Genomic DNA, 55,417 nt, shown 5'->3' on the forward strand with positions numbered 1-55,417 from the left:
CGGACGGCAAACGGGTTCTCTGCGATGAGGTGCCATGACGGACACGACGCCCCGCCGTGCGGGCGGGCCGCTCCGGTGGTTCGGCGACATCCGGATCGGTGTGAAGATCACGGCGGCGCTGGCCGTCGCGCTCCTCGCCGGCGGCCTGGTCGCCTGGGCCGGGCTGGCCGCGCTGGGCACCGCCAACGCCAACGCCACCGCGATCTACCGCGACAACCTGCTGCCGACCAGCATGCTCAACACCACCCAGGGCGCGCTCGACGACGAGATCAACAGCCTGGCGATGATGGCGATCGCCACGACGCCGGCGGCCACCGAGGCGCAGCGCCAGCGAGCCCTCGGCGCGGCGAAGGAGCTGCAGGACGGCATCGACGCCTACCAGGCGCTCGGGACGCACGGTCCCCAGGAGCAGCTGCTCGCCGCGCTGCGGCAGGCCGTCACCGGCCTGCACAAGGTCCGCGACGAGCGGCTCGTCCAGGCGGCCGCCGCCAGCGATGCCGCCGTGTACGAGCAGGCGTACCAGAGCGCGGCCGCATCACTGGTCGACGCCGCCAACAAGGCCCTCGACGGGCTCGCCGCCTACGAGCGGACCTCCGCGGCGGCGGCCGCGAAGCACAACGCGGACCAGTACTCCAGCAGCCGCGGCGTCATCGTCGCCTGCCTCGTCGCCGGCTGCCTGATCGCCGCGGCCCTCGGCTGGGCAACGGTGCGCCGGATCGTCGGGCCGATCCGCCTCGTCGGCGGGGTGCTGGCGCAGATGGCCGACGGCGACCTCACCGGCCGGCTCGACCTCGACACCCGCGACGAGGTCGGCGCGATGGCCGGCGCGCTCAACCGGGCGACCCAGAGCATGGGCGCGGCGGTGCGGACGCTGGGGCGGACCTCGTCGACCCTCGCGGCCGCGGCCGAGCAGCTGTCGGGGGCCAGCACGCAGATCGCGACGAGCGCCGCGCAGACCAGCGACCAGGTCGCCGTCGTGGCGAGCGCCGCCGACGAGGTGACCCGCAACGTGCACACCGTGTCGGCGGGCTCGCAGGAGATGAGCCTGTCGATCCGGGAGATCTCGCAGAACGCCAACGAGGCCGCCCTCGTCGTCGGCGAGGCCGTGTCGGCGGCGCGGGCGACCGACGCCACCGTGTCGAAGCTCGGCGAGTCGTCGCACGAGATCGGCAACGTCGTCAAGACGATCACGTCGATCGCCGGGCAGACCAACCTCCTGGCCCTGAACGCGACGATCGAGGCGGCCCGCGCCGGGGAGGCCGGCAAGGGCTTCGCCGTCGTGGCGACCGAGGTCAAGGACCTCGCCCAGGAGACGGCCCGGGCCACCGAGGACATCTCCCGCCGCGTCGCCGGCATCCAGGCCGACACCGACACCGCGGTCACCGCGATCCGCAACATCGGCGAGATCATCGCGAAGATCAACGACTACCAGCTGACCATCGCGTCCGCGGTCGAGCAGCAGACCGCGACCACCGGCGAGATGAACCGCGGGGTCGCCGAGGCGGCCGGCGGGATCACCGAGATCGCCTCCAGCATCGGCTCGGTCGCCGCCGCCGCCCAGGTCACGACCGAGGGCGTGGCCGAGTCGCAGCGCACCTCGGCGGAGCTCGCCCGCATGTCGCACGAGGTCAGGACCCTCGTGGCGGGCTTCCGGGTCTGAGACCTCCAGCACATCCATTTGCGTCACCATGCGGCAATGTTTTTAGACTGACTGGTCAGTTCAAAGTCAGGAGGCCGCCATGAGCGTGGTGGAAGCGCGCGGGCTCGGCGCCCGGACCCGGCGCGGCTGGGTGTTCCGCGACGTCGACCTCGACGTCGCCGCAGGGGAGCGGGTCACCGTCACCGGCCCGGCCGGCAGCGGCCGCACGTCGCTGCTGCTCGCCCTCGCCGGCTGCTTCAGGACCAGCGCCGGCACCGTCCGGCGGGAGGGCGTCGTCGCCCTGGCACACGTCCCCGGCGTGCACGAGCCGGAGCCCGCGCTGACCGTCGCCGAGCACGTCGAGGAGCGCCGGTTGCTGCTCGACGGTCCCTTCAGGAGGCGGCGTCCGGTCGCCATCGACCCGGCGCTGGACCCCGGCACGCTGGGCCGCGACCTCGACGTCCTCGGCCGGCACCTGCTCGGCCTCACCCTGGCCAGGGTCGCCGCCCCGGCCGCGGTCGTCGTCGACGACGTCGACAGCGGCCTGTCCGTCGAGGAGCGCGCGCTGCTGGACGAGGCCCTCGACGCCCTCACCGGCGACGGGATCGCCGTCATCGCCGCCGCCCGCGAGGTTGCCGCAGCTGGGACCGGAAGCGTGTTCGAGCTGGAGGGGCAGCGATGAGGCTTGCCCGGTTCGAGTTGCGGCGGTTCACCCGCGCGCCGATCACCGTGGCGGCGCTGGTCATGCTGGCGCTGATCCCGCTGCTGTACGGGGCGCTGTACCTGTGGGCGTTCTGGGACCCGTACGGCAACATGCGCCACATCCCGGTCGCCGTCGTCAACGCGGACCGGCCCGCGACCGCCGCCGACGGCAGCACCGTGCACGCCGGTGACGACCTCACCGCGAAGCTGCTGCGCCGGGACGTCTTCGGCTGGCAGCAGACCACCGAGGCCGCGGCCCGCAAGGGGCTCGCCGACGGGCGGTTCCAGCTCGTCTTCGAGATCCCGGCGGACTTCTCCGCGTCCCTGGTCACGCCGCCGGACCCGGACCGCGACCCGACCGGCGGCAGGCTGCTCGTGGTCAACGACGACGCCACCAACTACCTCACCGGCCAGCTGTCGCGCAGCGTCTTCACCGAGGTCCGCGCCAGCGCCGCCGCGTCCGTCGCCGGCGGCTACTTCGACCGGATGCTGATCGGCTTCACCGACCTCAAGTCGCAGACCGCCCAGGCCGCCGACGCCGCCGGGCAGCTCTCCGCCGGCGCCACCCAGGCCGGTGCCGGCGCCGGCTCGCTGGTGAGCGGCCTCGACCGGGCCGCCGGCGGCGCCGGGGACCTCGCCGCGGGCCTCGACGAGGCGACGAAGGGCTCGCAGCGGCTGTACGACGGGCTCGTCGCCCTCGACCAGGGCGCCGCGCAGCTCGCCGACGGCACCGCCCAGGCCGCCGCCGGTGGGCGCCTGCTCGCCACCAAGGTCGGCGCCGCGGCCGACACGGTCGAGCCGGTGCTGCGCGACAACGCCGCCCTCATCGAGGCCGCCGCGACCAGCATCGCCGACGGCGCCGACCTGCTCCGCGAGCACCTCGACGCGCTGCCCGCCCTCGCCCGGACCGCGACGGAGCGGGCGACCGCGACCCGCGCCGCCCTGGACACGCTCGGGTCGCGGTATCCGCAGATCGCCGGCACCGCCGAGTACAAGACGGCCGTCGCCGCCGCGGACGCCGCCGTCACCGCGGCCCGCTCCGTGGAGACCCGGCTCGAGACCGGCGACCTCGGTGCGGTCCGCGCCGACCTGGACCGCGCGTCGAAGCTCGCCCGGCAGGTCGCGGCGGCGGCCCCGCACCTCGCCGACGACGTCGCCGCCGCCCGCGCCCAGGTCGACCAGCTCGCCGACGGCCTCGACCGGCTCGCCGGCGGCGCCGCCCAGCTGCACGCCGGCACCGGCGAGGCCCGCGACGGCGCCCGCGACCTGTCCGGCGGCATCTTCCGGCTCTCCACCGGCGCCCAGCAGCTCGACGACGGCCTCGGCGCCCTCTCCGACGGTGGGCGCCGCCTCGCCGGCGGACTCGGCGAGCTGTCCGACGGCGCCAGCCGGCTCGCCCGCGGCCTGTCCGACGGCGCGGCGAAGATCCCCGGCTACGACCCGGACACCCGCGCCGAGCGGGCCGGCGTCCTCGGCGACCCCGTCGCGCTGGACCGCTCCACCGAGCACCCGTCCGCGACGTACGGGGCCGGGTTCGCGCCGTACTTCCTCGGCCTCGCCCTCTGGGTCGGCGCCATGATCAGCTACATGGTGCTGCGCCCCCTGACCCGCCGGCATCTCGTGTCGGGCGCGCCCGCCCACCGCGCGGCCCTGGCCGGCTGGCTGCCGGGCCTGGCCGTCGGCGTCGCCCAGGCGACCGCGCTGTTCCTGGTGGTGCGGTTCGCGCTCGGCCTGCACCCCGCGCACCCGCTGGCCATGTACGGGTTCCTGTGCCTGACGGCGGTCGCGTTCACCGCGATCGTGCAGTGGCTCGGCGCCCGGCTCGGCGCGGCCGGCCGGCTCGTCGCCCTCGCGGTGCTGATGCTGCAGCTCACGTCGTCCGGCGGCACGTACCCGATCGAGACGACCCCCGGTGTGCTGCAGGCGATCCATCCGTTCCTGCCGATGACGTACGTCGTGTCGGGGGTCCGGCATCTCGTCAACGGCGGCCCGGGCGGTACGGTCGTCACGGGTGCCTTGGTCCTGGCCGGGTTCGCCGCCGCGGCGTTCGCGCTGACGACCCTGGCGGCGTGGCGCGGCCGCCGCCTGACGACGTCCAAGCTGCACCCGGATCTGGTGATGTAGGGGGTTTCGTACGTGGCGGAGGACGGCCGGACCAGGCGGCGCACCGACACCCGGCAGCGGCTGTACGACGCGGCGATGGAGCTCATCGCCGAGCACGGGTTCTCCGCCACGACCGTCGACGACATCGCCCTGCGCGCCGGTGTCGCCAAGGGCACCGTCTACTACAACTTCTCCTCGAAGAACGCCCTCTTCGAGGAGTTGCTGCGGCACGGCGTCGGCCTGCTCACCGCCGACTTCCGGGCCGCCGTCGCGGGCGTGTCGCCGCCCGAGGCGGTCCTGGCGCTGATCCGGGCGGAGCTGGCGTACATCGAACGGCACCGCTCCTTCGCGCAGCTGCTGCTCTCGGAGATGTGGCGGACCAACCGCGAGTGGCATCAGACGCTGCAGCTCCTGCGCAGCGAGGCCGTCGACGTCATTGCCGGCGCCCTGCGCCGCGGCGTCGACGAGGGTCACTTCGACGCCGCGCTGGACGTCCGGATGGCGGCGGCGGCGCTGTTCGGCGTCTGCCTCGTCGTCGCCGTCGACTGGCTCGTCTTCGAGCCCGACCGCTCCCTGGCTGATGTCCAGGAGGCGCTGATCACCGTGATCCGGGCCCGGGTGGGCGTGTGACGCCGTCCGGCGGTCCTGCGGGACCGGCCGGTGACCGGCGCCCCGGCCGCCGGCTGTGCGATGCGGGCCGGGCTGTGTCAGGGTAGGCCGTGGTCGAGGTTGTGCTGGGCGGTCGGTATGAGCTTCGGCGTGTGCTGGGCCGGGGCGGTATGGCCGAGGTGTGGCTGGGATTCGACCGCCGGCTGGGCCGTGCGGTGGCGGTCAAGGTCCTGCCCGATGCCGGCGCGGTGGACCGGATGGCGCGGGAGCGGTTCGACCGGGAGGCGCGCACCGTCGCCCGGCTGTCGCACCCGAACATCGTCGCGATCCACGACGTCGGCGCCGACGCCGACGCGCACTTCGGCGGTGCGGTGTCGTTCCTGGTGATGGAGCTGGTGGAGGGCGGGAGCCTCGCCGACCGGCTCGTCGCCGGCCCGCTGCCGCCCGCGGCTGCCGCCGCCGTCGCGGTGCAGGTCTGCGACGCGCTCGAGGCCGCGCACGCCGCCGGGGTGATCCACCGGGACGTCAAGCCGGCCAATATCCTCTTCACCGGCGCCGGCGCCGACCGGGTGAAGGTCTGCGACTTCGGGATCGCCCGCGTCACCGGCGCCGGGCAGGCCGAGCTCACCGCGTCGGCGCAGGTGCTCGGGACCACCGCGTTCATGGCGCCCGAACAGATCACCGGCGGGCCGGTCGACGCCCGCAGCGACGTGTACGCGCTCGGGTGCGTGGTGTACACGATGCTGACCGGGCAGCCACCGTTCGCCGGCGAGACGCCGATGCGGATCGCGTGGCAGCACGTGAACCAGCCGGTCGTGCCGGCCTCCACGGTCCGGCCCGGCCTGCCGCCGCGGGTGGACGGGATTCTCGCGAGGCTGCTGGCCAAGCGACCGGACGACCGGCCGGCGACGGCGGCCGAGGCCCGGGCCCTGCTGCAGCACCTCGGTGACGGCACGGCACCGGCCGCCACCGCAGCCTTCCCGGCCGTCCCCACCGCCGCCGTCCCCACCGCCGCCGTCCCCGCCGCGCGGCAGCCGGTCCGGGCCACCGCGGCCGTCGTCGCGCCGACCCAGTCGATGCCGGTGACGCCGGCCGCGGAGGTGGCTCCCGCGGGCCGCCGCACCGGGATCGGACCGATCGGCGTCGCGCTCGCCGCGGTCGTCGTCCTCGTGGCGGTCGTCGCCGTCACGGCCGCGATCATGGCCGGACGCGACGGCTCGCCGTCGTCAGGCGCCGGCCCGACGAGCTCGGCGGCCGTCGCGCCCCCGACGTCCGGTGCCGCGCCGACCAGCGCTGCCCCGTCCCCGAGCCTGCCCGGTGACGCGCTCGCCGCGGCGCGCGCGACCGTCAGCGAGCAGGCGGGGGCCGGGCAACTCTCCACCGAGTCGGCGCGGGAGCTGAACAAGCGGCTCGACGAGATCGAGCGGTTCATCACCAAGGGCGACGAGGAGAAGGCGGCGGACAAGGTGGCCGAGCTGCGCAGGAAGCTCGGCGAGCAGCGCAAGGACGGCAAGACGCAGCAGGCCGGGTACACCGCCGTGCTCGCCAGCCTGGACCGGCTCGCGGCGAGCCTGCCACCGCCCCGCAACGAGGACGACTGAGGCGCTCACCGCGGCCGGGTCCGCCGACGGTGCGTCAGCGGACGACGCGGCGCTGGGGGCGGGGCGGCGGGGTCGTGAGGGCGACCGGCTCCAGGACGACGGCGACGCGCGCCCCGCGCAGCGGGCTGCGCTCCACGACGAGGCGGCCGCCGGCGGTTTCCGCGACGCGTCGGACGATGTCCAGGCCCAGCCCGGTGGAGCCGGCGCCGCTGGAGCCGCGGCGGAGGGCACGCGCCGGGTCGGCGATGCCGGGGCCGGCGTCGTCGACGATGAGGCCGCGCGGGGAGACGTGGACCTCGAAGCCGGTGCCTTCCGGGGTGTGCTGGAAGACGTTGCCGAGCATGCAGTCGACCGCGGAGACCAGGTCGGACTCGGCGACCGGCACCCACACGGGCTCCTGGCCGCCGACGACCCGCCAGGGGCGCTGCTGGTCCTCGGCGAGCACCGACCAGAACGCGAGGCGGTCGGCGACGACCTCGACCAGGTCGGTGCTCTCGGGCACGCGGTCGGCGGCGGACCGGCGGGCGGTCGTGATGATCTGCTCGATCTCGTCGTCGAGGGCGTCGAACGCCTGGCGCATGCGCTCGCCGATCGGGCCCGGCGGCATCGCGTCGGCGTCCAGGCGCAGCGCCGTCAGCGGGGTGCGGAGGCGGTGGGAGAGGTCGGCGGCGAGCTCGCGTTCGGCGTCGGCGAAGGCGACCATCTGGTCCGCCATGCGGTTGAAGCTGCGCGCCGCGTCCCGCAGCTCCGGCGGGCCGTCCGGCTCGACGCGGGCGTGCAGGTCGCCGTCGCCGAAGGCCCGGGCGCCCTCCGCGAGGCGCTGTGTGGAGCGCACGATCTGCGCGCCGAGCCGGTCCGCGACCAGGATCGAGCCGCCGATGAGGACGACCGCGAGCCCTGCGAGGGCCAGCCAGGCGGCGCCGACACCGCGGCTGAGGTCGCCGTCGGACACGTACACCTCGACGACCGCGGTCCGGTCGCCGTCCAGGACGACCGTCTGGAGGTAGGCGACGCCGCCGGGCGCGTCGACGGTCAGCGACCTGCCCTGCGTGGCGGCGCGGTCCACCTCAACGGCGGCGGCGTGGCTGGTGCCGACCGTCGGCTCCCCGAGCAGATGCACGGCGAGCCGCCCGCTCTGCCCGGCCGGCACCGTGGCGACGGCGCGGTCCAGGGCGCCGGATCCGTTGCCGGACGTGGACGCGAGGGCGGCGACCATCGCGTCGGCCTGGTAGCGGGCCTCGGCCAGGGCACGGTCGTGGGCGATCTCCTTCGTGACGTAGGCGAGGGGCACCAGGAAGGCCAGCGCGATCATCGAGGTGATCGCGAACGAGAGGCGCATGAGCGCGTTTCTCATGGCTGTGCGGGTGCCTGGTCCGGGTCGACGAGCATGACCCCGACCCCGCGGAACGTGCGCAGATACCGCGGCTGGGTCGCGCTCTCGCCGAGCTTGCGGCGCAGCCAGGACACGTGGACGTCGATCGTCTGGTCCTCGCCGGAGCTGTCGGGGCGCTGCCACACCTCGGTCAGCAGCTCCCGCCGGCTCACCACCCGGCCGGACCGCTGGGCGAGGTACGCCAGCAGATCGAACTCCTTCTTCGTCAGCTGCAGCGGCTGGCCGCCGATGGACGCGAACCGCTGCTGCGGGTTGACGTGCAGCGTGCCGATCGTCACGCCCGCCGGCACGGCGGCGGGTCCGGGGGTGCCTTGCCCGCGGCGCAGGACCGCGTTGATCCGCGCCGACATCTGGGCGCTGGAGAACGGCTTCGTCACGTAGTCGTCGGCGCCGGCGTCGAGCAGCCGGATGATGTCGCGTTCCGAGCGCCGGGCGGTGGCGACGATGACCGGCGCGTTGGAGATGCCGCGCAGCATCCGCAGCACGTCGAGCCCGTCCATGTCCGGCAGCCCGAGGTCGAGGATGACCAGGTCGGGCGGGTCGGTCGCGATGACCCGCAGCGCGGACCCGGCGTTGCCGACCGGACGCACCACGTGACCGGCGTCGGTCAACGCCCTGGACAGGGCGCCGGACACGGCGACGTCGTCCTCGACGAGCAGGATCAGCGGCATGGCAACACGGTAACCGCCGGGTTTGCCATGTGGAGCGGGGCGGGTGAGAAGATCTGCCGGTGCGGGTCAGACGTGCGGCGGTGCCGGTGCTGCTGTGGTGCCTGGCGACCACGGCGAGTATCGGCGTCGCGTCGCTGGCGCTGCGCCCTGTGCTGCGCACGGCCGTGCCGTCCGACTCGCTGCCCGTGCCGGCCGCGGAGGCGCGCGGGCCGGGCGACCTGATCCCGCAGCCCGGCCTGCCGCCGCTCACCACGCCGGTGTCGCCGCCCGCGGCCGCCGGGACCACGCCGCAGGCGCCGACCTCGGCGGTGCCGCGCACGTCCGCGGCCGCCACCCCGACCGCGAAGGTCACCACCGCCGCGCCCGCCCGCGTCGTCGACGGCTGGACCGTGACGACCGGTTCCGACGGCGTCGACACGTACCTGCGCTCGTTCCGGTCCGAGGGCGGCGACGCGGTCATCCGCATCCGCGATGGTGCCGTCTCCGTCGTCACGGCGACGCCCCGCGACGGGTATTCCGTGTCGCGGGGGCAGACCGAGCCGAGCCGGCTGGTCGTGCAGTTCATCTCCGCCGGTGGCGACGCCGCCTTCCTCGTCGATGCGATGTGGTGGCAGGGCGCCCCGCACGGCACCGTCACCCGCATCGGGACCTGACCGCCTCGACCGGGCGTGCTACACAGGCGGTGACGTTTCCCGGGAGGTTGTCATGATCGATGTCGGCGAGGTCACCAGCGCGGTCGTGCCGTTCGTTTCCGCGGCGGTCGGCGCGTACGGCACAGCGGTCGTCCAACGGGTCGCCGACCAGGCCAGTGACGCGACCGTCGACGGCACCATCGGCGTGGGGCGGCGGGTGCTGGCGCGGCTCTTCCGGTCCGGCCGCGGCGCGCAGATCGAGGGGGCGGTCGTCGATCTCGCCGGGTCGCCCGCCGACGAGGACCTCGCCGAGATCGTGCGGGCACAGGTGCGCGCCGCGCTCGCGCAGGACCCGGAGCTCGCGGCCGAGATCGCCCGGCTGCTGCCGGCCCGGCCCGGCTTCACCATCACCAAATCCAATGGCGTCCAGGTCGGCGAAAACAATACGCAGACCAACCACTTCGGTGCGTGACCTGCGGAAAAACTGTTATCCGCGGCGCCGGAGAACGTCGGGGCGACCAGGACAAATCTTAAAGTTCAGCTAATGCGCTCCGCAGGTTCCGGCGTTTACCGTCGATGCGTGACCACCGCCCGGATCGTGTCCACAGGTCTGCCGGGGCTGCGCCTGCACCCCGCGGACCGGACCGCGGCTGCGCACAGCACCGCGGCACCGTCGGTCGGGGCCGCCACCCCGACCGCGGTGGACCTCCCTCCCCGCCGCGGCGGGGGTGGCGGCCGGTGATGTCGAACCAACCGGCCGAGGCCCCGGAAGCAGAGACCTCGGACGCGCCCGCCGCCGAGGCCACCGAGGCACCGGTTGAGGAGGCCGCGGTGACGGAGGCCTCGGAAGCACCGAAGGCTTCTGAAAGCGCGGACTCCACCGGTACCGCGGAAGCAGCGGAAATCGAGGCGGTCGATGAGGCGGGGGAGCGGGGGCGGGACGGCTGGCGCAGGGTCGGGGCGGTCCTGATCGTGCTGGTCGCCGCGTTCGCCGTCGTGGTCCTCTGGGCGAGGCCCGCCCACGAGCCGACGGCCCCCACGGCGCAGCGCAGCACCGCACCGGTCGCGGTGACGTCGCTGAACCCGACGGACATCGCGTACCTGCAGCTGATGATCTCCCTGAACACCAGCGCCGGGCAGCTGTTCGACCTCATCGTCACCGGCGGCGACCCGGCGCTCACGCCGATCGCCCGCTCCGCCGCCGACGGTCACCGGGCCGAGCTCGCCGCGCTGCGCAAGGCCCTCGCGGACGGTGGCGCCGTCGAGGACTCCAGCATCCACGCCGGGCACGACCTGCCCGGGATGGTCGTCGACGCCGACATGGCGGCGATCCGCGCCGTGCCCGCCGCGCAGCAGCCGGCGAAGGCCCTCGAGGTGCTCCGCGACCACCTGACCGGCACCACCGCGCTGTGCGGGTCGGAGGCGAAGAACGGCGCCGACCCCGCCACCAAGGCCGCCGCCCAGCAGGTCCTGGACGCGCACAGCAAGCTGCTGGCGCAGCTTCCCACGATGTAACTTTCGCCCTTCACGCCCGGCTGACCTGCGGTTTTGCTCGTACCGTGGCGGCGGCGACGACACGTGCGATCGCCCGCTCCTAGCGTCGGCCTGCCACTGCCACGACTCCCGTCCCGGTGGCAGTTTCGACTGAGGAGGGTGTGGTGAGAAGACTCTGGGCCGCCGTCGCGGCCAGCAGCCTGGCCGTCGTCGGCGCGGTCGCCGTCATCGGGCTCAACAGCACGGCGTCGGCGGCCGTGGGCGGCACCGGCACGGGCTACCTGAGCACGCGCGGCAACCAGATCATCGACGCCGGCGGCAACCCGGTGCGCCTGACCGGCATCAACTGGTTCGGCATGGAGACCGACAACAAGACGTTCCACGGCCTGTGGGCCCGCCCGTGGCGCGACCACATCGACCAGATGGCGAGCCTCGGCTACAACACGCTGCGCGTGCCGTTCTCCGAGGACGCCCTGAAGCCCGGCGCGACCGCCAACAGCGTCGACGGCTACACCAACCCCGACCTGCAGGGCCTGACCCCGCTGCAGATCCTCGACAAGGTCGTCGCCTACGCCGGCACGAAGGGCATGCGCATCCTGCTGGACCGGCACCGCCCGACCAGCGCCGGTCAGAGCGCCCTCTGGTACGTGTCGGCGACGCCGGAGGCGACCTGGATCAGCAACTGGCGTTCGCTCGCCCAGCACTACGCCAACAACCCGACCGTCATCGGCGCGGACCTGCACAACGAGCCGCACGCGGACGGTACGGACCCGAACGGCACCGGGTCGTGCTGGGGCTGCGGCGACGTGAACCGGGACTGGCGCCTGGCCGCCGAGCGCGCCGGCAACGCCATCCTGGAGGTCAACCCCAACTGGCTCATCGTCGTGGAGGGCGTCAGCTGCCCCAGCGGCGGCAACGCCAACGCGTGGGACAACATCCCCGACGAGCCGTGCGGCTGGTGGGGCGGCAACCTGTCGAAGGCCGGCCAGTTCCCGGTCCGGCTCAACAAGGCCAACAAGCTCGTCTACTCCGCGCACGAGTACGGCAACTCCGTCTATCACCAGGCGTGGTTCGACGACCCGGCGTTCCCGAACAACCTCCCCGCCATCTGGGACCAGTTCTGGGGTTACCTGGAGAAGCAGAACATCGCGCCGGTGCTCGTCGGTGAGTTCGGCTCGACGTTGCAGAGCCCGCAGGACGTGCTGTGGCTGAAGAAGCTCATGGAGTACATGGGCACCGGCGTCACCGGCATGGACTTCACCTACTGGTCCTGGAACCCCAACTCCGGCGACACGGGCGGCATCGTCGGCGACGACTGGAAGACGGTCAACCAGCAGAAGCAGTCGATCCTGCAGCCGTACCTCATCCCGCCCGTCGGCGGCACGAACCCGACCGGCTCGGTCTCGCCGTCGCGCTCGGTCTCGCCGTCGGTCTCGACGTCGCCGTCCGGCAACACGGGCACCGGCTCCTGCACCGCCACCGTCCGCATCGACAACGCGTGGCAGGGCGGCTACCAGGCGGCCGTCACGGTGAAGAACACCGGCAGCGCCGCGGTCAACCCGTTCTCGATCACGTGGACGGTCCCGTCGGGCGTGACCCTCGCCAGCGGCTGGAACGCCACGGTGACCCAGTCGGGCACCACGTTCACCGCCGCCGGCCCCTCCTGGGCCCCGTCCCTCGCCGCGGGCGCGTCGGTGTCGGTCGGCTTCACCGCCAACGGCCCCTCCACCCCCGCCCCGAGCAACGTCAAGCTCAACGGCGTGACCTGCTCCTGACGCTGTACTGACCCCGCCGCGCCGGTCTTGGTCCCAGGACCGGCGCGGCGGCTCAGCGATGGTGCCTGGTCCGGCGCCACAGGGATCTGGCGGCGGACACGAGGGTCAGGACGAGGGCGGCGTTCGCCGCGGCGATCACGCCGAACGACAGTCCGAAGAGGACGGCCGGGAGATGGCCGGCAACGTTGACGACGTCGAGGACGAGCGGGAGCCACGCGTGCCACAGCAGGCCCAGCGGCACGGTCAGGGCGATCGCCGTCCAGAACAGCGGCGTGGCGAAGTCGGCCGACGGGGACTCGTGGTCGAGCCGGCCGAGCTCGGTCATGGCAGCGCAGGCGACCGCGCTGACCGCCGCGACGTAGACCGCGACGGCCTTCCGGACCCGGCCCGGGTGCGTCGCGGGCGGATGCGGGGCGTGGGCGAACCGCGTCCACCGCTCCGCCTCGTCGTCCCCGGTCGGGTCCCGGCTCATGACCTGTCCTCGCGCTGATCTCCCGACCCCAGTGTCCCGCCCCGCCGCATCGCGGCCGGTGCGAACGCGGGAATCAGCCGGTGCGGTAGCGGGCGGCCAGGTCGTCCATGAGCTTGTCGAGGTGGTTGTCGACGGTCTGGCGGGAGGGGTCCTCGTCGAACCAGGCCACGATCTCGCGTGCGCCCACGTGGAAGGGGACGGTGGCGACGTAGTCGGGGACCAGGGCGCGCAGCTTGCTGTTGTCGAAGACCATCGAGTGGGCCTTGTCGCCGAGGAGGCCGGCGCCCCAGTCCGGGTCGGCGGCGGCGATCGCGTCCGACGGGACGTGGACGAGCTTGGCGGTGACGCCGAGCGCGGCGGCCATGTGTTCGGCGATCTGGTTCCAGGTGAGGACGTCGTCGCTGGTGATGTGGAAGACGTCGCCGATGGCGCGGGGGTGGCCGAGCAGCGGGACGAAGCCCCGGGCGAAGTCGGTGTGGTGCGTGAGGGTCCACAGGGACGTGCCGTCGCCGTGGATGACGACCTCGCGGCCGGCGCGCATGCGGGCGGGTGCGGTCCAGCCGCCGTCGAAGGGCACGAGGGTGCGGTCATACGTGTGGGAGGGGCGCACGATGGTCGCGGGGAACCCGGACTCCCGGTACTCCCGCACGAGGAGGTCCTCGCAGGCGATCTTGTCCCGGCTGTACTGCCAGAAGGGGTTGCGCAGCGGGGACGACTCGACGACGGGCAGCCGGGCCGGCGGGGTCTGGTAGGCCGACGCGGAGCTGATGAAGACGTACTGCCCGGTCCGGCCGCGGAACAGCTCGACGTCGGTGCGCACGTGCTCCGGCGTGAACGCGACCCAGTCCACCACCGCGTCGAAGGTCAGGCCGTCGAGCGCGGCGCGGGCGGACAGCGGGTCCCGGATGTCGCCGCGAAGGACCGTGACGCCCGGCGGGAGCGGCCGGGTCGTGCTGGTGCCACGGTTCAGCACGTACAGGTCGATGCCGCGGGAGACGGCCAGGTCGGTGCAGGCGGAGCTGATGATGCCGCTGCCGCCGATGAACAGGACCCTCATCCTCAGCTCTCCACCCAGCCGTGGGTCCGCGCGAAGCTGACCAGATGCTGGCGCGCCTGCGAGATCTGGCTGCCGGTGAGCGACGGGACGTGCTGGATGAGCAGCTCGGTCACCTCGGCGGAGAACTCGCGGCTGCTGAGCACGTCGCACAGGCCGTCGTCGTCGCCGGGCTCGGCGTCCTCGTCGTCGTGGTGCACGGGCCGCGACGGCCGGGCGTGCTCGCGGCGCGCGGGCGCGTCGAGGATGCGCACGGTGGCGACCTTCAGGCCCCGCTCGCCCTCCTCGACCTCGTATTCGACGCGCATCCCCGGATGCACGAGGTGCCGCTGCTCGCCGAAGTCGTTGGCGTGGACGAACACGTCCTCGCCGCCCGCGTTGGGGGCGATGAACCCGTAACCACGCACCTCGTCGAACCGCAGAATTCTGCCTGTCTCCACCACGACCACCACCAGCCATCGAGCCGGCCCGCGTCCGCTGGGTCCGGCACATCAGAGCATAGGACCACCGAGGCGCTTCTTCTGCACCTTGCCCATGGCGTTGCGTGGTAGCGCCTCGACCAGGTGCACCACGCGCGGCCGCTTGTGCACGGAGAGTTGCCTGGCGACGAAGTCGACGAGGTCATCCGCGCCCAGCGCCGCGCCGGGGGAGACGACGACGTACGCGGTGACCGCCTCGCCGAGGTCGGCGTGCGGGGTGCCGATCACGGCCGCCTCGCGGACCGCGGGGTGCGCCAGCAGGGCGTCCTCGACCTCGCCGGCGCCGATGCGGTAGCCGCCGGACTTGATGAGGTCGGTGGAGGCGCGGCCGACGATCCGGTGCCGGCCGTCGGGGGTCTTGCGGGCGATGTCGCCGGTGCGGAACCAGCCGTCCACCAGGTCGGCGGGCTGGTGGACGTACCGCCGCAGCAGCATGGGTCCGCGCACCAACAGCTCCCCGATGTCGCCGTCGGACGCCTCGACGCGGGTCTCGACGCCGCGCACGGGGACGCCGACGTCCCCCGGGAAGCGGGCGCCGTCGAAGCGGCTGCTGATCGTGATCAGGGTTTCGGTCATGCCGTACCGCTCGACGGGTGTGTGGCCGGTCAGCGCGCGCAGGCGCTCGAAGACCGGCACGGGGAGGGCGGCGCTGCCGGAGACGAGCAGCCGCGCGCGGGACAGCGCCCGGGCCGCGGCGGGCTGCGCGCAGATCCGCGACCACACGGTCGGCACGCCGAAGTAGAGGGTCCCACCGGCGGCGGCATACCGCTCAGGTTGCGGTTTCCGCGTGTGTACGAGCGGAGAACCGGCCCGCAGCGCACCGAGCACCCCGAGCACCAGACCGTGCACGTGAAACAGCGGCAGGCCGTGCACGAGCCGGTCGTCCGGCGTCCAGTCCCACGCGTCGGCGACGGCGTCCACGCCGGCCTCGAGCGACGCGTGCGTGTGCACGACGCCCTTGGGTGCGCCGGTGGTGCCGGAGGTGTACATGATGAGGGCCGGGGACTCGGGCGCCGGCGTGGGCAGGCTGATCGACGAGCGCCGGGTGACGTCGACGGTGTCCAGGACGACCGAGGCCCCCGAGTCGTCGAGGATGTGCGAGCGCTCGGCCGGGCCGGCGTCGGACGGCACGGGCACGACGGCGGCGCCGGCGAGGAGCCCGCCGACGACCGCGACGACCGTCTCCAGGGACGGGGTCGCGTCGACGGCGACGGTGGCCGCGCCGTGCACGTCCGCGGCGACCGCGAGGGCCGCGCCGAGCAGTGCCTCGGAGGACAGGGTCCGGCCGTCGACGGTCACCGCGTCGGGCCGGTCGGCGGATCCCGGGCCGGTGGTGCCGGCGAGCAGGCGCATGACGACCATCCTCCCATTTCGTGATCCGATGGTGTCTTGACACCTTCATTTGTGAGCGTTAACACTGTGCCGAGCAACACCCCCGCCACGGACTTGAAACGTTTACCGGCTTTCAAGTCCTCCATGACCAAGACACCCACAGATTTCTGCCGGCACCGTTGATAGCGCTCACATGAGCCGTCACCGGGCGCTGCACCCTGCGTACACCGTGGAGGACACCCCAGATGAAGTTCACCAGAGCACTGGCCGCCGCGGGCCTCAGCCTCGCCGTCGCGATCGGCGTCACGGGCTGCGGCTCCGCCGAGAAGACCGCCGACAAGGAGGCGGGCGCCGCCGCCGGCGCGGGCAGCCTCATCGGCGTCACGATGCCGACGAAGTCCTCCGAGCGGTGGATCGCCGACGGCAACAACGTCAAGGCGGCGCTGGAGAAGCTCGGCTATAAGGTCGACCTGCAGTACGCGGAGAACGACATCCCGACCCAGGTCAACCAGATCGAGAACCAGATCACCAAGGGCGCCAAGCTGCTCATCATCGCCTCGATCGACGGCACCGCCATCACGACCCAGCTGCAGCAGGCCGCGGACAAGAAGATCCCGGTCATCGCGTACGACCGGCTCATCCGCAAGTCCCCGAACGTCGACTACTACGCCACCTTCGACAACTACAAGGTCGGCGTGCAGCAGGCGACGTCGCTGCTGGTCGGCCTCGGCCTGAAGAAGGAGGACGGCAGCGACGGCACCGCGACCGGGCCGTTCAACATCGAGCTGTTCGCGGGCTCGCCCGACGACAACAACGCCACCTTCTTCTTCAACGGCGCGATGGACACGCTCAAGCCGTACATCGACAAGGGCACCCTCGTGGTGAAGTCCGGGCAGACCGACTTCAAGACCGTCGCCATCCTCCGGTGGGACCCCGCCACGGCGCAGAAGCGCATGGAGGACATCATCACCAAGACCTACGTCGGCGGCACCAAGGTCCAGGGCGTGCTGTCCCCGTACGACGGCCTCTCGATCGGCATCCTGTCGGCGCTGAAGAGCAGCGGCTACGGCACCGCCGGCCAGCCCTACCCGATCGTCACCGGCCAGGACGCGGAGAAGGCGTCGGTCAAGTCCATCATCGCCGGTGAGCAGTACGCGACGATCTACAAGGACACCCGCAAGCTCGCCGACGTCACCGTGAAGATGGCCGACGCGGTCCTCAAAGGCGGCAAGCCGGAGACCAACAACACCAAGGACTACGACAACGGCGTGAAGGTCGTCCCGTCGTACCTCCTGGAGCCGGTCATCGTCTACAAGTCGAACTACAAGACGGTCCTCATCGACTCGGGCTACTACACCGAGAGCGACCTCAAGTAGCCATGTCCCAGGCTCAGTCCGACGTAATCCTGCGGATGCGCGGCATCACCAAGACGTTTCCCGGCGTTGCCGCGCTGCAGGATGTGAACCTCGAGGTCCGCCGCGGGGAGATCCACGCGATCTGCGGTGAGAACGGCGCCGGGAAGTCGACCCTCATGAAGGTGCTGTCCGGCGTGTACCCGCACGGCTCGTACACCGGCGACATCGACTTCGACGGGGAGCCCTGCCACTTCGGCGGGATCCGCGACAGCGAGCGGCGCGGCATCGTCATCATCCACCAGGAGCTGGCGCTCATCCCGCACCTGTCGATCGCGGAGAACATCTTCCTCGGCAACGAGCGGGTACCTCGTGGCGGGCGCTGGGGCCTCATCGACTGGAACCGCACGAATGCCGACGCCGGCGCGCTCCTGCGCCGGGTCGGCCTCCGTGACAACCCGGTCACCCCGGCGATGGACCTCGGCGTCGGCAAGCAGCAGCTCGTCGAGATCGCCAAGGCGCTGTCCAAGGAAGTGAAGCTCCTGATCCTGGACGAGCCGACCGCGGCGCTCAACGAGTCGGACTCCCAGCACCTGCTGGACCTGCTGCGGGAGTTCCGCGAGCGCGGCATCACCTGCGTGATCATCTCGCACAAGCTCAACGAGATCGAGGCGGTCGCCGACACCACCACGATCCTGCGCGACGGCCGCACCATCGAGACCCTCGACATGCGCGGCAAAGGCGTGACGGAGGACCGCATCATCTCCGGCATGGTCGGCCGGGACCTGTCGCACCGTTTCCCGCCGAGGCTGTCGCATGAGGTGGGCGCCGAGGCGCTGCGCATCGAGGACTGGACCGTGCACAGCCCCACCCAGCACGGGCGGGTCGTCGTCGACCGGGCGTCGTTGTCGGTGCGCCGCGGCGAGATCGTCGGGCTCGCCGGACTCATGGGCGCCGGGCGCACCGAGCTCGCGATGAGCGTCTTCGGGCGCAGCTACGGCACCGGCATCAGCGGCCAGGTGTACAAGGACGGCGTCCCGGTCGAGCTGCGGACCGTCGGCGACGCGATCGCGCACGGCATCGCGTACGCCACCGAGGACCGCAAACGGTACGGCCTCAACCTCATCGAGGACATCCAGCGCAACGTCTCCGGCGCCGCGCTGCCGCGCATCGCCAAGGGCGGCTGGGTCGACGAGAACCGCGAGTTCCGGGTCGCCGAGGACTACCGGCACAGCCTCAACATCAAGGCGCCCGGCGTCGGCGCCGTCACCGGGACACTCAGCGGCGGCAACCAGCAGAAGGTCGTGCTCGCCAAGTGGATCTTCACGGACCCTGACGTGCTGATCCTCGACGAGCCGACCCGCGGCATCGACATCGGCGCCAAGTACGAGATCTACACGATCATCAACCGGCTCGCCGACGAGGGCAAGGCGATCCTGGTCATCTCCTCCGAGCTGCCGGAGCTGCTCGGCATCTGCGACCGCATCTACGCCCTGTCGGCGGGCCGGGTCACCGGCGAACTGCCCCGCGCCGACGCGACCCCCGAGCGGCTCATGCAGCTCATGACCAGCTTTAAGGAACGCTCATGACGACCATCGTGGAGGCCGACACGGAGACCGTGGCGCCGACCCGCTTCTCGGTCAACCTGCGCCAGAGCGGCATCTACATCGCGTTCGCCGCGATCGTGGTCCTGTTCGAGGTCCTGACGTCCGGCTCGCTGCTAGAGCCGCAGAACATCTCGAACATCGTCGTGCAGAACTCGTACATCCTGATCCTCGCCATCGGCATGATCCTGATCATCATCGCCGGGCACATCGACCTGTCCGCGGGCTCCGTCGTCGCGGTCACCGGCGCCGTCGCCGCGGTGCTCATGGTCGACCTGGACGTGCCGTGGCCCGTCGCGATCCTGGCCACCCTCGCCGTCGGGGCGCTCATCGGCGCCTGGCAGGGGTTCTGGATCGCGTACTTCGGGATCCCGGCGTTCATCGTCACGCTCGCCGGCATGCTCGTCTTCCGGGCGCTCACCATGACCGTCCTGGGCAACCAGGGCATCGGCCCGTTCCCCGACGACGTACGGACCCTCGCCAACGGCTTCACGCCGGGCTTCCTGAACAACATCGGCCTCGGCGTCCTCGGCGGCGCGGACCTCTTCACGCTCCTCGTCGGCCTGGCGGCGGTCGCCGGGATCGTGGTCGTGCAGTGGCGGGCCCGCAGCGGCCGCATCGGCTACGGGCAGGCCGTCGACAGCCTTCCCGTGTTCGTCGCGAAGATCGCCGGCGCGTCGCTCGTGCTGATGTTCATCATCGTCCAGCTGGCCCGCTTCAAGAACCTGCCATGGGTGCTGGTCCTGCTCGCCGCGCTCGTCCTGCTGTACACGCTGATCTCCCAGCGCACCGTCTTCGGCCGGCACATCTACGCCGTCGGTGGCAACCTGCAGGCCGCCGGGCTGTCCGGCGTCAAGGTCAAGTCGGTGACCTTCTGGATCTTCGTGAACATGGGGCTGCTCGCCTCGATCGCCGGCATCATCTTCGCCGGCCGGCTCAACCAGGCCGGCCCGACCGCCGGCAACGCGTTCGAGCTGGACGCGATCGCCGCGGCGTTCATCGGGGGCGCGGCGGTGCAGGGCGGTGTCGGGAAGGTCGTCGGCGCCATCACCGGCGGCCTCATCATGGCCGTCATCAACAACGGCATGTCCCTCATCGGCTCCCCGAGCGAGCGGGTCATGCTCGTGAAGGGCCTGGTCCTGCTGGCGGCGGTCGCGTTCGACGTCTGGGCGAAGCGCCGGGCGGGCCGCTCCCGCTGAGGTCTCGCCGGTACGTGACCTGGGCGGGACGCGAACCGGTGGATGATGGAGGCCCAGGGGATGCTGACGGTCCCCTGGGCCTCCTGGTCGTTGCGGGGCCGCTCGTCGTGGTCCGGTCAGCTTCGTTGCGGGGCCGCTCGTCGTGGTCCGGTCAGCTTCGTTGCGGGGCCGCTCGTCGTGGTCCGGTCAGCTTCGTTGCGGGCCGCTCGTCGTGGCCCGGTCAGCTTCGTTGCGGGGCCGCTCGTCGTGGTCCGGTCAGCGCACCGTCCACGCGATCGCGGGCGGGCGGACCCGCGCGCACACCGGGTCGCCCGCCGCGTCGGTCAGGCCGAGCCGGCCGTGCAGCGTGCCGGCCCCGTCGTGCGCCGCCCGCAGCACCTCGGTCGGGATGTCGCCGAACATGAGCTTCGCCCGGCGGAACATCGCGAACTCGTCGCCCGTCACAGCGCCCCAGCTCAGGTAGAGGAACCGCGCCCCGGGCCGCCCGTGCACCCACGGCCCGCCGACGTCGAGCAGCCCGTCGACCTCCCGGCTGGTCACCTCCAGGTCCCAGGTCACGTCCGGCGCGTCGGCCCGGACCCTGTCCACCACCTCGGCCTTGCGCTGCACGCCCACGTGCACGTTGTGCAGCCGCAACTCGTCGGCGCCGGGGCGCCGCCCCGGCAGGTCGGTGCCCTCGATCCGGATTCGCACACCCCTGACCCTATGCCGCTCGGTTTTACAGCGCCGCTATGGACGCGGGGGCTCGCTCCTGCCGGGCGAGTGCCCCGACCACCGGCAGCGCCCCGTGCCGCCACACCGCCAGCCTGCCGAGCAGCTCCACGGTCGCCGCGACGGCTTCCGGCGGCAGCTGCGGCGTCGGTACGTCGAGGCTCACCGCCAGGTCGTCCACGTGCACGACGAGCTCCAGCACCCGGGTCAGCAGGAAGTCGTCGACCGTCAGCCCCCACTTCCCGACGTCCACGATCCGCTCCGGATGCTGCGCCGGCACGGTCGTGCGCAGCTCGTCCAGCGCCGCGTCGACCTCGGCGGCCAGCTCGGCGGCGCTGGTCAGCGCGGCGGCCTCCTCACCCCGCGAACGGATGAAGACGTTGTCGTCGCTGTCCCTGCCCGACCCGACCCAGCCCGCGCCGGTGAAGTGGTCCAGAACGGGGACGGCGGCCTCACCCGGCGGCCCCGCGAGCAGCGTCACGGTCCTGGTGACCTGATTGGCGAGGTGCCGGGCCAGCCCGCCGACGGTGAACCCGGGCAGCGCACTCGGCTCGCCCCACCTCGCCGTCACGGCCGGGTCCCGCAGCAGCCCCGCGGCGGTCTCACTGGCATCGAGAAACGCGGATCGCATCACTCGTCGATCCTATTCGGCCTTTTGTTGAGGGCCCTCACGATGAGGGGGTACCGTTTATGGGGTGAATGATCTCGACCTCGCCGACCAGCTGCTGGGCTGCGTGACCCAGATCCGCCGGGTCCTGGACACCCGCCTCCAGCGGCACGGCGTGTCCGTCGCCCGCAAGCGGGTCCTCGGCGCCCTGGCCGCCGGCCCTGCCCGGCAGAGCGAGCTCGCGACCGCGCTGGACGTCGCCCCGCGCACGATCACCGAGCTGATCGACGGCCTGTCCCGCGACGGCCTGGTCCGGCGCACCGACGACCCACGCGACCGCCGCGCCCGCCTGGTCCGCCTCACCCCCGCCGGCGAACACGCCAACACCCTGGCCACCGCGACCCGGCACGAGTTCCTGGCCGAGCTCTTCGCCGACCTGACGACCGAGGAGCGCGCCGCCCTGGCGCACACCCTCGCCACCCTGCGCACCCGCGCCACCGCACTGACCTGAACCAGCCCGGAGAACCCAGCACGGAGGACTCCATGTCACTCAACCTCGCCGAGAAGGCCCAGACCGCCGCCGAACTCCAGGCAAACCAGCGCCTGACCGGCCGCACACCTGACGCCCTGGCGGCCGACCTCGGCTTCACCACCGCTTACCTCGACGACCTCCTGCACCTGCGCCCCGCAATCGACCCCGCCGACGTCTGGCTCCTGCGTGACCACCTCGAACGCGAGGTCCTCGCCAACGGTGGCACCCCCGTCCCTTACACCGTCCTCACCGAACCCGCCCGCGCCGCCGCCACCACCTGGTTCAACCTCCGCCCCCTGCCCTGACCTGCGCGATTGCCCGCCGCCCGGTGATGATCTACATTCCCTACCGGCGTGGCGTCGCCGGGGCGGGAGAGCGCGTGAACAGTTGGCACCATGCGGTCTCAGCGGCGCGCAAGTGGGGCGGCACCCCTGAGGACTACATCGAGATAGAGGAGTTCATCGACTCCTCGAAGAAGCTCATCGGCGACGTCCGGCACCGGTCGCTCTACCACCACACCGAGGGCGTCTGGCTGTGCCAACGCATCTTCGGCCGCACCATCGAAGTCTCCCGGAGCACCGGTGGGACGATCCAGGTGCCCGTCCGGCTGATCGCGGAGCGGCACGTCCTGGAAGATCTCGGCTGGCTCCCGTCGCCGGCCGACTACATCGCCGGCATGCCGATCGCGCCGTGGATGTCCGGCGCGCAACGCAAGCAACTTCCGCTGTCCCACCTTCTGCAGGGCGAGCCCCGGACCGAGGAGCCAGTCGAATGAGCCACTTCAACTTTCTCGGCATCCCGGTCGACGGGACCATCATCCGCCCCGCCCCCACGGTGCAGCAGCGTCCGCTGTCGGACCTCGAACCCCTGATCCGCGCACTCCTCGCCGACGACATGATCGTCGAGTTCGGCTGGACGCAGTACACGCCCTACTACAACGACGGGGACCCGTGCGTGTTCAGTGTCGACACGCCATGGTTCCGGACTCCCGAGGACCCGGCCCTCGAGCCGCAGTTGACCCACCAGCTCCGGCTCGAGGATGGACAACACCCGTCGCTGGGCCGCCGGCAGGGCAAGTGGGTCAACGGGCAGAGGTACAGCGCATACACCGGCCCGGACGAGGAGCGGTACGACCGGGCCCGCGCACTCACCGACGCCTTCGAGAGCGAAGCGTTCAACCAGGTGCTGCTCGACGCATTCGGCGACCACGCACACATCACCGTCCGCCGCGACGGCATCACCGTCGACAGCTACTCGCACGACTGACACCTGCCCTCACCGGCCCGGCACGACGATCGGACTCCGCGGCCCGCGGCGCACCTGTGGCGGCGACGGTGCTGCTCGACGGTCCCGGCGAACGTCCGCACGCCCCGGTCCGGCCTGCCGGGTTCGCCAGCGCCCCGCTGTGATCCAAGGACGGTTCTGGTCGCGCGGGCGGCCGGATTCGTCCTTCGATCGCTCGTCGTGTGGGCGACCAGTGCGGCGTGTGGTGGCCGGGCTGCCTGAGCGGCCGGGGCGGTGTGCCGCCGCGGTTGAGCGGTGCGGTGTTCGCCGTCATGGCTCTGAAGGTATGGCGTTGCTGGCGATGCGGGGCTCTTCTGGTTTGCCGGTGTACGTGGCGCGCGATGCAACAATGACGCTCCCCGGCACGGTCGCCCCGCGTGATGGCCTGGCGTGCGACGCGACGGTGACGCGGTCCGGCGTGATGGCCTGCGTGGTGTCCCGGCGTGACGGTGTGGCGTGGTGGCTCGGCGTGGTGGCGTGGTGTGTGACGCGACGATGGCGTGGCTGGGCGTGGTGGGCTGGCGTGGTGGCCCGCGCCTGACGCGAAGATGATGCGGCCCGACACGGTGGCCTGGTGTGACGGGCAGAGCGCCACGGCTGGTGGTGGCGGCGACAACGCCAACGGGGGCACGACCCCTCGCGGCGGTGGCGCCACGCCCGGCGGCGCCTGTCGTGTCACGCGACGGTGATGTGGTCAGGAATGGTCCGCGTGGTGGGCTGGCGCATGGTCGTGAGGGTCAGCCGTGGTCCGGAGTGGCGGCCCGCGTGGCGGGAGTGGATCAGCCGCGGCGCGGGCCGATCGCGGAGGGTTGGCCGGAGGGTTGGACTGTGTTGGAGGAGATGCGGACGCGGACGTAGCGGTGGTCGCGTGTTGTGGAGGTCCAGGGGGTGCTGGCGGCGCGTGGGTGGTCTGGGTGGCGGTCGCGAGCGGTCAGCCGCGGCGCAGCTCGATTGAGGAGAGCTGGCCGGCGGGCTGGACTGTGTTGGAGGCGATTGGACTGTGGACGTAGCGGTGGTCGTCTGAGCTGACGCCGAGCGTGGCGCGCTTGCCGCTGGTGGAGTCGAAGTCGCGTGTTTGCGGGGCGTCGCAGGGAGCACCGGCGTGGCGCGACGATGGCGTGGTGGGGCGATGGCGTGAGTGGTCTGGGGCGCGGTCCCCACGGGTCAGCTGCGGTACAGCTCGATCGCGGAGAGCTGGCCGGCGGGCTGGACTGTGTTGGAGGAGATGAGGATGCGGACGTAGCGGTGGTTGCCGGAGTTGACGGCGAGCGTGGCCTGCTGGCCGCTGTTGGGGTCGAAGCGGCAGGCGGCGCCCGGGATGAGGACGGAGAAGGCGGCGCCGTCGGGGCTGCCGAGGACGGTCACGGTCTGGGTGCGGGCGGGCCAGGCGGACGACGGGGGCAGGCGCAGGACGATGCGGCGGACCGCGACCGGGGCGCCGAGGTCGACCTGGATCCACTGCGGGAAGGCGTTGTTGCGGCTCTCCCAGTAGCTCATCGGGTCGCCGTCGGTGGTGCGGCTCGCGACATACGAGTCGGTGTGGCTGCTCTCCGTGGCCGGTCGGCCGCGTGCGACGTCGGTGCCGGTGTCCAGCGGCAGCGGGGGCGCGCCCGTGGCCGAGGTCGTGAGGCTGGGGCCGGCGGATGCCGACGCCTGGGTGGAGCCGCGGGGCGAGGCGGACGTGCTGGCCCGAGGGGAGGCGCTGCCGCTCGCCGATGCCGCCGCGGACGGGGTGCCGGGCGCGGCGCCGGGGGCCGTCGCCGTCTGCGGCCCGACGTCGCCGGCGAGGTCGGCGCCGTCGCCGCCGCGCGGCCAGAACGCGACCAGGCCCGCGACGGCGAGCAGCACCACGACCACCGCCGCGGCGGCCAGCAGCGCCAGCCCGTTGCGGGCGCGGCGGACCGCGGCCGATGGGTCGGGCGGCAGCGGCGCGGGCGGCATGGGCAGCAGGTCGGCGCGCTGGAACTCGCGCGCCTGCCCGTTGGTCACGCCGCCGCCGGGGTGCCGCTCGGCGAGCTCCCGCTCGGCGGCCTCGCCCCAAGCCGACGACGTGCCCTCCACGACGAGGTCGACGGCGGCGGGAATGTCGGACAACAGCGCGGTGAACATCGCCGACAGCGGCGGCCACACCAGGTCGTCGATCGTCTCCCCGGCGCTGCCGACGACGACCCGGTAAGCACCCGGCCGATCAGCGAACGAAGCCGGGACCGAGGGACCACCGGGGAGACCCGCATCCACAGCGGCGAACGACTCAGTGACGGCCGCGGTGGCAGGCAATGAGGCGCGGCCCTTCGCGGGTGGCGGGGGAGGGCCGGGGAACGCATGGATCCCGCCGCCGCTCAACCGCACCTGCCAGCCCATGTCCATCGCATACGTGGCGGGGGAGAGCTCGCGCAGCGAGGTGTGCGGCGGGGACGACGCCACGACCTCCTCGCCGCCGTCGGGGGTGAGGCGCAGCAGCCACGCGGGCTCCGCCCAGACGGGCCGGCGGTGGGCGTCGAGGGCGAACACCACGATCGACCCGGCGGGCGTGTGCAGGGGCACCCCGTTGACCAGGTGGACGGGCTCGCCGAGGCGGGCGGCGGCGGTCGCGGCGACCGCGCGGCCGGCGCCCTGGCCCGCGCCCAGCGGCACGAGGTCGGCGACGCGCCGCACGCGGGTCGGCAGGGCAGTCATGGCCAGTGCGAGCTGCTCGCCGGTGAGGGCCGGGTCGAGCAGCAGCCGCGGCCGGGACGGGTCCACGGCGACGGCGAACTCGACCCCGTCGAAGGCGGCCGCCGAGCCCACCGGGCCGGGGGACAGCAGCCAGCCGGCGGGGACGGGCTGGGCGATGACCGTGGAGGGCCACAGCGGCGCGGACCCCTGCCAGTCGGGTGCGGGCCAGCGCGGGCCGAGCGGCTCGGCGGGCCGGCCGGGCCGGTGCCGCCACCAGCCGCCGCCGGCGTCGGTCGTGACCATCACCCCGCCGGGCGTCTGCACGACCGGGCCGTCGGGTGCGACGACGGGCCGGTCCAGCGCCGCGGCGAGGTCGGGGCCGAGCGGGCCGGCCGCGAGCAGCACGACGCGCTCGGCGTCGGGCGGCACCGCCGCGGCGAGGTCCGAGGCTGTGACGGAGACGGCGGGGGCGACCGCTACGGCCAGCCACCCGTCGGGCACCACGGGGAATCCCGGCACGTCGCCGGCGAGCACGCACCGATCCACCCTGCGGATCAGGTCCGAGCTCGCCGACGTCATGCCAACAAGCTACCGCCCAGGTATGACAGGAACGCTAACGCACGTAGATGACGGGCGCCGGCGGCGTCGACATGCCGCTGCCGATGAAGTACGACGGGTGCGGCGGCTGGTTGTACGCCGTGTTCTGCCAGGCGATCGCGCACCGGTACTGCGGGTCGTGCATCAGCGTGAAGAGCCGCGTCGACGTCGGGTCGGGCGTGCTGTAGATGCGCAGCGCGGTGTTGTCCGACGTGGGCCAGATCACCTCCTCGCGCCAGTCGCCGAGGATGTCGCCGGACAGCGACGGTGTCGACTTCGTGCCGTTGTTGGAGTGCACGCCGGAGGCGGTCAGCAGCCGGGTGTCGCCGGAGGTGCCGTACTTGTCGATGTGGGTGCCGTCGAGGAGCTCCCGGGTCGTGTCGCCGTCCCACCAGGCGAGGAAGTTGGTCGAGCTCGGCTTGCGGGTGGAGACGACCGTGCCCTTGGGGTTGCGGACGCCGTCGGCGGCGGAGGACCATGACTCGGCGCCGGCGCTGCCGGCCCAGATGTCGCCGGACACGCCGCGGCCGTTGTCGCCGTTGGCCGGGGTGGTCCACAGGATCTGTCCGGTGCGCGCGTCGGCCATCCACGAGGAGGGCTTGCTGCCGTCCTCGTCGACCTTGAACTCCTCCAGGCCGGGGCGGGACGGGTCGAGGTCGCCGACGTGCAGGGCGTCGCCGTGGCCGTTGCCGGTGTTCCAGAGGCGGGCGCCGTTGTCGTCGACGGCCATCGACCCGTACACGATCTCGTCGCGGCCGTCCTGGTCGACGTCGGCGACGGAGAGCTGGTGGTTGCCCTGCCCGGCGTAGGCGCTGTTGCCGGAGCTGTTGCTGTCGAACGTCCAGCGCCGGGTCAGCGAGCCGTTGCGGAAGTCCCAGGCGACGATGACCGACCGGGTGTAGTACCCACGGGCCATGATCAGCGATGGGCGCTGCCCGTCGAGGTAGGCGGTGCCGGCCAGGAACCGGTCGACCCGGTTGCCGTAGCTGTCGCCCCACGACGAGACGGTGCCGCGCGGCACCACGTAGTCCACTGTGGACATGGCGGCGCCGGTGAGGCCGTTGAACATGGTGAGGAACTCGGGGCCGCTGAGCACGTAGCCGGAGCTGTTGCGGTAGTCGGCGGAGGCGTTGCCGATGACGCGGCCGGTGCCGTCGACCGTGGCGTCCGCGGTCTTCATGGCGACCTCGGCGCGGCCGTCGCCGTCGTAGTCGTACACCTGGAACTGCGTGTAGTGGGCGCCGGCCCGGATGTTGCGTCCGAGGTTGATCCGCCACAGCCGCTGCCCGTCCAGCCGGTACGCGTCGACGTACACGACGCCGGTGACACCGGACTGCGAGTTGTCCTTGGCATCGGCGGGGTCCCACTTCAGCACGATCTCGTAGTCGCCGTCGCCGTCGAGGTCACCCACGGAGGCGTCGTTGGCGGTGTAGCCGGAGCCGGGCGAGGAGATCGGCACGTCGAGGTAGCCGTTGGCGAAGCGTAGCGACGCACCGGACGCGGCCTGCTCGGTGCCGCCGACGACCGCGCGCACCGTGTAGGAGGCGTCCGCGGCGGCGCCGGCGTCGAGGTAGTTGGTGCCGGTGGTGACCGTCGCGATGCGGGTGCCGCCGCGGTACAGGTTGAACGCCGTCGACAGGGCCTCGGTGCCGAGCAGTCGCCAGGAGACGAGGTTGCCGCTGCCGGACCGCACGGAGATGAGGCCGCGGTCCAGGTCCTCCATCTGCTTGGCGTTGCCCGTGGGAGGCGGCGGCGCCGAAGAAGAGGGCGGTGGCGCGGAAGACGATGTGGGGGCTCCGGTGCAGGTGACGCCGTTCAGCGAAAATCCAACAGGCGATGGATTACTGCCCGTCCACGTGCCGTTGAAGCCGAACGACACGGTCGCCCCGGTCGCGATCGGCGCGTTGTAGCCGGCGTCCGTCGCGCGGGCCTGGCCGCCGCTGGTCGTGACGGTCGCGTTCCAGGCCTGGGTGACGGTCTGTCCGGCCGGGAACGTCCACGCCAGGGTCCAGCCGTTCACGGCGTCGCCGAGGTTGGTGATGTCGACGTTCGCGCCGAAGCCGCCCTGCCAGGAGTTGGTCACGGTGTACGTGACGCGGCAGCCGGACGCGGCGGCCGACGCCACGGTCACGGTGACGGCGGCCGCGGCGACGGCCACCGCGCCGGCCACGGCGATGGCGACGGCCCGCCGCCGATGGGGGATGAACCGCACGATCCGCTCCTCGCTGTACAACATGCGAACGGGCGGTCGGGCGAGTGTCACAATGTCACAATTGCCCGACCCGGGACGGCGAGACCGTAGTCCCGGGGTCCAGGGCCGGGCAATGCATCACCACGCGTCAATGCTCGGAGCGGTCCGTGGAAGCCGAAACTTTCAGGACAGCCGGAAGGACTGCGCCGCCGTGCCGTTGCAGGTGTACTGCACGAGCTGCACACTGTCGGCGGTCGACGCGGCCGGGACATCCAGGCACTTGCCCGAGAGCCGGCTCACGAAGTGGTACCAGCCGCCGCCCTCGGCCACGGGCTGCCACTGCTGGTTGTTGCCGCCGCCGTAGGTCCACGTCTGGATCAGCGCGTTGTCGGCACTCGACACGTTGGTGACGTCGAGGGCCTGTGCGCTGTTGCCGCGGTTGTTGATGCGCACGAACCCGCCGCTGGTCGGCTGGAACTGGAACTGCTGCGCGGTGGAGCCGTTGCACGTGTACTGCTGGATCGCCGTGCCGTTGGTGGTGCCGGCGGCCCGCGCGTCGACGCACTTCGACGAGTTCTTGTTGGTGACGCTGTACCACGCGGTCGGCGAGATCGGTCCCGTGCTGGACGAAGGGGAAGCGGACGGCGTGGGCGACGACGACGGCGGGGTGGTGGAGGCGCCGGCGAGCCACAGGATGCCGTCGATGATCCAGCGGTTCTGGTCGGCGCTGGCGAACGTCGAGGACGTGCGGGTGTTGGTGGAGTAGTTCATGCCGTTGTGGCCGAAGTTGGCGTACAGCATCTTGTAGTTACGGTTCGTCCACAGGATCGGGTAGTAGCCGCTGTACCACGACTGGTTGGGGTCGGTGCCGACCGGGAAGCTGCTGGGGTCCACCGAGGCGAGGATGTCGATCGCGGGGTTCTGGCGCAGGTCGTTGCTCCACGAGTACCACTCGCTGACCGCGGACCGGAACGTGGCCGGCAGTCGTACCGTCGACGGGTGCGCCCGGTCCTCGACCTTCAGCGTGACCGCGGTCGGCCCCCACGTGTTGGTCCGGAACGCGCCCGAGCCGAGGAACGTGTTGTAGTACCAGCTCCACGAGCCGGGGTCGGTGGTGAACGCGCTGACGTGGAAGCCCATCCAGGCGCCGCCGTTGTTCATGTACTGCTGGAACGCGGCCCGCTGTCCCGACGGCGGCGCGTCGTCGAGGAACATGATGACTTTGTACTGGGCCAGGTTGCCGGTGTTGAGCCGGCTCCAGTCGGTGGTCGCCTCCCAGGTGAAACCGTTCTGCGCGGCCTGCGCCGGGAACCAGTCCCGGGCCTCCTTGTCGAAGTCGATGTGGGCCGCGTCCCAGGTGCCGTTGTAGAAGGCGAGCACCTTGAACGGGGCGGCGGCGGCCAGGGCGGGCCTGATGACCAGGCCCACCCCCAGCGCGGTCACCAGGGCGAGCGCGGCGAGCACGAGGCGTCGCGCGCTCAAGGGGAGCTTCTTGAGCACGGGTGGTCCTTCGGTAGGCGGGAGGGGATGGGCGGATCCGCTCCCCTCGCATCATCAGCCATCGATGACGCCACCACAAGGTAAAGAGTCCTAATAGTTAAAGTAAGTCTCCAATTAAGTCGTCCGCGCAGGTGGCACTAGGGTGTGGGGCATGGACGCTGCCGCGCGCATCCGGACTGACAACGTGATGACGCTCTGGTTCGTGGGGCTCGGCCTGGCCGCGACCGCGGGGTTCGCCGCCTACGCCTTCGGCCCCTGGACGTGGGCGCTGTGCGGCGGCACGTGGTGCGGCCAGCCCGACATCCAGTTCCTTACTGCGTTCTTCCTGGCTGTGATCGTGGTGCCGCTGTTCGCCGCCGGCGTGGGGATCTCGCTCCTGGTGCGGGGCCTGCTTGTCCGCCGGCCCATGTCGCCGGCGGTGGCCGGCACCGTCGCCGCGCCGACTGGACCGTTGATGGTCGGTCTGATGGCCGCCACCTACCCCACGCCCTGGTTCCCTTACGCCATCGTCGTTGCCGTCGGCGCCGTGCTGGTCGCGGTGATGACGCGGATCGCGCGGAGCTAGGCCGCCGGCTGCGGCCGCCGTAAGGGCGTGACCGCGAATTCGGCGAGTAGTGGGCGTCGGCTAGCCGACGCGGCGTGGATTCGCGACCGCCCAGGCCGCCAGGGCCGACAACGGCTCCAGGAGGCTGACGCCGAGCAGGGTCAGCCGGTATTCGACGCTGGGCGGCAGGGTCGCGAACACCTCGCGCTCGACCAGCCCGTCGGCCTCAAGGGTGCGCAGGGTCCGGGTCAGCATCCGTTGGCTGATGCCCTCGACCGCGCGGTGCAGCTCGTTGAAGCGGAACGGCCGCCGCGCCAGCAACGACAGCGTCACCAGCGTCCACTTGTCGCCGAGCCGTCGCAGCAGCTCGGTGACCGGGCACTGCTCGTATTCGCCGGCCGGCACCGGCACCGGCAGGGCGTGCTGCCGGAGCGAGGTGGGCACACCGGTGTGCGCAGTGGACATCACAGTGCCTTCTTCCGCCGCCCCGGCCGTCGCGCCGAGGATGAGCCCGTCGGCAACCAACGGTAGTGGGGGCGCAGATGGGCGTGGTCGTGGTCAGTGGCGGCACGAACGGCATGGGGCGCGCGTTCGCACTCGGGCGCGCCGAGCGCGGCGACCGGGTCGTCGTCGTGGGGCGCGACCGCGGCCGGGGCGAGGCGATGGCGGGCGGCGCGATCACGTTCCTGCCCGCGGACCTGAGCAGCGTCGCGGAGAACCGGCGGGTGGTCGAGGAGGTCCTCGCCGCGCACCCGGTGGTCGACGCCCTCGCGCTGTTCGCCAACGCCGTGTCGGCGCGGCGCGAGGTGACCGCCGACGGCCTCGAACGCACCTTCGCGCTGTACTACGTCAGCCGGTACCTGCTGAGCTTCGGTCTGCGGCCGGCCCTGGACCGCGCCGAGCACCCGGTGATCGTCAACGTCGCCGGCGTGGGGGTCACCAAGGGTGCCGTGCAATGGGCCGACCCACAGCTGTCGACCGGCTATTCCACGGTACGGGCGCAGCTGCAGGCCGGGCGCGCCAACGACCTGCTCGGCGCGGGCTTCGCGCAACGGTCCGGCAGCCGCGCCCGGTACGTGCTCTACCACCCGGGCTTCACCCGCAGCGGCGACCGCTCGGGCCTGCCGCCGGTGGTCCGGGGGCTGCTCGCGGTCGCGTCGCTGGCGGCCCGGCCGGTGGCCGCCTCGGTGGGGCCGATCCACGGGTTCGTGGACGAGCCGCCGGCGGACGCGCTGACCGCGGTCGACCGGGACCGGCGCCTCCCGCCGGACTTCCCGACCCTGGACGCCGCGGCAGCCGCCCGGCTGATGGAGCTCACCGAGCGGCTGCTTGTCGGGGGCGAGGGTCAGGCGGCGTAGTCGACCAGGTCGCCGCTGTCGAGGACCGAGCGGAGCCGGGACAGGTCGATGCCCTTGTCCTGCATGCGTTTCACGACCTCGGTGGCGCTGCTGCCGCGCAGGGAACCGCTGTCGGTCTCCAGCAGGGTGCTGAGCTGTTGCAGCTTCGACTCGTCCGACAGGCCGGCGGCGCCGCCGCGGGGTGCGCCGGGCGGTGGGCCGGGCGTGCCCTTCTGCGCCGCGATCCGCTCGGCGACGGCGTCGTCGTCCTTCTCGACGGACGCGGAGACCGAGGTGGCCGCGCTCGCCGGCTTGCCGGCCTTGATCGCGGCGATCAGGTCGTCGTGCGAGACGCCCTGCTCCTCCGCGACCTCGGTGAGGCTCTGTCCGCTGTCCAGCTTGGACTTCAGCTGGTCGCCCGACAGGCCGAGCGCCTTGGACACCGCGCTCATCGGGTCCTGGCCGTCCTTCGGTGGCGGTGGGGGTCGCAGCGCCGTCCGCTGGCCGGCGAACGAGCCCGAGATGCCGCTGATGCCGCTGATCGAGGTCACATGTGCTCCATCCGTGGTGCCGTGCAGCCGGGCACCGCTCGGCCCGACGGGGTCAACTTCGACCACCTCCGTGTGGGGCGGAGCGTTTGCCAGGGTCTTGCCAGGGATCACAGCGTTCCGGGAGGTGTCGCCGTCCGTGAGAGGCGCCAAAACCATCGCTTCACGTAAATTCCGCCGGATCGGGGGCAACGTCGGCAAAACGATGCCTCACATACGACTGGGTCAATAAATCTTTCCCATCGGACTGTGATCACTGGCGCCTGGACGGTAGATTGCGACCGCGGCGTGAGGATTCGATCACTCGTGGCGAAGATCGCTGTCCGCATCGTGTTTGTGCTGTTCAACGGCGTTCCAGCGCGGGGCACCACCCCGTGGAGGGAGCCGCCGAAGCCTGCCGTGGGCGAGGACCCGCCCATCGAGTGATAGGAAACGGCCAATGAAGATCGGCGTGACCGGGGGTAATGGTTTCATCGGACGGTACGTCTGCGAGGAGATCGAGGCACGAGGACATGAGGCGTTGGTATTCGATCACCACGCGCACGCCCGGCGCCGTGCGGAGGCGCCCGAGCGCGAGGTGATGCTCGGCGACATCCGCGACGCGACCGCCATGGTCGAGCTCGCCGCCCACTGTGACGGCATCATCCACCTCGCCGCCGTGCTCGGCACCCAGGAGACGATCCTGAACCCGCGCCCGGCCGCCGAGACGAACCTCGTCGGCGGGCTGAACTTCCTCGAGGCCGTCACCCAGTACCAGCTGCCGGGCGTCTACATCGGGGTCGGCAACCACTGGATGAACAACAGCTACTCCATCTCCAAGACCGCCGTCGAGCGGTTCGTGTCGATGTTCAACGCCGACCGCGGCAGCCGGGTCAACGTGGTGCGCGCCGTCAACGCGTACGGGCCGCGCCAGCTCGCCGCCGCGCCGTTCGGACCCGGCAAGGTCCGCAAGATCACCCCGGCGGTCGTCTGCCGCGCCCTGTGCGGGATGCCGGTCGAGCTCTACGGCGGCGGCCACCAGGTCTCCGACATGGTCTGGGTCGGCGACGTCGCCAAGGCGCTCGTCTCCGCGTTCGAGGCCGCCGAGGCCGGCACCGTCCTGGACCACGTGGTGGAGTGCGGCCCCGTCTCGTCGACCACGATCCGCCACGTCGCCGAGATCGTCATCGACCAGTGCGAGCGCAAGGGCTACCCGCGGGTCGAGATCGTGGACCTGCCGATGCGCCCCGGCGAGCAGGCCGGCGCCGTCGTCAGCGCGAACGCCGAGACGCTGCGCGCCGTCGGCATCGACCCCGCCGGTCTCGTGTCCCTCGAAGCGGGCCTGGAGCGCACCGTCGACTGGTTCATCGCCACCCAGGGCGAGCACTGGACGGCCCCCGAGCCGCTCGCGCTCGCCGCCCGCTGAACCCGCCGGTCCCATGCACCCGTTAGGCCTCACCGCCGTCGTGCCCTGCTACGACGAGGCGGACAGCGTCGCGCAGACCCACGCCGAGATCGTGGCCGCGCTCGGCGGCTACGACCTGGAGATCCTCTTCGTCGACGACGGCAGCGGCGACGGCACGCTCGAGGAGATCCAGCGGCTCGCCGCCGCCGACGACCGCGTCCATTACCTGTCGTTCAGCCGCAACTTCGGCTTCGAGGCGGCGTTCTCGGCTGGGTACAAGTACGCGCGGAAACCGTGGCTCGTGCACCTCGACGCCGACCTGCAGTTCCCGCCGACCGAGGTGCACCTGCTGGTGGAGCGGGCCCTGGAGGGCTTCGACGCCGTGTTCGGGGTGCGGCGCACCCGGCACGACCCGTGGCACCGCAGGTGGGGTGCCGCCTGCTACCACTGGCTCGGCCGGCGGCTGCGCATCCGTATCCCGCCCGGCGCGACCACGTTCCGGGTGCTGCGCACCGAGCTCGCCCGGCGGGTCGTCGGGCTGCGCCTCGGCACGCCGTACTTCCTGGCCACCGTGCCGCTGCTCACGTCGAGGATCGCGACCGTGCCGGTCGAGCACCGGGAACGCACTCGCGGCACGTCGAAGTTCCGCCTCGGGCGGCTCATCGGGCACGCGCTGGAGCTGTACGTCGCCTTCTCCCGCCGCGCCGTGCACTGGGTCGCGATCGTGCTGCTGCTCGCCGCGCTCGTGACGGCCGGGCTGTCGGCCACCGCGTTCGCCGGCTGGGTCGGCGTCGCGCCCGCGATCGGCGGCGCGCTGCTCGCCGAGTGTGTCGCGCTCGCCGGCGCCGCCGTCATGCTCCGCTACACGGTGCTCGTCGCCGACGCGCAGCCGCGCCCCGCCATGTTCTACATCCGCGAGGCGTCGATCCCGGTCGACGCCGCCGACGAGCTGTTCCCCGGCGCCAGAGCGGTGCCGCACATCCCCGTACAGCGTGGAGACGCCGCATGAAAAGCCTGCTGATCCTGGGCGCCGCCGACGGTGCGATGGCGACCTACCGCACCGCCCGGGCCCTCGGGTTCCGGACGATCGCCGTCGACCTGCGCGACACCGCGCCGGCCGTCGCGCTCGCCGACGAGCTGCTGCCCGTCAGCACCCGCGACGTCGCCGCCCTCAGCGAGATCCTGCGCCGGCGCACCGACGTCGCCGGGGTCCTCGCCCCCAGCAGCGACATCGCACTGCCGACACAGCTCGCGCTCGCCGAACGGTTCGGGCTGCCGTGCGGCCTCACCGAGGAGACCGTCGCGGCGTCGGTGGACAAGCGCCGCTTCCGCGCCGTCTGCGACGAGCTCGGCCTGCCCGGCTACCGCTGGATCGACGGCGCCGACTGGCGCGGCGCGGGCCTCACGTTCCCGCTCGTGGTCAAGCCCGCCGACGCGCAGAGCAGCCGCGGCGTGACCCGCTGCCCGGACGAGTCCACAGTGGACGCAGCGATCGCCGAGGCGGAACGCTTCTCGTACGGCGCCGGGATCGTCATCGAGGAAGAGGTCCAGGGGCAGCACTGCGGCTGCGAATGCGTCATCGACGGCGGACGGGTCGTCTTCATGGCCCTCACCGAACGCCGGCTCACCCCGCCGCCGCAGGCGACCACCACCGCGCACCTGCTGCCCGCCGGCGTCCCCGACGGCACCCACGACGCGATCATCGCCGACGTCGACGCGATCTGCGCCCGGCTCGGCTACCGCCGCGGCCCGCTCAACCTCGACCTCGTCGTCGACGCCGACGGCCGGCCCCGGCTCATCGAGATGGGCGCCCGCACCGGCGGCGACCCCCTCGGCGAGCTCGCCAAGCACTGCTACGGCATCGACCCGATCGAGGCGTCGATCAGCGTCGCCGTCGGCGCGCCGCTGCCACCGGTCCCGCCCGCCACGGTGCCGCACCCGGTGATGGTGCAGCTGCTGAACGCGGCGGACACCGGTACCCTCGCCGCGATCCACGGCGTCGAGGAGGCGCGCACCTGGCCGGAGGTGCTCAGGATCGCGCTGCTGGCCGAGCCGGGCCGGGCCGTCACCTCCACGATCGACCTCACCAGCAAGCTCGGCTACGCCCTGCTGACCGCCGACACCCCCGAACAGTTGCGCGCCGCCGCCGACCGGCTGCTGTCGACGGTGCGCTTCGAGGTGCGGCCGTGAAGCGCTTCTTCGGCCTCGTCGCCGCCACGCTGGTCTCCGGGGTGCTGCTGGTGGCGCTCGCCCCGGACGGCAAGCAGCTCGACTCGCTGTGGCTGTTCCTGGCGTACCTGCTGCCGTTCGTCCTCGCCACGGAGACCATCGCCGCGCTGGACCCGGTGTGGCTGCGCCGGTGGCGGCTGCCCGAGGTCGTCGGGGTCCTCACGTTCACGGCCGTGTTCTGCGGCTTCGTCCCGCGCATGTTCGACCGGGTCATCGCGGACGACTTCGAGGGCTTCTACTCGCTGGTCCGGGTGCTCGCGCCGCTGCTGATCCTCGCGTTCGGGCTGCACCAGCGGCTGGGCGGCTCGGCGGCGGCGACCGTGCGCCGGATCTGCTACGCGAGCATCCTCGTCATGCTGTCAGGGCTGGAGGACCTGTCGTTCTGGCTGTGGCGCGGGCAGCCGGTGCCGCAACGGTGGGACTGGGCCGACCACATGACGGTCCGGCTCGGCCACGTCGCGAGTCGTACGGAGGCGTACGTCTTCATCGCCGCCCACCTCGTCGCCGCCGTCGCGGTGCTGTGCTGGCCGTCCCCGCCGCGCCTGGTGGGCCCGCCCGCGGGTGCCGGGCCGGCCCGCCGTGACACCGCCCGCGGCGGTGACTTCCTCGCCGACCGCTCATGACCCTCCTCGCACCGCAGGCCGAGCCGCGCACCACCGCCCCGGGCGGCGGGATGATGCTGGCGCTGTTCGCCGGCCGCGGCGCGTTCCGGGCGACCAGCCAGCTCGCGCCGCTGGTGCTCGCCGTGCCGTGGGGCGCGGCCCGCTTCGCCGACTACGCCGGCGCCGTCGGCGTGTCGGCGTGGACGGTGTTCGTCGCCTCCAGCGGCGAGAAGGCCGCCCTCAAGCTGGTGCCCCGCACCCGCCGCCTCGGCGGGTACATCGCCCGGGTCGTGCTGCGGGTCGCCGCGGTGCCGGTCACGGTGGCGGCGCTCGCGTTCGCCGCCGCGTTCCTGTCGGGGCGCGACCAGCTCCGGGTGGTCGCCGCCGCGCTGCTGTGGTCCGCCGCGCTCGGCCTGCTGCAGCTCGCCGTCGGCCTGCACCGGGTCCGCGGCCACCCCCGCACCGACGCGGTCACGTTCGCCGCGATGACCGGCGCGCTACTGACCCTGTCCGCCGTCACGTTCCACTTCGCGTGGCCGCCGCTGTGGCAGCTCACCATGCTGGCGGCGGCGGCCCTCACCGCCTCCGCGGTCCTGCTGTGGCGCCTTCCGGCCGGCTGGTCGGTGGCGGGCCGTGCCGCCCGGGGTGTCGGGACCTCCGTACGCCGCCGCCGGGTCGCCTGGCTGGTGCTGCGGACCTGCGTCCTGCTCGGCCTGCCCGAGCTGATCGCCAGCCTGAGCCTCGCCGTGTGCTACCTGATCCTGCGCATCGCCGGCCACGGCACCGAGAGCGGCCCCTTCTACGTCGCCGTGACCGCGTCGGGCTTCTGTTCGGCGGCGCTCACGTACCTGCTGCGCCTGCGCCAACCGGTGACGTCGCTACGGTTGCGCGGCCCCGCCGGCCGGGCGGGACGGGCGAAGGCGCGGCGGATCCTGCGGTTCGCGGTGCTGCTCTGCCTGCCGGGCGTGCCGCTGGTCGCGTTCCTGGCGCCGGGCACGCTGCTGCTCACCCTGCTGACCTGCCTGGAGACGCCGCTCTTCGCGCTCGTCGCCTACGCCGGCTACCTGGTGGAGAACACCGACGGCCGCTCGCCCCGCCTCACCGCGGCCGCCGCGGCCGTGGGGCTGGTCGTCGTCACGGTTTCGGCGGCGGTACTGGTCCCGCACGCCGCCTCGTCCGGCGCGATGGCGGCGCTGCTGCTGTCCGCCGGAGCGAGCGCCCTGAGTCTCGACGCCGGCCTCAGTGGAAGGTGGCGTCGCACAGTTCCACACGGGGGATCATGATGGTAGATGTGACAGCTGTCAGGGAGGGTCTGACGGTCGGACTGCACGACCCGGTAACCGACCCGGAGCCGGCCGACTGGGAGGCCCTGCGCGCCCGCGCCGGCCTGCGCGCCAACTGGGCCTGGCCGGTCATGCGGGCCGGGGTGCTCTCCGGCGCCGACCCGGTGCTGCTCGCGGTCCTGTCCGATGTGGAGGGTCCGGTGGGGCTGGTCGCCGCGTCGGTGGTGGCGCCGCGCCGCAGTGCCGCCGGAGCCTCCGCACCCGGGTTTCCCCGGGTTGGGTATCTGCACGTGCAGGCGCCGCAGAGCAGCGCCGTGCCCGGCTTCTGGTTCGCGTCGTCCGCGGTGGCGGAGCGGGCGTCGCTGGTGCGGGCGTTCCGCCGCGCGGCCCGGCGGACCCTCGGGCCGGGCGTCCGGGGGGCGCTGTGGCGGCAGCTCGGCGAGGGCGACGACGCGTGGCTGCCGTGGCCGCGGTACACCAGAGACACCGAACCACTCGCTGTGCTGGACGCACCGGAGTCGGTCGACGCGTGGCTGGCCGGCCTGGGCCAGAAGCGCCGGGCGAGCGTGCGCCGCACCCAGCGGCTCGTCGCCGCCGACCCGGACCTTCAGGTGCGCACGGGCAGGGTCGGCGAGGTCGTCACCCCGGCGGAGCTCGCCCACCTGACCCGGCTCAACTTCGCCAAGCACGCGGCCGGCAGCGTCGAGCTGCGCAGTGGCCCCCGCTCGGAGGTGTGGCAGGCGTCGGTGGCCGGCCGTGCCGACGTGTGTGTCGTGGCGTACCGCGACGCCGCCGGCCGGCTCCTCGGCGCCGCGACGATCCTGGACGACCCGGTCTGGCCGGTCTGGCTGTCGTGGGGCGCGCTGCCCGTGGAGGACGGCGGCCGGCGGCACCTGTACTTCGACCTGTTCCGCCGCCTCGTGGAGCGCGTCGTCGACCGCGGGGCGCGCGGCATGATCCTGGGTAAGGGCATGTCCGAGCTGAAGTCCGACCTCGGCGCACACCTCGTCCCCCAGCACGGTGCCGTGACGGCCTGATCCCCACCTCGCCCGGCGCGGACCGGCTGGGTGGTGCGCGCCGGGCGAAGGTGGTGGGGGTTGAGCGTCACGCCGGGCTGAGTGCGTGGGTGGCCTGGTAGAGCAGGTCGGGGCCGTCCTCGCCGCCGTGGTCCAGGTGTGGGGCGCGGTGCAGGCCGATGCGGGTGGCGACGCGCTGGGACGCCACGTTGGCCGGGCGGACGCGGGCCACCAAGGGGAGGCCGGGGCGGTGCTGGGCGGCCCAGGCGACGGCGGCCGCCGCGGCCTCGGTGGCGTAGCCCTGGTGCCATGCGGTGGGTGCGAGGCGGTAGAACAGGTTCAGCGCCGGTTCGCCCCGTAGCGGCATGAACTTGAGGCCGCAGAAGCCGACCAGTGCCGGGGGTGCGGCGGCCGGCGCGGTCAGCACGGTCCAGTAGCCGAAACCGTGGCGGTCCCAGTGGGTCGTCCAGTGGTGCAGGCGTTCGAGCGCCTCGGAGCGGGTCCGCAGCCGGTCGCCCGGGTTGTGCAGGCAGGCGAGCGGGTCGCGGTGGACGTCGAGGATGGCGTCGACGTCACCGACCGCGGGGCGGCGCAGCAGGAGGCGCCCCGTCAGGATGTCGCCGGCGGGGGTCACCGCTGGAACTCTGAGACGACGAAGCGGCCCTTGCCGCCGGCGGTGAGCTCCAGCGCGTCGGCGTGGCGGACGTCGAGGTCGAAGGGGCGGCCGGCGGTGGTGTGCAGCCAGGCGCGGGCCTCGCGGGCGAGGTCGTCGAAGCCGCGGTCGGCGCGGCCGTCGGGGACGAGGAAGATGGTGATGTTGCCGGCGGAGTCCTGGCGGACCATGCACTCGGCGACGCCGGGGGTGCTGATGGCCATGCCGATGAAGGTGCCGGCGTAGATGCGCTCGCCGTCGGGGAGGACGACGTAGTCGTCGGCGCGGCCCTTGGTCAGGTGCAGGCGGGCGAAGGTCCTGCCGCACGCGCAGTGGCCGGTGTGGCGGGTGGCGCGGTCGCCGAGCCAGTACCGCAGCAGCGGCATCGCGCGCTCGCGCCAGCCGGTGACGACCACGTGGCCTTCGGTGCCGTCGGGGACGGGGTGGCCGTCGGGGTCGACGATCTCGACGTGGACGCGGTCCTCGGCGACGTGGAGCTGGCCTTCGGCGCAGTCGTACGCGATGTGCATGAGCTCGTAGGCGGAGTACTCGTTGAAGATCGGCACGCCGAAGCCCTCGGTGAGCTGGTGGCGGACCTCGGGGGTCAGCAGCTCCGACTCGGTGAAGACGGCGCGCAGCGTGCGGCGCAGCGTCGTGAGCTCGGCGGGGCGCATGCCGCGCAGCAGGTCGCGGAGCAGCACCGGATATCCGATGACCGCGTGCGGGCGCTCGCGCAGCAGGTGCTCGACCCTGGTGCGGACGGGCAGCGCGCTGAGTACGACGGCGCGGCGGAAGATGCCGAGTTTCTGGTACCACGCGGTGTCGAGCGGGAACGGCTTGAAGTGCACCAGGCGCGACCAGGGCCGGTAGCGCCCGCCGGCGGCGGCGAAGCGGCGGATGTTGCAGGCGCGGTCGTGGGCGTAGTTGGCGGGGTCGTGCCACGCCTCGAGGATCTGCCCGCTGGTGCCGCTGGTGGTGTAGACGGTGACGGCGTCGCGGGTGTAGGCCGGGTCGCGGAACCGGTCCTCACCGAGCGCGAGCACGTCGGCCTTGCGGAGCATGGGCAGGCGCGCGAAGTCGGCGAAGTCGTGTGGGGTTCCGATGTCGTACCGGTCGCCGCCGTAGGCCGGGACGCGGGTGCGCGCGTGGTCGAGCGCGTCCCGCAGCCCGGCCAGGGTCAACCGGTCGAGCGTGCCCCGGTCATGGTGCTGCGCGCGCAGCACGGACCGAACGGAAAGAAGGCCATCGATCGTCGACATGCCCGGAAGTCTTCCAGACCGGGCCCTGGATCGATGTCACGAACTCGTCGCGGCGAGCCGGTCGGTGCGTTGTGCCGCGCCGGTAGCCCGGAACAGGTCCCGCAGCACTCCGATCTCGCCGCCGTGGTGCATCGTCTCGCGGTTGACGTGCGCGATCAGGGCCGCCATCGGGTCCGCGGAGAAATAGGCGCCCTTCGGTCCCAATGGCGCGCTCAGTGCGGCCTCGTCGAGTGCGGAAACGTGCCCGTGCCACTCGCGGTAACTGGCGTCCAGGAACGCGACGGCATCCTCCGCGGTGTGCGGCAGATCCGCCGGCACGTGCCGCGGGTCGAACATGTCGGCACCGTCGCCGGCACTTCCGTCGCCGAAGAACGTGCTGCTCCGGATCACGAAACAACCGACGGCGATGTGCATCATGCGCCATGCGATGGTCGTGACCGGCGCCGGGTCCGCGTCGCGGCTGCCGGGCTCGACGCGGTAATTCCCGTCGGCGTCCGGGCGGACCGACAGGCAGCCCGCCACCGGTTCCCAGAAATATTCCTCGTCGGTGAGGCCGTCCAGCCTGGGTCGCAGATGCGCGTCCCAGTAGAACGCCAACTGGCCCGTGAGCAGGTCGCCCCAATCGGGTGTGGAAGTGTTCGTCATGGGTAGAGTCTCGCCGATGCCGGGATCAGGCGCAGCGACCCACCCGGGTCGTAATTGGACCGACACGATCGGTGATCGTGCCTATTTGAAACCGAGCGGACTTCAAATCCGCAGAATGGGCGATACTATTTTCTGCGATGGCAGCCGTTCGGTCGCCGCCGTCACCCGTTTCCGTTGCCGAGGAGGCGCCGTCATGGCCAAGCGCGTCATTCAAGAACTGATCGACGACTTGGACGGCAAGCCGGCCGACGAGAGCGTGCAGTTCGGCCTCGACGGCGTGCAGTATGCGATCGACCTGTCGAAGAAGAACGCCGAGAAACTGCGCGCCGCGTTGAAGCCCTACATTTCCGCTGGCACGAAGGTCGGGCGTGGCGGGGCGCCCGCGGCCCGGTCCGGTTCGGGCCGCGGGCGGGGTGCCAGCCGGGGTGACCGCGACCAGAACCGGGCCATCCGCGAGTGGGCGCTGGGCGCCGGCTACCAGGTCTCCGACCGGGGCCGGATCAAGCAGGAGATCGTCGACCAGTACCACGCAGCCGCCGGCCGCTGACCACCGTCGTCGCCGGCCGCTGCCACGAGCCGTGCATGATCGAACAACGGATCCGGCCGTCATCACGACCGGATCCGTCATTCGATCAACGGCGTGGTCAGTGGGCGGCGGCCAGGGCCGGCTCCGTGGCGTCGTCCGCGGTCACCGGCAGGGAGCCGGGGCGGACGACCAGCAACAGCGTCACGGTCGCGGTGAGCATGCCGCCGGCGATCACCACCGCCATCGCCGTCGCGCCGGTGCCGAGCACGCCGACCAGCGGGGCCGCGACCGCGCCGACCCCGAACTGGACCGCCCCGAGCAGCGCCGCCGCCGTCCCCGCCGCCTCGCCGTGGCGGGACATGGCGAGCGCCGGGGCGTTGGGCAGGGCCAGGCCCGCCGCGGTGAGGACCGCCCACAGCGCCGCCAGCAGGGCGGGCAGCCCGCCGAGGCCGGTGGCGGCCAGCAGGACCATGACCGCTCCGGCGATCGTGCCACCCGCCAGGGCCGACACGAGGATGCGCTGCGGCGAGTACCGGCGCAACAGCCGCACGTTGTACTGCGTGCCGCCGATCAGTCCGACGGCGCCGGCGCCGAAGGCCAGCCCGAACTGCGCTTCGCTCAGTCCGTACACCTGCTGCAGGACGAACGAGGAGCCGCCGACGTAGGCGAAGAGCGCCGCCATCGCGAAGCCCGCCACGAGCACCAGGCCGACGAAGATCCGGTCGCGCAGCAGGGAGCCGTAGACGCGCAGGACGCCGGTGACGCGGCCGGAGCGGCGGCGGGCCGGTGGGAGGGTCTCGGGCAGGGCGAGCGCCGCCAGGGTGCTGAGCAGGACCCCGAACACGGCGAGCACCACGAAGACCCCGCGCCACTCGGTCCAGCGCAGCACGGCGCTGCCGAGGGTGGGCGCGAGGATCGGGGCGGCACCCATGACCAGCATCAGCCGGGAGAACAGGCGGGCGAACGCGGCGCCGCTGAACAGGTCGCGCACGATCGCCATCGCGACGACCGACGACGCGGCGACGCCGAGGCCCTGCAGCACCCGCAGGCCGCCGAGGACGCCGACGTTGGGGGCGAACACGCAGGCGACCGACGCGAGCACGTGCAGGACGAGCCCGGCGAGCAGCGGCGGCCGGCGGCCGACCGCGTCGGACCAGGGGCCGATGGCGAGCTGGCCGAGCGCCAGGCCCGCGAGGGTGCCGGTGAGGGTGAGCTGCACCGCCGTCGAGGTGGTGTGCAGGTCGCCGGTGATGCTCGGCAGCGCCGGCAGGTACATGTCGATGGTCAGCGGGCCGATCGCGATGAGCGAGCCGAGGACGAGCACAAGTCTGAGTTCATGAGCGGCAGCTCGAGCGGGGTTCACGGTCACATCTTGTGGTCAAGCGTTTGGACAGACGTTTCATTCCCTTGATACGCGGTCGCCTGCAGGGCGTACAGCTGGGCGTAGAGGCCGCCGGTGGCGGTCAGCTCGTCGTGCGTGCCCTCTTCGACCAGGGCGCCGTGGTCGAGGACGAAGATCCGGTCGACCTCCCGGACGCTCGCCATGCGGTGCGTGATCAGCACCACGGTCCGCCCGGCGGCGAGTTCCCGCAGCCGGCCGTAGACGGCGTGCTCGGCGCGGGCGTCGAGGTTCGCGGTCGGCTCGTCGCAGATCAGCAGCGGCGCGTCGCGGAAGAACGCGCGGGCGATCGCGAGGCGCTGCCACTGGCCGCCGGACAGCTCCGCACCGTCGTTGAAGTGCCTGGACAGCAGCGTCTGGTACTGGCGGGGCAGCTCCACGATGAAGTCGTGGGCGTCGCCGCGGCCGGCGGCGGCCTCGATCTCGGCCTGGGTCGTGACCCGGTCGTGCCGGCCGGCCGTGATGTTCTCCGCCGCGGACAGCGGCCAGTTGGTCGGGTCCTGCATGACGACCGCGACGTGCTCCCGGACGCTGTCGGGGTCGCGCCCGGCCAGGTCGGCGCCGTCCCACGCGATGACGCCGCTGTCCGGCCGGTACAGCGCGGCGAGCAGCTTCGCGAGGGTGGACTTGCCGGACCCGTTCTCGCCGACGAGCGCGATCGTCTGCCCGCGGCGGATGGTCAGGCTCACGCCGGACACCGCGGGCCGCTGCGCGCCGGGGTAGGTGAAGGTGACGCCGTCCAGGGTCAGCGTCTCGAAGCCGGCCGGCGCGGGCGGCAGGTCGAGGGGCTCGGAGCGGGCGGTGGCGAGCGCGCGGAAGGACTCGTAGTCGCCGAAGTAGAGGCCCTGCTCGTAGAGGTGGTTCACCGCGAACGCGACCTGGGTGAGCGCGTTGATGCCGGTGCTGATCGCGTACGCCGCGGCGCCGCCGACGGCGATGTCCATCCGGCCGGTCAGCAGCAGCCCGAGGAGGGCGGCGTACGCGGCGCCGGTAGCGAGCGCGCCGAGCGCGTGACCGATGAGGTTGGTGCGGACCTGCGCGGACGACACCTTGATCTGTTCGCGGGTCACCGCGTCGAGGAGGCGCCGGACCTCGGCCAGCAGGTACCGCTGCAGGGTGAACGCGCGCAGCTCGCCGGCCTGGTCCCGCTCGGCGAGCAGCTCCGACAGCATCCACTTGCGCCGCCACACGGCGATGAGGCGCAGCTGCTGGCGGTACCCGAGGCGGGCGGAGCGCACGGCGGCCCAGAAGTTCGGCACGACGGCGAGCACCAGCAGCGGCAGCAGGATCGGGTGGAGCACGGCGAGGACCCCGGCGGCCGCGGCGAGCGACACGACGTTGGTGCCGAGCTCGATGGCGTGGTCGACGACCCGTTGCGCGGCGTCGATGCCGCGGTCGCGGGCCCGCTGCATCCGGTCGCGCCAGTCCGCGTCGTCGAACGTCGCCAGGTCGACCCGGGTGGTCAGCTCCAGCAGCCGCAGCTCGGCCGCCTCGTACACCTGCGGCGACAGCCTGCCCTGTGCCGCGGTCGCCGCCGCGGCCAGCAGCGTGCGGGCGGCGCCGGCGGCGACCATGACCAGCAGCGACGGCACGGCGGCGCGGATCCGGTCGGGGGTGGGGCCCTCGCGCAGCAGCCCGTCGAGGACGCCGACGACGTTGACGAGGCCGACGCCGGAGGCGACCCCGGCGGCGAGGTTGCCCACCACGACGACGGCGGTGGTGCGCCGGTCGGTCCGCCACGCCAGGCGCCACGCCTGCAGCAGCAGCCCCGGCAGTCGGCGCACCATCCGGCCGAACGACGCCGACGCCGCCTCGGCGGTGGCCGTCAACCAGTAGGGGACCGCGAGATCGTCCGCCGGGTCGGCACTTTCGATCGCCATCCATCTATGGTGCCTCGCGCAGGTAAACGCTCAGGTCGGCCGGACGGCCGCCGATCGGGCGGAGGTGAACCTTGCCGCGGTGCTGATCGTGCGTGACTCGGCCGCCATGCTGGACCGGTGCCTGACGTCGCTGCGTGGGGTCGTCGACCTCATCCACGTGCACGACACCGGCTCGAAGGACGACACCCCGGCCATCGCGGCCGCGCTCGACGCCGTCGTCAGCCACGGCACCTGGACCGGCGACTTCGCCGCCGCCCGCAACACCGCGCTCGCCGAGGCGGCCGCCGCCCGCGGCGCCCCGTGGACGCCGGCGGACTGGGTGCTCAGCATCGACGCCGACGACCGGGCCGTCGCCGTGCCCGGCAAGCTCCGCGAGGTCCTGGCCGCGACGACCGCCGACGCGCTGCTGGTCGACATCGACAACGCCCACGACGAGCTGCCCTACACGTTCCGCACCGCCCGGCTCTTCCGCCCGGCGCAGCTGCGGTGGCAGGGGCGGGTGCACGAGCACCTGGTCCGCATCGCCGGCGGCGCCGCGCCGGACGTGTTCGTCGACCGCGGGCACGGCACCGGCGTCGGCACCGGGCACCTGCAGGCGACGGGCACTGTGCAGGGGATCGGGATCGCGGAGTGGCCGTCGGCGCCACGCGACGCGATCCGCCTGGAGCATCAGGGGTACGCGGACCCGGACGAACGGCGCAGCAAGGCCGAACGCAACGTCGAGCTGGCCCAGGCGATGCTGGACGGGATCGCCGACGGCTCCGCGGACGGCGCCCGGGACCCGGTGCGGGTCGCGGACATCCTGCTGGACCTGGGGCGCAGCCTCGTCGGGGCGGGCCGCACCCAGGACGCCGTCGACGCGTTCGAGACGCTGCGGGAGCTGGCGCCCGGCACCCGGCAGTGGGTCCTCGGCACCGACGCGCTCGCCCGGCTGCTGCTCGGCGCCGGCATGGACGAGGCGGTGCTGGTGCTGACCGCGCAGCTGCGCGGCGCCGGCGTCGCCCGCGACTACTGCGACTGGCTCGACGCGCAGGCCCTGGCCCAGCTCGGCGACGTGGCCGAGGCGTGGCGGCTGCTGCAGCCGGTGCAGCGGGTCGTGGACCCCGCCGGCCGGGTGTACCCGCCGGAGCACCTGGCGGAGCTCAAGCGCCTGGTGGACCGGCTGCACGCCATGTCCTGACGCTTGGTGCGTCGATCGTGGCGTGCTGGGTATGGGTGAGGGCATGCGAATCGGCTACTTCCTGTCCTGCGAGGAGTACACCCCGGCGCAGCTGGTCGAGCAGGCGAAGCTCGCCCAGGACGCCGGCTTCACCGGGCTGTGGATCTCCGACCACTACCATCCGTGGAACGACGCGCAGGGGCAGAGCCCGTTCGTCTGGTCGGTGATCGGCGCCCTGAGCCAGGTCGTCACGATCCCGGTCACGACGGCGGTCACCTGCCCGATCATGCGCATCCACCCGGCGGTCGTCGCGCAGGCCGCGGCGACGAGCGCGGTCCTGCACGAGGGCCGGTTCGTCCTCGGCGTCGGCACCGGCGAGGCGCTCAACGAGCACATCCACGGCGACGCGTGGCCGGGCGCGGCCGAGCGCCTGGAGATGCTCGACGAGGCCGTCGCCGTGATGCGGGAGCTGTGGGAGGGCGGGTTCGTCAGCCACCGCGGCACCCACTACACCGTCGAGCAGGCTCAGGTGTACACGCGCCCGGAGACCCCGCCGAAGGTGTACATGTCGGCGTTCGGGCCGAAGGCCCTGGAGCTCGCCGGCCGGATCGCGGACGGGTTCATGTCCGTGGCGCCCGTCGCGGAGCACGTCGAGGCGTTCCGCAAGGGCGGCGGCGGGGACAAGCCGGTGCAGGGCGGCTTCAAGGCCTGCTACGCGCCGAGCGAGGACGCCGCGGTGCGGATCGCGCATGAACTGTGGGCCAACGCGAGCGTCCCCGGCGAGCTGGCGCAGGTGCTGCCGTCGCCGAAGCACTTCGAGCAGGCATCGCAGCTGGTCACGCCGGACATGACCCGCGAGGCGATCGCCTGCGGGCCGGACCCGGCGAAGCAGGCGGCGCGGCTCAAGCAGTACGAGGACGCCGGCTTCGACGAGGTGTACGTGGCGAACGTCGGACCGCACTACGCCGAGCTCATCGACCTGTACAAGCGCGAATTCCTGTGATTGGGGGACCGTCATGCCGCAGCAGGTGTGGAGCGCCAAGCGGGAACGGCAGTACGGACACGTCAAGCGTCAGCAGCTGGCCCAGGGCCGCTCCGAGGAGGTCGCCGAGGAGATCGCGGCCCGTGTGGTGAACAAGGAACGGGCCCGCGCCGGCGAGTCGCGCACGGCGAGCCGCACGTCGACGCAGGACATGTCGTCGGCACAGCGCGGCGCGCTGCGCGCCCGGACCACCGGCCCCGCCGGCCGCACCCGGGACCAGCTCTACGAGGAGGCCAGGCGCAAGAACGTCAAGGGCCGCTCCCGGATGACGAAGGCGGAGCTGGAGAAGGCGCTACGGTGACGGGGTGCTGTCGGAGTACGTGCGCCGCCCCGCCGGGCCGCGGGTGCGACCGTTCGCGACCTGGTACAGCGGCTATCGCGAGACCGGCGCCGCGCCCGCCGTGCACCGGGGGCTGCCGTCACCGACCCTGACGCTCATCGTCACCCTCGACGACCCGCTGCAGGTCGCGGTGCACCCTTCGGCGCAGACCCCGCCGGGGGTGTACGACACGCTGCTCGGCGGGCTGCACACGACGCCGGCGACGATCGTGCACGACGGCCGGCAGTCCGGCATCCAGATCGGGCTGTCGCCGCTCGGCACCCGCGCCCTGCTCGGCCTGCCCGCCGGTGAGCTCGCGTCCCTGGACGTCGCCGCCACGGACGTCTTCGGCCCGTTCATCGACCTGCTGCGCGACCGGGTGCGTGCGGTGGACACCTGGGCCGAGCGGTTCCGGATCGTCGACGAGATGCTGGCGACGAGACTCACCGACCCGGTGCTGCCCGCGCCGGAGGTCGTGCACGCGTGGCGGCTGCTGCGCGGCGGCACCGTCACCGCTGCGGCGGTGGCCCGGGAGGTCGGGTGGAGCGGGCGGTACCTCAGCAGACGGTTCAACGAGGAGATCGGCCTGGCACCGAAGGCGGCGGCCAGGGTCGCCCGCTTCGACGCCGCCCGCCGCCGCATGCAGGAGGGCGCGGACTCCCTCGCCGCGGTCGCGGCCGCCTGCGGCTACTACGACCAGGCGCACCTGACCCGGGAGTTCAGCGCCCTGGCCGGGCTGCCGCCGGCGCGGTGGCTCGCCGAGGAGCGGCTACCACCGTTCCGAAACGTCCAAGACCCGGACGTGCCGTGGTCGGCAGACTGGGCCGCATGACAACGACACCAGCACCGCAGGTGTGGCCGACCCTGCGCGCCACCGACGCCCGCGCCCTCATCCGGTTCCTCGTCGACGCCTTCGGCTTCCAGGAGGTCGTGGTGCACGGCGACGGCGACCGGGTCGACCACGCCCAGCTCGCCTGGCCGCCGGGTGGCGGCATCATGCTCGGCAGCGTCCGCGACGCCGACGGCGACAGGTGGCCGCTACGGCCCGGCACGTTCGGCGCCTACGTGGTCACCGACGACCCCGACGCCCTCTACAAGCGCGCGGTCGACGCCGGCGCCGAGGTCGTCATGGAGCTCACCGACACCGACTACGGCTCCCGCGACTTCATCGTCCGCGACCCCGAGGGCAACCGCTGGTCGTTCGGCACCTACCGCGGCGAGCCCAGCTGAGCCGCTGATCGCTGCCGTGGTGCTTCAGGCGCTGCGGCGGCGGTCCTGGTTCATCGGCCACGGGGTGGCGGTCGCCTGGGCGGCGGCGTCCGCGTCGGTGACCAGGCCGCGCGGGTCGGCGGCGAGAGCGCTTTCCAGCGTCCGGTACGTCTGGATCGTGGACAGCGTCCCGCCTTCACGCAGCGTGTGGACGACCGCCGGCGCCGGCACCGCCAGGACCAGCGATCCGCCCTGCTCAAGGGCGATACCCGCGGTGACGCGCAGCATCATCACGCCGGTGCAGTCGATGGCGGTGACCTGCGCCAGGTCGATCACGATCCTGGGCTCGGGGCGCAGCAGCAGCTGGGAGAGTGCGGTCTCCAGCTGCATTGCGCTGGCCGCGACCAGCGCGCCGTGACACGTCAGCACCGTCGCGGCAGCGAGTCGGTCCACCGCGAAGGTGAGAGCTGCCATGCTGCCGACGATACGGTCCGTCGTGACGGTCCGTGAACCTCTGTCCAGGTGGAGGGACCACCCGACTGGCCGGTGACTGGACAGCCGGACGTCGCTTCGGGTGATCCGAGCAGCGGCCGGTCATTGGTCGGGCGGGTGTTCATGGACGAACCGGGGTGGGTACGCAACCAGTAGCCCCCGCGAACCGTCACGCCCGGACGAAAGGTGCTTCTGCGGTGAAACTGGACACTCGGCCGGCGGTCGTGGACTGCGCGCTGTACGTCGGCGGCGTCCGGCAGCCTGACGAGCTGCCGCTCGCCGAACTGTACGAGCGGGCCTGCGACCGACCGGACGCGTTCGTCTGGATCGGTCTGCACGAACCGGATCCGGACCAGTTCGCCGAGGCCGAGAAGGTGTTCGGGCTGCACCCCCTGGCCGTCGAGGACGCGCTGAACCCGATGCCGCAGCGGCCGAAGGTCGAGCGGTACGAGGACGTGACGTTCTTCGTCGCCCGGACCGCCCGGTACGTGCCGCACGAGGAGCTGACCGAGACCAGCGAGGTGATCGACACGGGGTCCGTCAGGGTGTTCCTCGGCCGCCAGTTCGTGGTCACGGTGCGTCACGGCGAGGCCGGTGAGCTGCGCGCCGCCAGGCACGACCTGGAGGCCAACCCGGCGCAGCTGGCCGCCGGTCCGTGGGCGGTGCTGCACGCGATCCTCGACCGGATCGTCGACGCCTACCTGGCCATCGTCACCGCCATCGACAGCGACGTGCAGGCCCTGGAGATGGCCGTGTTCCGCCGGGACAGCGGCATCAGCATCGAGCGCGTCTACCAGCTGAAGCGGGAGCTGATGGAGTTCCGCACGGCGGCGGTCCCGCTGCAGCGACCGCTGGTGACGCTGCTGGACAAGCAGACGTTCGCCCTGGCCAAGGAGATCCGCCGGTACTTCCGCGACGTCAACGACCACCAGACCCGGGTCGTGGAGCAGATCGTCAACTACGACGACATCCTCAACTCGATCCTGCAGGCCCGCCTGGCGCAGGTCACCATCGACCAGAACGACGACATGCGCAAGATCGCGTCGTGGGCGGCGCTCGCCGCGCTGCAGACCGCGATCGCCGGCATCTACGGGATGAACTTCGTCTTCATGCCGGAGCTGCACTGGCGCTACGGCTACTTCTTCGCCCTGGCGCTGATGTTCGGCAGCGGGCTGCTGCTCTACCGGGCGCTGCGCCGCAACGGCTGGCTGTGACGCCGTCCGGCTGCGGCTTCGTCTGGCTGTGACGCCGTCCGGCTGCGGGTTCGTCTGGCTGCGGCTTCGGCTTGCTTACGCGGCCAGGCCGAGGGAGCGCATGTGGCGGGTCTCGCGGGCGGCCCGGGTCAGCGCCTGCACGGTCCGCGGACCGGCGACGCCGTCGATGGTGAGCCCGGCCCTGGCCTGGAACCGGCACAGCGTGAGCGGCACGTCGGACACGGGGGAGCGCGGGTGCAGCAGGCCGATCTCGGCGAGGAGGTCACGGACCTCGCGCGGGTCGGCGGGCGGCGCGGCGGCCTCGGGAGCGCTGACGGCACCGGCGAGCGCGGCGCCGACGGCCTGCAGGGTGCGGCGGACTGTCATGCCCTCAAGTGTGGTGCGCCGGCCCGCCTGCCGCGTCAGGGCTTTCGGCCACTCCGACCCTGAGTTTGCCCTGAGGCGCACCTAAGCACCTGGAATGACGACGCCGAATCCGGTGCGGGCGAGGCGCAGCAGGACCTGCCCCGGCGCGGTGAGCGTGGCCAGCTTCGCCGCCGAGGCGTCCTCGAGTTGGCGGATGCGGGTGTCGTACGACTCCCGCCCCTGCCTCCTGGCGGCGTCGAGCACGGCGGTGTTGCGCCACACCTTGGCCCGCGCCTCGGTGAGCAGCCGGCGGGTCGCGGCCCGGTTCGCCGGCGCCAGCACCCGGTCCAGCAGGCTCGGCCTGGCGGCGGCGCGACCCTCCACCTCCTCGGCCCCGACCCGTGCGAGCAGCACCGTGTCGACGTGGGTGTGGTCGCGTTCCCGGGCGGCCCGCAGCTCGCCGTCGTCGAACTCGGCCGGCCCGATCACCGCGATCAGCGACTGCGGCAGGTCGTAGTTGATGTGCGCGTTCATGCCGAGCAACACGTGCCGCAGCGCCGGCAGCCCCGGCCGCTCCCGCGCCGTGTCGAACGCGATCCGCCACGGCCGCGACACCTCCTCGCCCGCGAGGTCCGCGTCGAGCGCGTCCAGGTACAACTCGGCGAACGCGACGTCCCACCGGTTCAGCCACGCCGCGTCGAGGAACCCGCCCCGCTCGATCTCCGCCGCGACCGCGTGCGTGGTCCGCAGGTACGTCCCGTGGAAGTGCCGCCGCGCGTCGGTGGGTGCGAGCCGGGCGAGCCCGTCCTCCATCCGCCGGATGACCCCAGCGACCGCGTCGTCCATGCTCACCTCGCCCGGAGCTGTTCGTATCCTGCAGCGGTCCCGATCGCCTGCCGGGCGGCCGGGTTGCCGATGTAGTGGTTGACCGCACCGGCCAGGAACTCGGGCCGGACCCAGGTGTCGTTGGGCGTGTGCGTCGGTTGGCCGTACCGTGCCGCCTCGACCGTCTCCCAGGGCAGCTCACGGACCCTGAAGAGGGAGGTGACCCGCAGTCCTTCGGGCCGCAGTTCGATCCGCCCGGAGCGGCGGGCGAGCCGGGCGACCCGCACCAGGAACAGGACCGCCATGAGCGGAATGCCGACCCGCGGGACCACGAGGTCGATGTAGTTACCGGGCTCCTGCCACCCGTATGTGCAAACCAGGCCGGTCGCGTGGGAGAGCGTGGTCGTGGCGTTGACCGCCTGCCACTTCGTGGCCACCGGTGCCACGAAGGCACCGCCGTCGACCTCGAACGCGGCCGGGCGCCGTTGCGGCTGCAGCCGCCACCCGATGACCAGCATGGCGATGACGAACACGATCGGCGGCAGGAAGAAGACGCCGATGCCGAGCACCATGTCGTGGAGGAGGGTCTCGTGCCAGCGCACGGCCGCCGCGATCCAGGCCGCCGCCAGCGCGGCTACCACCCAGACGGCGACCATGGGACCCCGAATGGACCGCGGAGCGACGGGTGCGCTCGGTGCGGTCATGATCGCAGTGTGCGGCAACCGCGCCGGCATCGACAAGCGCTCGTCAGCCGCACAGGACGCGGCGCAGGTCCTCATACCCCTCGGCGGTGCCGATGGTCTCCCGCGCGTCGGGATCGGCCAGGTAGTGGTTGATCGCGGCGATCAGGAACTCGCGGCGGACCCATGCCTCGTCTGCCGGCCAGGTATTCGGCTTCGCCGCCAGTTGCTCCCAGGACACGTCGCGGTCGGCGAAGAGGGACCTGACGCGCAGGCCCGCGGGGCGCAGCTCGATCCGCCCGGACTGCCGGGCCAGCGCGGCGACCTTCACCAGGAAGCCGGCCACCAGGCACGCGAGGATGACACGGTGGAACCGCACCGAGATGGGCGACCACCAGTCGTCGGGCATCGGCTGCAGGTGCAGCGTCGCGCTCGCGGTCGCCAGGGTGAGCACCGTCGCCGCGCTCGCCGCCGCCACCCTGGTGGCCGCCGGTGCGACGAATGCGCCGCCGGCGACTTCGAACGAGGCCGGCCGCTGCCGAGCTCTCAGGATCCCCTCGAGGATCAGCGCGCCGATGACGAGCGCCAGTGGCGGCAAGAGGAAGGCGGCGTATCCGGCCACGCCGTTCTCGTGCCAGGCGTTGTGCCAGCGCCGGGCGGCGGAGTACCACACCAGTACCGACGCCGACAGCACCGCAAGGGCGACCGCCGCTGACCGGAGAGGGCGCGGGGTGACGGATGCCGTCGGTGAGGTCACGGTCGCAGTGTGCGGCAATCGCGCAAGCATCGACAAGCGTTCGTCAGCCGCACAGGGCGCGGCGCAGGTGCTCATACCCCTGGGCGGTGCCGATGTTCTGCCGCGCGGCGGGATCGGTCAGGTAGTGGTTGATCGCGTCGGCCAGGAACTCGCGCAGGACCCAGGCATCGGCCGTGGGCAGGGACGCCTTCACCGCGCGGTGACGGTGCACCAGCCGGCGACGAAGCTGCCCGGCATGTTCTCCGGTCCGTCGACCAGCAGCATGCCCGCGCCGATGGTGCTGCCGGCGAGCGCCGCGACCGCGGCCGCCGCCGACAGGCGGTCGGCCGGAGGGGCGATGAAGGCGCCGTCGCGGACCTCGAAGGCCACCGGGCCGCGGCGCCGGTGACACGACGCGAGATAGGCGAACGCGACGATGGCGAACAGTAGCGGCGGAAGTGCCAGGGCGTCATCCCGCGCCGGCTCGCTCCAGCCGCCACCCAAGAGGAGAACGACAGTGAGCCAGGCCAGCACCAGCGTCACCGCCGCCACCAGGACGGCGGTGCCCGCGCGCCGGGGGCGGCCGACGGCGGGTGCGGTCAGCGAGGCCACGGTCGCAGTGTGCGGCAACCGTGCAAGCATCGACAAGCGTTCGTCAGGCGCGCAGGACGCGGCGCAGGTGGACGTACCCGTCGGCGGTGCCGATGCTGACCCGGGCGGCGGGGACGGCCAGGTAGTAGTTGATCGCATCGGTCAGGAACTCGCGCCGGACCCAGGCGTCGGACGCGGGCAGGAACGCCTTCACCGCGCCGTGGCGGGCGAGGCCGGTGGCGCGCACCAGGTCCGGCCGGCCGATGCGCAGCCTCGGGTCCGTGAGTCCGGTTCGTGGCGGGCCGCCCGACACCGCTTCCCACGGGATTTCGCGGCTGCCGTAGGCGTACGTGATCAGCAGCCCTTCGGGGCGCAGCAGCATCCGGCCCATGCCGCGGGCGCGTTCGAGGAGCCGCAGCACGAAGGTCGCCGCTGTGAGCGCGAGGCAGATGTACCAGCCGGCGACGAGCCCGCCGAGCGTGTCCTCCGACCGGTGGAACAGCAGCATCCCGGCGACGACGGTGGAGCCGGAGAGCACGGACGTCGCGAACGCCGCCGACAGCTGGTCGGCCGCCGGGACGACGAAGGCCCCGTCGCGGACCTCGAAGGCCACCGGACGGGAGCGCGCGAGACTCCACGTGAGGTAGCCGAGCGTGAAGATGGTGAAGAACCCCGGCGGCAGCATCAATGCCCCGGCCCGCACCGAGAGGCTCCAGCCGTCGCCCCAGATGAGGGCGGCGGTGAGCCAGGCCAGCACCAGCGCAACCGCCACGGCGAGCGGGACGGTGCCCGCGCGCCAGGGCCGGGCGATGGCGGGTGAGGTCAGCGAGGTCACGGTCGCAGTGTGCGGCACCTCAGCGCCGCCGGCAATCAATCCCTAGTCAACCGGTAGGTGTTGTGGGTATAGTGCCGCTCGAATGTTGCTGTACACGTCTGTCAATGAGGAGTGTCATCGATGCGTCGGCTCTCGGTCGTTCTGGCCGGTGTCATGGTCCTGCTCGGCACCACCCTGACCGGGTGTGCCGCGGACAAGGAGCCGGCCGCCGCGCAGCCGGGTGCGGCTGAGGAGCCGTTGCGCGTCGGGTACCAGCGCTTCGGCGGGCTCAGCCTGGTCAAGGCGCGCAAGGCGGAGGCCGCAGGGACGACCTGGTCGCTGTTCGAGAGCGGGCCGGCGCTCACCGAGGGCATCAAGGCCGGCGCGATCGACATCGGCCAGGTGGGTGAGGCGCCGCCGATCTTCGCGGCGGCCGGCAAGATCGACTTCAGGATCATCGGTACCTCGAAGCCGGTGCCGAAGGGCGAAGCCATCCTCG

59 protein-coding genes (1 of these 59 cut by a window edge) are annotated in these 55,417 nt (G+C 72.6%); 33 read left to right on the forward strand and 26 right to left on the reverse strand.

Annotation, left to right across the window (positions count from 1 at the left end):
• Positions 1-34 precede the first annotated feature (34 nt).
• From ABZ321_RS33160 to ABZ321_RS33180, 5 genes are all read left to right on the forward strand, one after another.
• The gene (locus ABZ321_RS33160) at positions 35-1,660 is read left to right on the forward strand and encodes a methyl-accepting chemotaxis protein (RefSeq protein ID WP_354898666.1); all 1,626 of its coding nucleotides are present in this window, start codon (positions 35-37) and stop codon (positions 1,658-1,660) included.
• 79 nt (positions 1,661-1,739) lie between these two features.
• A complete protein-coding gene (locus ABZ321_RS33165) occupies positions 1,740-2,321 on the forward strand; it encodes an ATP-binding cassette domain-containing protein (RefSeq protein WP_344504378.1) in 582 nt (193 codons plus the stop codon).
• Positions 2,318-4,465 (forward strand): YhgE/Pip domain-containing protein, encoded by a 2,148-nt coding sequence (locus ABZ321_RS33170; RefSeq protein ID WP_354898668.1) that lies wholly within the window; start codon positions 2,318-2,320, stop codon positions 4,463-4,465. The genes ABZ321_RS33165 and ABZ321_RS33170 overlap by 4 nt, the downstream gene beginning before the upstream one ends.
• A gap of 12 nt (positions 4,466-4,477) precedes the next feature.
• Positions 4,478-5,074, forward strand: a complete 597-nt coding sequence (locus tag ABZ321_RS33175; protein WP_344504380.1) for a TetR/AcrR family transcriptional regulator — start codon at positions 4,478-4,480, stop codon at positions 5,072-5,074.
• A gap of 101 nt (positions 5,075-5,175) precedes the next feature.
• Positions 5,176-6,654, forward strand: a complete 1,479-nt coding sequence (locus ABZ321_RS33180) for a protein kinase (protein ID WP_354898796.1) — start codon at positions 5,176-5,178, stop codon at positions 6,652-6,654.
• Between the two features lie 34 nt (positions 6,655-6,688).
• Here ABZ321_RS33180 and ABZ321_RS33185 read toward each other — a convergent pair whose 3' ends face one another.
• The gene (locus ABZ321_RS33185; RefSeq protein WP_344504381.1) at positions 6,689-8,008 is read right to left on the reverse strand and encodes a HAMP domain-containing sensor histidine kinase; all 1,320 of its coding nucleotides are present in this window, start codon (positions 8,006-8,008) and stop codon (positions 6,689-6,691) included.
• On the reverse strand, positions 8,005-8,718 hold the full coding sequence (locus tag ABZ321_RS33190) for a response regulator transcription factor (RefSeq protein WP_344504382.1): 714 nt from the start codon (positions 8,716-8,718) through the stop codon (positions 8,005-8,007). The genes ABZ321_RS33185 and ABZ321_RS33190 overlap by 4 nt, the downstream gene beginning before the upstream one ends.
• 59 nt (positions 8,719-8,777) lie before the next feature.
• Here ABZ321_RS33190 and ABZ321_RS33195 point away from each other — a divergent pair, with 59 nt between their 5' ends.
• The 5 genes from ABZ321_RS33195 to ABZ321_RS33215 all read left to right on the forward strand — a co-directional run bounded on the left by ABZ321_RS33195 (position 8,778) and on the right by ABZ321_RS33215 (position 12,619).
• Positions 8,778-9,371, forward strand: coding sequence for a DNA mismatch repair protein MutL (locus ABZ321_RS33195; RefSeq protein ID WP_354898673.1), 594 nt, complete (start codon positions 8,778-8,780; stop codon positions 9,369-9,371).
• A gap of 52 nt (positions 9,372-9,423) precedes the next feature.
• Positions 9,424-9,822 carry a hypothetical protein gene (locus ABZ321_RS33200; RefSeq protein WP_344504384.1) on the forward strand — a complete coding sequence of 133 codons (399 nt, stop codon included), beginning with the start codon at positions 9,424-9,426 and terminating at the stop codon, positions 9,820-9,822.
• Between the two features lie 108 nt (positions 9,823-9,930).
• Positions 9,931-10,092 (forward strand): hypothetical protein, encoded by a 162-nt coding sequence (locus ABZ321_RS33205; RefSeq protein ID WP_344504385.1) that lies wholly within the window; start codon positions 9,931-9,933, stop codon positions 10,090-10,092.
• The gene (locus ABZ321_RS33210) at positions 10,092-10,865 is read left to right on the forward strand and encodes a DUF305 domain-containing protein (RefSeq protein WP_354898676.1); all 774 of its coding nucleotides are present in this window, start codon (positions 10,092-10,094) and stop codon (positions 10,863-10,865) included. Before ABZ321_RS33205 ends, ABZ321_RS33210 begins: the two co-directional genes overlap by 1 nt.
• Before the next feature lie 179 nt (positions 10,866-11,044).
• A complete protein-coding gene (locus ABZ321_RS33215; protein ID WP_354898799.1) occupies positions 11,045-12,619 on the forward strand; it encodes a cellulase family glycosylhydrolase in 1,575 nt (524 codons plus the stop codon).
• 52 nt (positions 12,620-12,671) lie between these two features.
• On the opposite strand, the gene ABZ321_RS33220 is transcribed toward ABZ321_RS33215, so the two are convergent.
• The 4 genes from ABZ321_RS33220 to ABZ321_RS33235 form a co-directional block, all read right to left on the reverse strand.
• On the reverse strand, positions 12,672-13,091 hold the full coding sequence (locus ABZ321_RS33220) for a hypothetical protein (protein ID WP_354898679.1): 420 nt from the start codon (positions 13,089-13,091) through the stop codon (positions 12,672-12,674).
• A 73-nt stretch (positions 13,092-13,164) separates the two neighbouring features.
• Positions 13,165-14,148 carry an SDR family oxidoreductase gene (locus ABZ321_RS33225; RefSeq protein ID WP_354898682.1) on the reverse strand — a complete coding sequence of 328 codons (984 nt, stop codon included), beginning with the start codon at positions 14,146-14,148 and terminating at the stop codon, positions 13,165-13,167.
• A gap of 2 nt (positions 14,149-14,150) precedes the next feature.
• Positions 14,151-14,588, reverse strand: coding sequence for a cold shock domain-containing protein (locus ABZ321_RS33230; protein ID WP_344504391.1), 438 nt, complete (start codon positions 14,586-14,588; stop codon positions 14,151-14,153).
• A gap of 48 nt (positions 14,589-14,636) precedes the next feature.
• A complete protein-coding gene (locus ABZ321_RS33235) occupies positions 14,637-15,977 on the reverse strand; it encodes an AMP-binding protein (RefSeq protein ID WP_354898686.1) in 1,341 nt (446 codons plus the stop codon).
• Between the two features lie 224 nt (positions 15,978-16,201).
• Here ABZ321_RS33235 and chvE point away from each other — a divergent pair, with 224 nt between their 5' ends.
• The 3 genes from chvE to mmsB are packed head-to-tail and all read left to right on the forward strand — an operon-like array spanning position 16,202 to position 20,111.
• Entirely contained in the window at positions 16,202-17,332 is a 1,131-nt protein-coding gene (gene chvE, locus ABZ321_RS33240) for a multiple monosaccharide ABC transporter substrate-binding protein (protein ID WP_344504393.1), read from the forward strand.
• A gap of 35 nt (positions 17,333-17,367) precedes the next feature.
• Positions 17,368-18,897 carry a multiple monosaccharide ABC transporter ATP-binding protein gene (gene mmsA / locus ABZ321_RS33245; RefSeq protein ID WP_354898690.1) on the forward strand — a complete coding sequence of 510 codons (1,530 nt, stop codon included), beginning with the start codon at positions 17,368-17,370 and terminating at the stop codon, positions 18,895-18,897.
• Positions 18,894-20,111, forward strand: coding sequence for a multiple monosaccharide ABC transporter permease (mmsB, locus tag ABZ321_RS33250; RefSeq protein ID WP_354898693.1), 1,218 nt, complete (start codon positions 18,894-18,896; stop codon positions 20,109-20,111). Before mmsA ends, mmsB begins: the two co-directional genes overlap by 4 nt.
• A 255-nt stretch (positions 20,112-20,366) precedes the next feature.
• Here the strand turns inward: mmsB and ABZ321_RS33255 are convergent, their stop codons facing one another.
• On the reverse strand, positions 20,367-20,804 hold the full coding sequence (locus ABZ321_RS33255; protein WP_354898696.1) for a DUF5990 family protein: 438 nt from the start codon (positions 20,802-20,804) through the stop codon (positions 20,367-20,369).
• A gap of 25 nt (positions 20,805-20,829) precedes the next feature.
• Positions 20,830-21,453 carry a maleylpyruvate isomerase N-terminal domain-containing protein gene (locus ABZ321_RS33260; RefSeq protein WP_354898699.1) on the reverse strand — a complete coding sequence of 208 codons (624 nt, stop codon included), beginning with the start codon at positions 21,451-21,453 and terminating at the stop codon, positions 20,830-20,832.
• 64 nt (positions 21,454-21,517) lie between these two features.
• On the opposite strand from ABZ321_RS33260, the gene ABZ321_RS33265 reads away from it, so the two are divergent.
• Genes ABZ321_RS33265 through ABZ321_RS33280 form a run of 4 tightly spaced genes read left to right on the forward strand, consistent with a single transcriptional unit; the run spans position 21,518 to position 23,227 of the window.
• Positions 21,518-21,940, forward strand: coding sequence for a MarR family transcriptional regulator (locus ABZ321_RS33265; protein WP_354898702.1), 423 nt, complete (start codon positions 21,518-21,520; stop codon positions 21,938-21,940).
• 32 nt (positions 21,941-21,972) lie between these two features.
• Positions 21,973-22,266, forward strand: coding sequence for a DUF2316 family protein (locus ABZ321_RS33270; RefSeq protein WP_354898704.1), 294 nt, complete (start codon positions 21,973-21,975; stop codon positions 22,264-22,266).
• Positions 22,267-22,289: 23 nt separating this feature from the next.
• Positions 22,290-22,736: a hypothetical protein gene (locus ABZ321_RS33275; protein WP_354898706.1), complete on the forward strand. Its 447-nt coding sequence runs from the start codon at positions 22,290-22,292 to the stop codon at positions 22,734-22,736.
• Positions 22,733-23,227, forward strand: a complete 495-nt coding sequence (locus tag ABZ321_RS33280) for a hypothetical protein (RefSeq protein ID WP_354898709.1) — start codon at positions 22,733-22,735, stop codon at positions 23,225-23,227. The genes ABZ321_RS33275 and ABZ321_RS33280 overlap by 4 nt, the downstream gene beginning before the upstream one ends.
• A gap of 1,182 nt (positions 23,228-24,409) precedes the next feature.
• On the opposite strand, the gene ABZ321_RS33285 is transcribed toward ABZ321_RS33280, so the two are convergent.
• The 3 genes from ABZ321_RS33285 to ABZ321_RS33295 form a co-directional block, all read right to left on the reverse strand.
• The gene (locus ABZ321_RS33285; RefSeq protein ID WP_354898712.1) at positions 24,410-26,479 is read right to left on the reverse strand and encodes a discoidin domain-containing protein; all 2,070 of its coding nucleotides are present in this window, start codon (positions 26,477-26,479) and stop codon (positions 24,410-24,412) included.
• 34 nt (positions 26,480-26,513) lie between these two features.
• A complete protein-coding gene (locus ABZ321_RS33290) occupies positions 26,514-28,709 on the reverse strand; it encodes a cellulose binding domain-containing protein (RefSeq protein WP_354898715.1) in 2,196 nt (731 codons plus the stop codon).
• 162 nt (positions 28,710-28,871) lie between these two features.
• Positions 28,872-30,170 carry a ThuA domain-containing protein gene (locus tag ABZ321_RS33295; protein ID WP_344504404.1) on the reverse strand — a complete coding sequence of 433 codons (1,299 nt, stop codon included), beginning with the start codon at positions 30,168-30,170 and terminating at the stop codon, positions 28,872-28,874.
• Positions 30,171-30,339: 169 nt separating this feature from the next.
• Between ABZ321_RS33295 and ABZ321_RS33300 the strand changes: the two genes are divergently transcribed.
• Complete coding sequence (locus ABZ321_RS33300; RefSeq protein WP_354898718.1) at positions 30,340-30,753, forward strand: hypothetical protein; 414 nt, start codon at positions 30,340-30,342, stop codon at positions 30,751-30,753.
• A gap of 60 nt (positions 30,754-30,813) precedes the next feature.
• Here the strand turns inward: ABZ321_RS33300 and ABZ321_RS33305 are convergent, their stop codons facing one another.
• Complete coding sequence (locus ABZ321_RS33305; RefSeq protein ID WP_354898721.1) at positions 30,814-31,197, reverse strand: helix-turn-helix domain-containing protein; 384 nt, start codon at positions 31,195-31,197, stop codon at positions 30,814-30,816.
• Positions 31,198-31,274: 77 nt separating this feature from the next.
• On the opposite strand from ABZ321_RS33305, the gene ABZ321_RS33310 reads away from it, so the two are divergent.
• Positions 31,275-32,090 carry an SDR family NAD(P)-dependent oxidoreductase gene (locus tag ABZ321_RS33310; RefSeq protein WP_344504408.1) on the forward strand — a complete coding sequence of 272 codons (816 nt, stop codon included), beginning with the start codon at positions 31,275-31,277 and terminating at the stop codon, positions 32,088-32,090.
• On the opposite strand, the gene ABZ321_RS33315 is transcribed toward ABZ321_RS33310, so the two are convergent.
• Positions 32,078-32,620 (reverse strand): hypothetical protein, encoded by a 543-nt coding sequence (locus ABZ321_RS33315; protein ID WP_344504409.1) that lies wholly within the window; start codon positions 32,618-32,620, stop codon positions 32,078-32,080. The genes ABZ321_RS33310 and ABZ321_RS33315 overlap by 13 nt on opposite strands.
• Before the next feature lie 436 nt (positions 32,621-33,056).
• Here ABZ321_RS33315 and ABZ321_RS33320 point away from each other — a divergent pair, with 436 nt between their 5' ends.
• From ABZ321_RS33320 to ABZ321_RS33345, 6 genes are read left to right on the forward strand one after another with little or no spacing between them, the layout of a single operon-like run.
• Positions 33,057-34,022 carry an NAD-dependent epimerase/dehydratase family protein gene (locus ABZ321_RS33320; protein WP_354898725.1) on the forward strand — a complete coding sequence of 322 codons (966 nt, stop codon included), beginning with the start codon at positions 33,057-33,059 and terminating at the stop codon, positions 34,020-34,022.
• 13 nt (positions 34,023-34,035) lie between these two features.
• Positions 34,036-35,010, forward strand: coding sequence for a glycosyltransferase family 2 protein (locus ABZ321_RS33325; protein ID WP_354898728.1), 975 nt, complete (start codon positions 34,036-34,038; stop codon positions 35,008-35,010).
• A complete protein-coding gene (locus tag ABZ321_RS33330; protein WP_354898731.1) occupies positions 35,007-36,191 on the forward strand; it encodes an ATP-grasp domain-containing protein in 1,185 nt (394 codons plus the stop codon). Before ABZ321_RS33325 ends, ABZ321_RS33330 begins: the two co-directional genes overlap by 4 nt.
• The gene (locus ABZ321_RS33335; RefSeq protein WP_344504414.1) at positions 36,188-36,853 is read left to right on the forward strand and encodes a hypothetical protein; all 666 of its coding nucleotides are present in this window, start codon (positions 36,188-36,190) and stop codon (positions 36,851-36,853) included. Before ABZ321_RS33330 ends, ABZ321_RS33335 begins: the two co-directional genes overlap by 4 nt.
• Positions 36,850-38,115, forward strand: a complete 1,266-nt coding sequence (locus ABZ321_RS33340) for a hypothetical protein (RefSeq protein ID WP_354898734.1) — start codon at positions 36,850-36,852, stop codon at positions 38,113-38,115. The genes ABZ321_RS33335 and ABZ321_RS33340 overlap by 4 nt, the downstream gene beginning before the upstream one ends.
• 8 nt (positions 38,116-38,123) lie before the next feature.
• Positions 38,124-39,152 (forward strand): hypothetical protein, encoded by a 1,029-nt coding sequence (locus tag ABZ321_RS33345; RefSeq protein WP_354898737.1) that lies wholly within the window; start codon positions 38,124-38,126, stop codon positions 39,150-39,152.
• 67 nt (positions 39,153-39,219) lie between these two features.
• Here the strand turns inward: ABZ321_RS33345 and ABZ321_RS33350 are convergent, their stop codons facing one another.
• From ABZ321_RS33350 to ABZ321_RS33360, 3 genes are read right to left on the reverse strand one after another with little or no spacing between them, the layout of a single operon-like run.
• The gene (locus ABZ321_RS33350; protein WP_354898740.1) at positions 39,220-39,765 is read right to left on the reverse strand and encodes a GNAT family N-acetyltransferase; all 546 of its coding nucleotides are present in this window, start codon (positions 39,763-39,765) and stop codon (positions 39,220-39,222) included.
• Positions 39,762-41,042, reverse strand: a complete 1,281-nt coding sequence (locus tag ABZ321_RS33355) for an AMP-binding protein (RefSeq protein WP_354898742.1) — start codon at positions 41,040-41,042, stop codon at positions 39,762-39,764. Before ABZ321_RS33355 ends, ABZ321_RS33350 begins: the two co-directional genes overlap by 4 nt.
• A gap of 36 nt (positions 41,043-41,078) precedes the next feature.
• Positions 41,079-41,687 carry a DinB family protein gene (locus ABZ321_RS33360; protein ID WP_354898745.1) on the reverse strand — a complete coding sequence of 203 codons (609 nt, stop codon included), beginning with the start codon at positions 41,685-41,687 and terminating at the stop codon, positions 41,079-41,081.
• A 193-nt stretch (positions 41,688-41,880) separates the two neighbouring features.
• On the opposite strand from ABZ321_RS33360, the gene ABZ321_RS33365 reads away from it, so the two are divergent.
• On the forward strand, positions 41,881-42,234 hold the full coding sequence (locus ABZ321_RS33365; RefSeq protein WP_344504420.1) for an Lsr2 family protein: 354 nt from the start codon (positions 41,881-41,883) through the stop codon (positions 42,232-42,234).
• Positions 42,235-42,331: 97 nt separating this feature from the next.
• Here the strand turns inward: ABZ321_RS33365 and ABZ321_RS33370 are convergent, their stop codons facing one another.
• Positions 42,332-43,576: a multidrug effflux MFS transporter gene (locus ABZ321_RS33370; protein WP_354898748.1), complete on the reverse strand. Its 1,245-nt coding sequence runs from the start codon at positions 43,574-43,576 to the stop codon at positions 42,332-42,334.
• Between the two features lie 2 nt (positions 43,577-43,578).
• Entirely contained in the window at positions 43,579-45,492 is a 1,914-nt protein-coding gene (locus tag ABZ321_RS33375) for an ATP-binding cassette domain-containing protein (RefSeq protein WP_354898751.1), read from the reverse strand.
• 79 nt (positions 45,493-45,571) lie between these two features.
• Here ABZ321_RS33375 and ABZ321_RS33380 point away from each other — a divergent pair, with 79 nt between their 5' ends.
• The 5 genes from ABZ321_RS33380 to ABZ321_RS33400 are packed head-to-tail and all read left to right on the forward strand — an operon-like array spanning position 45,572 to position 49,242.
• Positions 45,572-46,672 (forward strand): glycosyltransferase family 2 protein, encoded by a 1,101-nt coding sequence (locus ABZ321_RS33380; protein ID WP_344504423.1) that lies wholly within the window; start codon positions 45,572-45,574, stop codon positions 46,670-46,672.
• A gap of 43 nt (positions 46,673-46,715) precedes the next feature.
• Complete coding sequence (locus ABZ321_RS33385; protein ID WP_354898755.1) at positions 46,716-47,654, forward strand: TIGR03557 family F420-dependent LLM class oxidoreductase; 939 nt, start codon at positions 46,716-46,718, stop codon at positions 47,652-47,654.
• A gap of 13 nt (positions 47,655-47,667) precedes the next feature.
• The gene (locus ABZ321_RS33390) at positions 47,668-47,994 is read left to right on the forward strand and encodes a plasmid stabilization protein (protein WP_344504425.1); all 327 of its coding nucleotides are present in this window, start codon (positions 47,668-47,670) and stop codon (positions 47,992-47,994) included.
• 4 nt (positions 47,995-47,998) lie between these two features.
• Entirely contained in the window at positions 47,999-48,844 is an 846-nt protein-coding gene (locus tag ABZ321_RS33395; RefSeq protein ID WP_354898759.1) for an AraC family transcriptional regulator, read from the forward strand.
• Positions 48,841-49,242: a VOC family protein gene (locus ABZ321_RS33400; RefSeq protein WP_354898762.1), complete on the forward strand. Its 402-nt coding sequence runs from the start codon at positions 48,841-48,843 to the stop codon at positions 49,240-49,242. The genes ABZ321_RS33395 and ABZ321_RS33400 overlap by 4 nt, the downstream gene beginning before the upstream one ends.
• A gap of 24 nt (positions 49,243-49,266) precedes the next feature.
• Here ABZ321_RS33400 and ABZ321_RS33405 read toward each other — a convergent pair whose 3' ends face one another.
• Positions 49,267-49,695 (reverse strand): STAS domain-containing protein, encoded by a 429-nt coding sequence (locus tag ABZ321_RS33405; RefSeq protein ID WP_354898765.1) that lies wholly within the window; start codon positions 49,693-49,695, stop codon positions 49,267-49,269.
• Between the two features lie 215 nt (positions 49,696-49,910).
• On the opposite strand from ABZ321_RS33405, the gene corA reads away from it, so the two are divergent.
• Positions 49,911-50,927, forward strand: a complete 1,017-nt coding sequence (gene corA, locus ABZ321_RS33410; protein ID WP_354898768.1) for a magnesium/cobalt transporter CorA — start codon at positions 49,911-49,913, stop codon at positions 50,925-50,927.
• Between the two features lie 75 nt (positions 50,928-51,002).
• Here the strand turns inward: corA and ABZ321_RS33415 are convergent, their stop codons facing one another.
• From ABZ321_RS33415 to ABZ321_RS33445, 7 genes are all read right to left on the reverse strand, one after another.
• Positions 51,003-51,293, reverse strand: a complete 291-nt coding sequence (locus tag ABZ321_RS33415) for a peptidoglycan-binding domain-containing protein (protein WP_344504430.1) — start codon at positions 51,291-51,293, stop codon at positions 51,003-51,005.
• Between the two features lie 81 nt (positions 51,294-51,374).
• A complete protein-coding gene (locus ABZ321_RS33420; protein ID WP_354898771.1) occupies positions 51,375-52,118 on the reverse strand; it encodes a DUF5995 family protein in 744 nt (247 codons plus the stop codon).
• A gap of 2 nt (positions 52,119-52,120) precedes the next feature.
• The gene (locus ABZ321_RS33425; RefSeq protein WP_354898774.1) at positions 52,121-52,801 is read right to left on the reverse strand and encodes a hypothetical protein; all 681 of its coding nucleotides are present in this window, start codon (positions 52,799-52,801) and stop codon (positions 52,121-52,123) included.
• Positions 52,802-52,844: 43 nt separating this feature from the next.
• Entirely contained in the window at positions 52,845-53,534 is a 690-nt protein-coding gene (locus tag ABZ321_RS33430; RefSeq protein ID WP_354898776.1) for a hypothetical protein, read from the reverse strand.
• Positions 53,535-53,577: 43 nt separating this feature from the next.
• Positions 53,578-53,727: a hypothetical protein gene (locus ABZ321_RS33435; protein ID WP_344504434.1), complete on the reverse strand. Its 150-nt coding sequence runs from the start codon at positions 53,725-53,727 to the stop codon at positions 53,578-53,580.
• Positions 53,724-54,125 carry a hypothetical protein gene (locus ABZ321_RS33440; protein ID WP_354898779.1) on the reverse strand — a complete coding sequence of 134 codons (402 nt, stop codon included), beginning with the start codon at positions 54,123-54,125 and terminating at the stop codon, positions 53,724-53,726. The genes ABZ321_RS33435 and ABZ321_RS33440 overlap by 4 nt, the downstream gene beginning before the upstream one ends.
• A gap of 43 nt (positions 54,126-54,168) precedes the next feature.
• The gene (locus ABZ321_RS33445) at positions 54,169-54,939 is read right to left on the reverse strand and encodes a hypothetical protein (protein WP_354898782.1); all 771 of its coding nucleotides are present in this window, start codon (positions 54,937-54,939) and stop codon (positions 54,169-54,171) included.
• A 120-nt stretch (positions 54,940-55,059) separates the two neighbouring features.
• On the opposite strand from ABZ321_RS33445, the gene ABZ321_RS33450 reads away from it, so the two are divergent.
• On the forward strand, positions 55,060-55,417 hold the start of the coding sequence (locus ABZ321_RS33450) for an aliphatic sulfonate ABC transporter substrate-binding protein (RefSeq protein ID WP_354898784.1). The gene runs 605 nt beyond the window's last position; 358 of the gene's 963 nt are visible here — the first part of the coding sequence; its start codon is at positions 55,060-55,062; the stop codon falls past the right edge of the window.

It is taken from the genome of Dactylosporangium sp. NPDC006015 (assembly GCF_040614215.1).
Classification (GTDB): domain Bacteria; phylum Actinomycetota; class Actinomycetes; order Mycobacteriales; family Micromonosporaceae; genus Dactylosporangium; species Dactylosporangium maewongense.

Coding starts and splice junctions, on each gene's coding strand:
- mmsB (WP_354898693.1), top strand. CDS start 18,894: ATGACGACCATCGTGGAGGCCGACACGGAGACCGTGGCGCCGACCCGC.
- ABZ321_RS33280 (WP_354898709.1), top strand. CDS start 22,733: ATGAGCCACTTCAACTTTCTCGGCATCCCGGTCGACGGGACCATCATC.
- ABZ321_RS33220 (WP_354898679.1), bottom strand. CDS start 13,091: ATGAGCCGGGACCCGACCGGGGACGACGAGGCGGAGCGGTGGACGCGG.
- ABZ321_RS33235 (WP_354898686.1), bottom strand. CDS start 15,977: ATGCGCCTGCTCGCCGGCACCACCGGCCCGGGATCCGCCGACCGGCCC.
- ABZ321_RS33365 (WP_344504420.1), top strand. CDS start 41,881: ATGGCCAAGCGCGTCATTCAAGAACTGATCGACGACTTGGACGGCAAG.
- ABZ321_RS33420 (WP_354898771.1), bottom strand. CDS start 52,118: ATGGACGACGCGGTCGCTGGGGTCATCCGGCGGATGGAGGACGGGCTC.
- mmsA (WP_354898690.1), top strand. CDS start 17,368: ATGCGCGGCATCACCAAGACGTTTCCCGGCGTTGCCGCGCTGCAGGAT.
- ABZ321_RS33285 (WP_354898712.1), bottom strand. CDS start 26,479: ATGACGTCGGCGAGCTCGGACCTGATCCGCAGGGTGGATCGGTGCGTG.
- ABZ321_RS33320 (WP_354898725.1), top strand. CDS start 33,057: ATGAAGATCGGCGTGACCGGGGGTAATGGTTTCATCGGACGGTACGTC.
- ABZ321_RS33210 (WP_354898676.1), top strand. CDS start 10,092: ATGTCGAACCAACCGGCCGAGGCCCCGGAAGCAGAGACCTCGGACGCG.
- ABZ321_RS33270 (WP_354898704.1), top strand. CDS start 21,973: ATGTCACTCAACCTCGCCGAGAAGGCCCAGACCGCCGCCGAACTCCAG.
- ABZ321_RS33170 (WP_354898668.1), top strand. CDS start 2,318: ATGAGGCTTGCCCGGTTCGAGTTGCGGCGGTTCACCCGCGCGCCGATC.
- ABZ321_RS33190 (WP_344504382.1), bottom strand. CDS start 8,718: ATGCCGCTGATCCTGCTCGTCGAGGACGACGTCGCCGTGTCCGGCGCC.
- ABZ321_RS33305 (WP_354898721.1), bottom strand. CDS start 31,197: ATGTCCACTGCGCACACCGGTGTGCCCACCTCGCTCCGGCAGCACGCC.
- chvE (WP_344504393.1), top strand. CDS start 16,202: ATGAAGTTCACCAGAGCACTGGCCGCCGCGGGCCTCAGCCTCGCCGTC.
- ABZ321_RS33375 (WP_354898751.1), bottom strand. CDS start 45,492: ATGGCGATCGAAAGTGCCGACCCGGCGGACGATCTCGCGGTCCCCTAC.
- ABZ321_RS33260 (WP_354898699.1), bottom strand. CDS start 21,453: ATGCGATCCGCGTTTCTCGATGCCAGTGAGACCGCCGCGGGGCTGCTG.
- ABZ321_RS33325 (WP_354898728.1), top strand. CDS start 34,036: ATGCACCCGTTAGGCCTCACCGCCGTCGTGCCCTGCTACGACGAGGCG.
- ABZ321_RS33385 (WP_354898755.1), top strand. CDS start 46,716: ATGCGAATCGGCTACTTCCTGTCCTGCGAGGAGTACACCCCGGCGCAG.
- ABZ321_RS33160 (WP_354898666.1), top strand. CDS start 35: ATGACGGACACGACGCCCCGCCGTGCGGGCGGGCCGCTCCGGTGGTTC.
- ABZ321_RS33185 (WP_344504381.1), bottom strand. CDS start 8,008: ATGAGAAACGCGCTCATGCGCCTCTCGTTCGCGATCACCTCGATGATC.
- ABZ321_RS33390 (WP_344504425.1), top strand. CDS start 47,668: ATGCCGCAGCAGGTGTGGAGCGCCAAGCGGGAACGGCAGTACGGACAC.
- ABZ321_RS33340 (WP_354898734.1), top strand. CDS start 36,850: ATGACCCTCCTCGCACCGCAGGCCGAGCCGCGCACCACCGCCCCGGGC.
- ABZ321_RS33355 (WP_354898742.1), bottom strand. CDS start 41,042: ATGTCGACGATCGATGGCCTTCTTTCCGTTCGGTCCGTGCTGCGCGCG.
- ABZ321_RS33225 (WP_354898682.1), bottom strand. CDS start 14,148: ATGAGGGTCCTGTTCATCGGCGGCAGCGGCATCATCAGCTCCGCCTGC.
- ABZ321_RS33200 (WP_344504384.1), top strand. CDS start 9,424: ATGATCGATGTCGGCGAGGTCACCAGCGCGGTCGTGCCGTTCGTTTCC.
- ABZ321_RS33400 (WP_354898762.1), top strand. CDS start 48,841: ATGACAACGACACCAGCACCGCAGGTGTGGCCGACCCTGCGCGCCACC.
- ABZ321_RS33360 (WP_354898745.1), bottom strand. CDS start 41,687: ATGACGAACACTTCCACACCCGATTGGGGCGACCTGCTCACGGGCCAG.
- ABZ321_RS33310 (WP_344504408.1), top strand. CDS start 31,275: ATGGGCGTGGTCGTGGTCAGTGGCGGCACGAACGGCATGGGGCGCGCG.
- ABZ321_RS33405 (WP_354898765.1), bottom strand. CDS start 49,695: ATGGCAGCTCTCACCTTCGCGGTGGACCGACTCGCTGCCGCGACGGTG.
- ABZ321_RS33415 (WP_344504430.1), bottom strand. CDS start 51,293: ATGACAGTCCGCCGCACCCTGCAGGCCGTCGGCGCCGCGCTCGCCGGT.
- ABZ321_RS33300 (WP_354898718.1), top strand. CDS start 30,340: ATGGACGCTGCCGCGCGCATCCGGACTGACAACGTGATGACGCTCTGG.
- ABZ321_RS33165 (WP_344504378.1), top strand. CDS start 1,740: ATGAGCGTGGTGGAAGCGCGCGGGCTCGGCGCCCGGACCCGGCGCGGC.
- ABZ321_RS33425 (WP_354898774.1), bottom strand. CDS start 52,801: ATGACCGCACCGAGCGCACCCGTCGCTCCGCGGTCCATTCGGGGTCCC.
- ABZ321_RS33330 (WP_354898731.1), top strand. CDS start 35,007: ATGAAAAGCCTGCTGATCCTGGGCGCCGCCGACGGTGCGATGGCGACC.